The sequence below is a fragment of the Microbacterium sp. NPDC057741 genome, assembly GCF_042798735.1.
In the GTDB taxonomy this organism is placed as follows: domain Bacteria; phylum Actinomycetota; class Actinomycetes; order Actinomycetales; family Microbacteriaceae; genus Microbacterium.
Map to the genome: position 1 here is coordinate 957,228 of NZ_JBHVJW010000001.1, position 57,182 is coordinate 1,014,409.

Annotated in this window: 51 protein-coding genes and 1 tRNA gene (2 of these 52 cut by a window edge); 18 read left to right on the forward strand and 34 right to left on the reverse strand. The window is 69.2% G+C overall.

Annotated features, from left to right (window positions below; genetic code table 11):
- Window positions 1-860, forward strand: partial view of an anthranilate synthase family protein gene (locus tag ACFVDO_RS04640; RefSeq protein WP_378857925.1) — the final stretch only. 1,006 nt of this gene lie to the left of the window's left edge; only the last 860 of its 1,866 coding nucleotides appear in the window; its start codon lies beyond the left edge, outside the window; its stop codon occupies window positions 858-860.
- 120 nt (window positions 861-980) lie between these two features.
- On the opposite strand, the gene ACFVDO_RS04645 is transcribed toward ACFVDO_RS04640, so the two are convergent.
- Window positions 981-2,294, reverse strand: coding sequence for a M50 family metallopeptidase (locus tag ACFVDO_RS04645; protein ID WP_378857924.1), 1,314 nt, complete (start codon window positions 2,292-2,294; stop codon window positions 981-983).
- 82 nt (window positions 2,295-2,376) lie between these two features.
- Between ACFVDO_RS04645 and ACFVDO_RS04650 the strand changes: the two genes are divergently transcribed.
- Window positions 2,377-3,972 (forward strand): Mur ligase family protein, encoded by a 1,596-nt coding sequence (locus tag ACFVDO_RS04650; protein ID WP_378857923.1) that lies wholly within the window; start codon window positions 2,377-2,379, stop codon window positions 3,970-3,972.
- 173 nt (window positions 3,973-4,145) lie between these two features.
- Here the strand turns inward: ACFVDO_RS04650 and dxr are convergent, their stop codons facing one another.
- Together dxr and ACFVDO_RS04660 are read right to left on the reverse strand one after the other, a co-directional pair.
- Window positions 4,146-5,228, reverse strand: a complete 1,083-nt coding sequence (dxr, locus tag ACFVDO_RS04655) for a 1-deoxy-D-xylulose-5-phosphate reductoisomerase (protein WP_378857922.1) — start codon at window positions 5,226-5,228, stop codon at window positions 4,146-4,148.
- Window positions 5,229-5,257: 29 nt separating this feature from the next.
- Window positions 5,258-6,244, reverse strand: a complete 987-nt coding sequence (locus tag ACFVDO_RS04660) for an FKBP-type peptidyl-prolyl cis-trans isomerase (protein ID WP_378857921.1) — start codon at window positions 6,242-6,244, stop codon at window positions 5,258-5,260.
- 114 nt (window positions 6,245-6,358) lie between these two features.
- On the opposite strand from ACFVDO_RS04660, the gene ACFVDO_RS04665 reads away from it, so the two are divergent.
- Window positions 6,359-7,138, forward strand: a complete 780-nt coding sequence (locus tag ACFVDO_RS04665) for a lysophospholipid acyltransferase family protein (protein ID WP_378857920.1) — start codon at window positions 6,359-6,361, stop codon at window positions 7,136-7,138.
- A gap of 12 nt (window positions 7,139-7,150) precedes the next feature.
- Here the strand turns inward: ACFVDO_RS04665 and ACFVDO_RS04670 are convergent, their stop codons facing one another.
- Complete coding sequence (locus tag ACFVDO_RS04670; RefSeq protein WP_378857919.1) at window positions 7,151-7,627, reverse strand: OsmC family protein; 477 nt, start codon at window positions 7,625-7,627, stop codon at window positions 7,151-7,153.
- A 45-nt stretch (window positions 7,628-7,672) separates the two neighbouring features.
- Here ACFVDO_RS04670 and ACFVDO_RS04675 point away from each other — a divergent pair, with 45 nt between their 5' ends.
- A complete protein-coding gene (locus ACFVDO_RS04675; RefSeq protein WP_378857918.1) occupies window positions 7,673-8,668 on the forward strand; it encodes an asparaginase in 996 nt (331 codons plus the stop codon).
- Between the two features lie 4 nt (window positions 8,669-8,672).
- Here the strand turns inward: ACFVDO_RS04675 and ACFVDO_RS04680 are convergent, their stop codons facing one another.
- From ACFVDO_RS04680 to ACFVDO_RS04695, 4 genes are all read right to left on the reverse strand, one after another.
- Entirely contained in the window at window positions 8,673-11,411 is a 2,739-nt protein-coding gene (locus tag ACFVDO_RS04680; protein ID WP_378857917.1) for an FtsK/SpoIIIE domain-containing protein, read from the reverse strand.
- 57 nt (window positions 11,412-11,468) lie between these two features.
- Window positions 11,469-12,254, reverse strand: coding sequence for a PP2C family protein-serine/threonine phosphatase (locus tag ACFVDO_RS04685; RefSeq protein WP_378857916.1), 786 nt, complete (start codon window positions 12,252-12,254; stop codon window positions 11,469-11,471).
- Window positions 12,255-12,326: 72 nt separating this feature from the next.
- On the reverse strand, window positions 12,327-13,307 hold the full coding sequence (locus tag ACFVDO_RS04690; protein WP_378857915.1) for an aldo/keto reductase: 981 nt from the start codon (window positions 13,305-13,307) through the stop codon (window positions 12,327-12,329).
- 38 nt (window positions 13,308-13,345) lie between these two features.
- Complete coding sequence (locus ACFVDO_RS04695) at window positions 13,346-14,296, reverse strand: helix-turn-helix domain-containing protein (protein WP_378857914.1); 951 nt, start codon at window positions 14,294-14,296, stop codon at window positions 13,346-13,348.
- A 148-nt stretch (window positions 14,297-14,444) separates the two neighbouring features.
- Here ACFVDO_RS04695 and ACFVDO_RS04700 point away from each other — a divergent pair, with 148 nt between their 5' ends.
- Window positions 14,445-18,260, forward strand: a complete 3,816-nt coding sequence (locus ACFVDO_RS04700; protein ID WP_378857913.1) for a S8 family serine peptidase — start codon at window positions 14,445-14,447, stop codon at window positions 18,258-18,260.
- Between the two features lie 112 nt (window positions 18,261-18,372).
- On the opposite strand, the gene ACFVDO_RS04705 is transcribed toward ACFVDO_RS04700, so the two are convergent.
- The 14 genes from ACFVDO_RS04705 to prmC all read right to left on the reverse strand — a co-directional run bounded on the left by ACFVDO_RS04705 (window position 18,373) and on the right by prmC (window position 30,515).
- Complete coding sequence (locus ACFVDO_RS04705; RefSeq protein ID WP_378857912.1) at window positions 18,373-19,308, reverse strand: hypothetical protein; 936 nt, start codon at window positions 19,306-19,308, stop codon at window positions 18,373-18,375.
- A 131-nt stretch (window positions 19,309-19,439) separates the two neighbouring features.
- A complete protein-coding gene (locus ACFVDO_RS04710) occupies window positions 19,440-20,177 on the reverse strand; it encodes a YaaA family protein (RefSeq protein WP_378857911.1) in 738 nt (245 codons plus the stop codon).
- Window positions 20,178-20,262: 85 nt separating this feature from the next.
- Window positions 20,263-20,523, reverse strand: coding sequence for a F0F1 ATP synthase subunit epsilon (locus ACFVDO_RS04715; RefSeq protein WP_378857910.1), 261 nt, complete (start codon window positions 20,521-20,523; stop codon window positions 20,263-20,265).
- 2 nt (window positions 20,524-20,525) lie between these two features.
- Entirely contained in the window at window positions 20,526-21,977 is a 1,452-nt protein-coding gene (gene atpD / locus ACFVDO_RS04720; protein WP_378857909.1) for a F0F1 ATP synthase subunit beta, read from the reverse strand.
- 22 nt (window positions 21,978-21,999) lie between these two features.
- Entirely contained in the window at window positions 22,000-22,899 is a 900-nt protein-coding gene (locus tag ACFVDO_RS04725) for a F0F1 ATP synthase subunit gamma (RefSeq protein ID WP_378857908.1), read from the reverse strand.
- Between the two features lie 20 nt (window positions 22,900-22,919).
- Complete coding sequence (gene atpA, locus ACFVDO_RS04730; RefSeq protein ID WP_378857907.1) at window positions 22,920-24,560, reverse strand: F0F1 ATP synthase subunit alpha; 1,641 nt, start codon at window positions 24,558-24,560, stop codon at window positions 22,920-22,922.
- A gap of 50 nt (window positions 24,561-24,610) precedes the next feature.
- Window positions 24,611-25,399: a F0F1 ATP synthase subunit delta gene (locus tag ACFVDO_RS04735; protein WP_378857906.1), complete on the reverse strand. Its 789-nt coding sequence runs from the start codon at window positions 25,397-25,399 to the stop codon at window positions 24,611-24,613.
- Window positions 25,399-25,944, reverse strand: a complete 546-nt coding sequence (locus ACFVDO_RS04740; protein WP_378857905.1) for a F0F1 ATP synthase subunit B — start codon at window positions 25,942-25,944, stop codon at window positions 25,399-25,401. Before ACFVDO_RS04740 ends, ACFVDO_RS04735 begins: the two co-directional genes overlap by 1 nt.
- A gap of 28 nt (window positions 25,945-25,972) precedes the next feature.
- On the reverse strand, window positions 25,973-26,221 hold the full coding sequence (atpE, locus tag ACFVDO_RS04745) for an ATP synthase F0 subunit C (RefSeq protein WP_378857904.1): 249 nt from the start codon (window positions 26,219-26,221) through the stop codon (window positions 25,973-25,975).
- Window positions 26,222-26,266: 45 nt separating this feature from the next.
- The gene (gene atpB / locus ACFVDO_RS04750; protein WP_378857903.1) at window positions 26,267-27,109 is read right to left on the reverse strand and encodes a F0F1 ATP synthase subunit A; all 843 of its coding nucleotides are present in this window, start codon (window positions 27,107-27,109) and stop codon (window positions 26,267-26,269) included.
- Window positions 27,110-27,217: 108 nt separating this feature from the next.
- Window positions 27,218-27,688, reverse strand: a complete 471-nt coding sequence (locus tag ACFVDO_RS04755) for a hypothetical protein (protein WP_378857902.1) — start codon at window positions 27,686-27,688, stop codon at window positions 27,218-27,220.
- Window positions 27,685-28,830 carry an MraY family glycosyltransferase gene (locus tag ACFVDO_RS04760; protein ID WP_378857901.1) on the reverse strand — a complete coding sequence of 382 codons (1,146 nt, stop codon included), beginning with the start codon at window positions 28,828-28,830 and terminating at the stop codon, window positions 27,685-27,687. Before ACFVDO_RS04760 ends, ACFVDO_RS04755 begins: the two co-directional genes overlap by 4 nt.
- Window positions 28,827-29,600 carry an L-threonylcarbamoyladenylate synthase gene (locus tag ACFVDO_RS04765; protein WP_378857900.1) on the reverse strand — a complete coding sequence of 258 codons (774 nt, stop codon included), beginning with the start codon at window positions 29,598-29,600 and terminating at the stop codon, window positions 28,827-28,829. The genes ACFVDO_RS04760 and ACFVDO_RS04765 overlap by 4 nt, the downstream gene beginning before the upstream one ends.
- Window positions 29,601-29,657: 57 nt before the next feature.
- Window positions 29,658-30,515 carry a peptide chain release factor N(5)-glutamine methyltransferase gene (prmC, locus tag ACFVDO_RS04770; RefSeq protein ID WP_378857899.1) on the reverse strand — a complete coding sequence of 286 codons (858 nt, stop codon included), beginning with the start codon at window positions 30,513-30,515 and terminating at the stop codon, window positions 29,658-29,660.
- Between the two features lie 95 nt (window positions 30,516-30,610).
- Here prmC and cysK point away from each other — a divergent pair, with 95 nt between their 5' ends.
- From cysK to ACFVDO_RS04790, 4 genes are all read left to right on the forward strand, one after another.
- A complete protein-coding gene (gene cysK, locus ACFVDO_RS04775) occupies window positions 30,611-31,549 on the forward strand; it encodes a cysteine synthase A (protein WP_378857898.1) in 939 nt (312 codons plus the stop codon).
- Window positions 31,549-32,133 carry a serine O-acetyltransferase EpsC gene (gene epsC, locus ACFVDO_RS04780; RefSeq protein ID WP_378886832.1) on the forward strand — a complete coding sequence of 195 codons (585 nt, stop codon included), beginning with the start codon at window positions 31,549-31,551 and terminating at the stop codon, window positions 32,131-32,133. Before cysK ends, epsC begins: the two co-directional genes overlap by 1 nt.
- Before the next feature lie 67 nt (window positions 32,134-32,200).
- A complete protein-coding gene (locus ACFVDO_RS04785) occupies window positions 32,201-34,342 on the forward strand; it encodes a discoidin domain-containing protein (protein ID WP_378857896.1) in 2,142 nt (713 codons plus the stop codon).
- Window positions 34,343-34,393: 51 nt separating this feature from the next.
- Entirely contained in the window at window positions 34,394-35,458 is a 1,065-nt protein-coding gene (locus ACFVDO_RS04790; protein ID WP_378859913.1) for a DNA polymerase IV, read from the forward strand.
- A gap of 4 nt (window positions 35,459-35,462) precedes the next feature.
- Here the strand turns inward: ACFVDO_RS04790 and ACFVDO_RS04795 are convergent, their stop codons facing one another.
- The 6 genes from ACFVDO_RS04795 to lysA all read right to left on the reverse strand — a co-directional run bounded on the left by ACFVDO_RS04795 (window position 35,463) and on the right by lysA (window position 42,957).
- On the reverse strand, window positions 35,463-35,813 hold the full coding sequence (locus ACFVDO_RS04795) for a YciI family protein (protein WP_378859911.1): 351 nt from the start codon (window positions 35,811-35,813) through the stop codon (window positions 35,463-35,465).
- Window positions 35,814-35,883: 70 nt separating this feature from the next.
- Window positions 35,884-36,957: a peptide chain release factor 1 gene (gene prfA / locus ACFVDO_RS04800; protein ID WP_378859910.1), complete on the reverse strand. Its 1,074-nt coding sequence runs from the start codon at window positions 36,955-36,957 to the stop codon at window positions 35,884-35,886.
- 4 nt (window positions 36,958-36,961) lie between these two features.
- On the reverse strand, window positions 36,962-39,016 hold the full coding sequence (rho, locus tag ACFVDO_RS04805; RefSeq protein ID WP_378859909.1) for a transcription termination factor Rho: 2,055 nt from the start codon (window positions 39,014-39,016) through the stop codon (window positions 36,962-36,964).
- Between the two features lie 178 nt (window positions 39,017-39,194).
- On the reverse strand, window positions 39,195-40,115 hold the full coding sequence (thrB, locus tag ACFVDO_RS04810) for a homoserine kinase (RefSeq protein WP_378859912.1): 921 nt from the start codon (window positions 40,113-40,115) through the stop codon (window positions 39,195-39,197).
- A gap of 71 nt (window positions 40,116-40,186) precedes the next feature.
- The gene (locus tag ACFVDO_RS04815) at window positions 40,187-41,500 is read right to left on the reverse strand and encodes a homoserine dehydrogenase (protein ID WP_378859908.1); all 1,314 of its coding nucleotides are present in this window, start codon (window positions 41,498-41,500) and stop codon (window positions 40,187-40,189) included.
- Complete coding sequence (gene lysA, locus ACFVDO_RS04820) at window positions 41,497-42,957, reverse strand: diaminopimelate decarboxylase (protein ID WP_378859907.1); 1,461 nt, start codon at window positions 42,955-42,957, stop codon at window positions 41,497-41,499. The genes ACFVDO_RS04815 and lysA overlap by 4 nt, the downstream gene beginning before the upstream one ends.
- A 139-nt stretch (window positions 42,958-43,096) precedes the next feature.
- Between lysA and ACFVDO_RS04825 the strand changes: the two genes are divergently transcribed.
- A complete protein-coding gene (locus ACFVDO_RS04825; protein ID WP_378859906.1) occupies window positions 43,097-44,155 on the forward strand; it encodes a YhjD/YihY/BrkB family envelope integrity protein in 1,059 nt (352 codons plus the stop codon).
- A gap of 11 nt (window positions 44,156-44,166) precedes the next feature.
- Here ACFVDO_RS04825 and ACFVDO_RS04830 read toward each other — a convergent pair whose 3' ends face one another.
- From ACFVDO_RS04830 to ACFVDO_RS04840, 3 genes are read right to left on the reverse strand one after another with little or no spacing between them, the layout of a single operon-like run.
- Complete coding sequence (locus ACFVDO_RS04830; protein ID WP_378859905.1) at window positions 44,167-44,976, reverse strand: DUF2993 domain-containing protein; 810 nt, start codon at window positions 44,974-44,976, stop codon at window positions 44,167-44,169.
- Window positions 44,973-46,640 (reverse strand): arginine--tRNA ligase, encoded by a 1,668-nt coding sequence (argS, locus tag ACFVDO_RS04835; protein ID WP_378859904.1) that lies wholly within the window; start codon window positions 46,638-46,640, stop codon window positions 44,973-44,975. Before argS ends, ACFVDO_RS04830 begins: the two co-directional genes overlap by 4 nt.
- Before the next feature lie 32 nt (window positions 46,641-46,672).
- Entirely contained in the window at window positions 46,673-47,680 is a 1,008-nt protein-coding gene (locus ACFVDO_RS04840; RefSeq protein WP_378859903.1) for an N-acetylglucosamine kinase, read from the reverse strand.
- Window positions 47,681-47,761: 81 nt separating this feature from the next.
- Here ACFVDO_RS04840 and ACFVDO_RS04845 point away from each other — a divergent pair, with 81 nt between their 5' ends.
- The 8 genes from ACFVDO_RS04845 to ACFVDO_RS04880 all read left to right on the forward strand — a co-directional run bounded on the left by ACFVDO_RS04845 (window position 47,762) and on the right by ACFVDO_RS04880 (window position 54,596).
- Window positions 47,762-48,703 carry a MurR/RpiR family transcriptional regulator gene (locus ACFVDO_RS04845; RefSeq protein ID WP_378859902.1) on the forward strand — a complete coding sequence of 314 codons (942 nt, stop codon included), beginning with the start codon at window positions 47,762-47,764 and terminating at the stop codon, window positions 48,701-48,703.
- Entirely contained in the window at window positions 48,700-49,452 is a 753-nt protein-coding gene (locus ACFVDO_RS04850) for a sugar isomerase domain-containing protein (protein ID WP_378859901.1), read from the forward strand. The genes ACFVDO_RS04845 and ACFVDO_RS04850 overlap by 4 nt, the downstream gene beginning before the upstream one ends.
- A gap of 102 nt (window positions 49,453-49,554) precedes the next feature.
- Entirely contained in the window at window positions 49,555-50,973 is a 1,419-nt protein-coding gene (ngcE, locus tag ACFVDO_RS04855) for an N-acetylglucosamine/diacetylchitobiose ABC transporter substrate-binding protein (protein ID WP_378859900.1), read from the forward strand.
- Window positions 50,970-51,995, forward strand: coding sequence for a carbohydrate ABC transporter permease (locus ACFVDO_RS04860; RefSeq protein WP_378886833.1), 1,026 nt, complete (start codon window positions 50,970-50,972; stop codon window positions 51,993-51,995). The genes ngcE and ACFVDO_RS04860 overlap by 4 nt, the downstream gene beginning before the upstream one ends.
- Window positions 51,992-52,900, forward strand: a complete 909-nt coding sequence (locus ACFVDO_RS04865; RefSeq protein ID WP_378859979.1) for a carbohydrate ABC transporter permease — start codon at window positions 51,992-51,994, stop codon at window positions 52,898-52,900. Before ACFVDO_RS04860 ends, ACFVDO_RS04865 begins: the two co-directional genes overlap by 4 nt.
- Window positions 52,901-52,925: 25 nt before the next feature.
- Window positions 52,926-53,747: an SGNH/GDSL hydrolase family protein gene (locus ACFVDO_RS04870; protein WP_378859980.1), complete on the forward strand. Its 822-nt coding sequence runs from the start codon at window positions 52,926-52,928 to the stop codon at window positions 53,745-53,747.
- 51 nt (window positions 53,748-53,798) lie between these two features.
- Window positions 53,799-53,871 (forward strand) — tRNA-Arg (locus tag ACFVDO_RS04875).
- Window positions 53,872-53,927: 56 nt separating this feature from the next.
- Window positions 53,928-54,596 (forward strand): DUF2510 domain-containing protein, encoded by a 669-nt coding sequence (locus tag ACFVDO_RS04880; RefSeq protein WP_378859981.1) that lies wholly within the window; start codon window positions 53,928-53,930, stop codon window positions 54,594-54,596.
- A 14-nt stretch (window positions 54,597-54,610) separates the two neighbouring features.
- Here ACFVDO_RS04880 and sufU read toward each other — a convergent pair whose 3' ends face one another.
- The 3 genes in view from sufU to ACFVDO_RS04895 are tightly spaced (at most 38 nt apart) and all read right to left on the reverse strand, a layout consistent with a single transcriptional unit that may run on beyond the window.
- Window positions 54,611-55,054 (reverse strand): Fe-S cluster assembly sulfur transfer protein SufU, encoded by a 444-nt coding sequence (gene sufU, locus ACFVDO_RS04885; protein ID WP_378859982.1) that lies wholly within the window; start codon window positions 55,052-55,054, stop codon window positions 54,611-54,613.
- A complete protein-coding gene (locus tag ACFVDO_RS04890) occupies window positions 55,054-56,352 on the reverse strand; it encodes a cysteine desulfurase (protein ID WP_378859983.1) in 1,299 nt (432 codons plus the stop codon). The genes sufU and ACFVDO_RS04890 overlap by 1 nt, the downstream gene beginning before the upstream one ends.
- A 38-nt stretch (window positions 56,353-56,390) precedes the next feature.
- Window positions 56,391-57,182: the 3' portion of a CPBP family intramembrane glutamic endopeptidase gene (locus ACFVDO_RS04895; RefSeq protein WP_378859984.1), read on the reverse strand. The gene runs 27 nt beyond the window's last position; only the last 792 of its 819 coding nucleotides appear in the window; its start codon lies beyond the right edge, outside the window; the stop codon is at window positions 56,391-56,393.

A 57,182-nucleotide genomic window follows, 5' to 3' on the forward strand; every position in this document is an offset into this window, starting at 1 on the left:
CGGTGTACGTCGACGGCGGACGACTGTCGGTGCCGGTGGGCGCGACCCTGGTGCGCCACTCCGACCCGTACGGCGAGGTCGGCGAGACTCATGGCAAGGCTGCGGGTGTGCTGGGCGCGATCGGCGCGATCGAGCGCGACCTGGCGGCGGAGGCTCGCGACGACGACGCGCCTGGCGCAGGATCGCTCGCCGACGACGCCGAGGTCGCCGAGCTGCTCGCCTCACGAAACGCGCGCCTGGCAGAGTTCTGGCTGCAGCCCCAGGAAGCCGCAGCTGCCGGCCCGCTGGCGGGCCGCACCGCCCTCGTCGTGGACGCGGAGGACCGCTTCACCACGATGCTCGCCCATCAGCTGCGGCACCTCGGCCTCGACGCCCGCGTCGTGCCGTGGGAAGCCGTGACAGATGACGAGATCGACGCCGCCGACCTGCTGGTCGCTGGTCCCGGGCCCGGCGACCCGCGGGATGCCGAATCACCGCGCATCACACGGATGCGACAGGTCGTCGCCCGTCGTCGCGCAGCGGATGCTCCGCTGCTGGCCGTGTGCCTGAGCCACCAGATCCTCGCGGACTCGCTGGGGATCGACCTGGTGCCGCTGGACGCCCCGCATCAGGGCGTGCAGAAGACGGTGCCCGTGTTCGGTGAGGACGCCTCGGTCGGCTTCTACAACACGTTCACCGCGCGGGTCTCCCCCGGCACCGCGTCGGCGGCGGATGCCGAGGTGTCGGCGGATGCGGTCACCGGAGACGTCTACGCCCTTCGCGGTGAGGGCTTCGCGTCGATCCAGGGCCACCTGGAGTCGATCCTGTCGCGCGACGGCATCCGCACTCTGCAGAGACTGGCGGAGCACGCCCTGGCCTGAGGGGCCCTTCGTCACTTCGTCTCGCTGCGCTCGCTCAACACGGCGCTCGCTGCGCTCGCTCAGGAACCGGACGAACACCCCGGCCCCTGAGCGAGGAGCGCAGCGACGAGACGAAGGGCACTAGCCCAGCAGGTTCACGGGCTTGAGCAGGTCGGCGACGATCAGCAGCGCGCCCATGCCGATCATCACCACGGCGACGACGACGGTGAGCGGCACCAGCCGCGTGGCATCCACCGGCTTCGGTGCGCGCCGCCCGGTGAGCTTCGCCCAGGTGCGTTTGATGCCCTCCCACAACGCGACGGCGATGTGGCCGCCGTCCAGCGGCAGCAGCGGGATGAGGTTGAACACGAACAGCGCGATGTTCAGCGCACCGAGCAGGTAGAGCAGGGTGCTCAGCCGATTCAGGATCGGACTGTCGGTGACGGCGACATCACCGGCCAGACGCCCGACCCCGACGACGCTGAGCGGCCCGTTCGGATCCCGCGGCGCACCGGCGAAGACGGTCTCGCCGACGCTCCACATCTTCTGCGGAAGGGTGACGATCATCGAGGCGACGCCGCTGACCTGCTGCCAGGTCATCTCGGCGCCGGTGCCGATCGGCTGGCGGACGTACGCCTGCTGGGACGTGATGCCCGCGTAGCCGACCTCGTGCATCACCGGCTTGCCGTCCGCGTCGACGACGGGCTGCCCCTTTGCATCCACCTCCTGCCGCTGTGCGGGACCCGGCGTGAGGGTCGTGTCGACCTCCGCGCCGTCGCGCTCGACGACGACCGGCAGCGCGACTCCAGGCGAGGCCTGGATGATCGCGGATGCCTCGGCGAACGTGGACACGTCCTGGCCGTCGACGCTCACCAGCACGTCGCCGGGCTGAATGCCCGCCTCGGCGGCAGGTGCCGTCGGGTCGCCCGGCTTGCAGGTGGTCTGGCTGGAGCCGGCCGGCACCACGCACTCGCTCACGGATGCCACGGTCGTCGTGGCCTGCAGCAGGCCGATGCCCGAGGCGACGACCGTGAAGATCAGCACACCGAGGATGAGGTTCATCAGGGGACCGCCGAACATCACGATGACGCGCTTCCACACCGGCAGCCGGTAGAAGACGCGATCCTCCGCGCCCTCCGCGATCGTCTCGTCGTTGGCCGAGCGGGCGTCCTGCACCAGCTTCGAGAACAGCCCGCTCGCCTTGCCGGTCTCCTTCGACGGCGGGTACATGCCCGACATCGAGATGAAGCCGCCCAGCGGCAGCGCCTTCACCCCGTACTCGGTCTCGCCGATCTGCTTCGACCACAGTCGCGGGCCGAACCCGATCATGTACTGGCCGACGCGCACGCCGAAGAGCTTCGCGGGCACGAGATGCCCGATCTCGTGCAGTCCGATGGACAGCGCGAGACCGATCAGCATGAACAGGATGCCGCCCAGGTACAGCAGGATTTCCACCAGATCACCGTACTGGCCGTGGCGAGGAATCCGCTGTGACCGCGGCGGGGATCTGCCGACCGCGTGGGAGACTGGAGGCGTCATGGCCACTGCACCCGCCTCCGCTCCCCTGCCCCCCGTCCTGCGCCCTGAGCGCCCGTCGCACCGGTCGCTCGCCGATCTCGCCGAGCGCTTCGGCCTCGGCATCCGCGGGGACCTCTCGGGCCTGACGGCCGCGGGCATCACACTGGCCACCGCGGATCTGCGCGAGGGCGAGGTGTTCGTCGGCATCCACGGCGCGCGCCGGCACGGCGCGGAGTTCGCCGGGCAGGCGGCCGAGCAGGGAGCTGTAGCGATCCTCACCGACGCGGACGGTGCGGAGATCGCCGCACCGAGCGGGCTCCCGGTGCTCATCGCCGACGACCCGCGGGCTGCGCTCGGGGGGATCAGCGCCTGGCTGTACGGCACGGACCATGACATGCCGGAGCTGCTCGCAGTCACCGGCACCAACGGCAAGACCAGCACCGCGCACGTGCTCGAGGCGATCCTGAACCAGCTGGGCGTCGTTACCGGTCTGAGCTCCACCGCCGAGAGGCACATCGCCGGGCAGACCATCGTGTCACGGCTGACGACGCCGGAGTCCTCCGAGATGCACGCGCTGCTGGCACTCATGCGCGAGCGTGACGTAGAGGCGGTCGCCGTCGAGGTGAGCGCCCAGGCGCTGTCGCGGCACCGCGTCGACGGCATCCTGTTCGACGTCGCCGGGTTCACCAACCTCACGCACGACCACCTCGACGACTACGGCGACCTGGCGACATACCTCGCGGCGAAGCTCGCGCTGTTCCGCCCGGACCGCGCACGTCGCGGGGTTGTGTGCGTGGACACCGCCTCGGGGCTCGAGGTCGTCTCGCGCGCCGAGATCCCGGTGGTCACCGTGGGCGCACCGCAGCTCGCCCAGGACGCGGATGCCGCTGCCCGCGCCGATTGGACCGTTCGTATCGAGGAGGAGACGCAGCGCGCCACGACCTTCACCGTCCGTGCGCCGGGCGGCGCCGAGATCACCACGACCATCCCCGTGATCGGCGCGCACATGGCCGCCAACACCGGCCTCGCCATCGCGATGCTCGTCGAGGCCGGCTACGGCTTCGGCCGGATCGCGGAGGTTCTGCAGCGGGACGGAGAGGTCCGGGCCGTGCTGCCCGGTCGCACCGAGATCGTCTCCGGCGAGCGCGGCCCCGTGGTCTACGTCGATTTCTCTCACACCCCCGATTCCTTCGAGAAGACCCTGGCCGCTGTGCGCAAGGTCACCCCTGGCAAGGTGCTGATGATGTTCGGCGCTTCCGGCAACCGGGACACGCTGAAGCGGCCGATCATGGGGCGCGTCGCCGCCGAGGGCGCGGACATCGTGCTCGTCACCGACCACCACCCCCGTTACGAGGCGGCGGCGCCGATCCGCGCAGCGCTGCTTGAGGGCGCACGCTCCGCGGGGACCGACGCCGAGATCCTCGAGGTCGCGGCTCCTGAGGAGGCGATCCGCACCGCGGTCGCGATGACCGGCGAGGGCGACGCGATCCTGTGGGCCGGACCCGGACACCAGGACTACCGCGAGATCGACGGCGTCCGCACCCCGTTCTCTGCGCGAGCCCTGGCTCGCCAGGCCCTGCAGGATGCCGGCTGGCCGGTGCCGGAGGCCCGCTGACCCATTCCGGTCGTCGCGTCTCCCGGCCCCGTTTCCGGTCTCAACGGATGCGGGTCCCCCTGCCCGGACACCCGCAACGAGTGCGACCGGAGCACAATCAACCACAGCTCCGGTCCCAACGGATGCGGGTGCCGGGCATGCACACCCGCAGCGAGTGCGACCGGAGCGAGGGATCAGGCCGCGGCGATGAGGGCGTCGGCCTTCGCGCGAGCCCAGATCTCGGCAGCCGCCAGCGACTCGAGAGTGAGCTGCTCCGGCGGTTCGTGTGCGTCGACGACCGCGGCGATCGTGTCGACGATGCCGAGGAATGACAGTCGCCCCTCGTGGAACGCATCCACCGCCTGCTCGTTCGCGGCGTTGTAGACCGCGGGGAAGGTCGCGCCGGCGCGGCCGACCAGCTTGGCGAGTGCCACGGACGGGAACGCGATGTCGTCCAGGGGCTCGAAGGTCCAGCTCGTGGCCTGGCGCCAGTCCAACGGACGCCCGACGCCGCCGACCCGGTGCGGCCAGTCCAATCCGAGGGAGATCGGCAGCCGCATGTCCGGAGGCGACGCCTGAGCGATCGTAGAGCCGTCCACGAACTCCACCATGGAGTGCACGATCGACTGCGGGTGCACCACCACCTCGATGTCGTCGTAGGCGACGTCGAAGAGCAGATGCGCCTCGATCACCTCGAGGCCCTTGTTGACCAGCGTGGCCGAGTTGGTGGTCACCATCCGGCCCATGTTCCAGGTCGGGTGCGCGAGCGCCTCGGACGGGGCGACCGCGGCCATCTGCTCCCGCGAGCGCCCGCGGAACGGTCCGCCGGATGCGGTGACGACCAACCGCCGCACCTCGCCGTGCTCTCCGGAGCGCAGCGACTGCGCGATCGCGGAATGCTCGGAGTCGACCGGAACGATCTGTCCCTCAGCCGCAGCGGCGCGGACCAGCGCACCGCCGACGATCAGCGACTCCTTGTTCGCCAGTGCGAGGGTGCGGCCGGCCTTCAGTGCCGCCAGCGTGGAACCAAGGCCGATCGAACCGGTGATCGCGTTGAGCACCACATCGGCTTCCACGTCACGGACCAGCTGCTCAGCCTCTTCCGCGCCGAGCGCGGTGTGCTCGACGTGGAACTCGGACGCCTGCTCGGCCAGCATCTCCGCGTTCGATCCGGCGGCGACGCCGACCAGTTCGAATCTCCGCGGATTCGCGCGGATCACATCCAGTGTCTGAGTGCCGATGGAACCTGTGGACCCGAGGACGAGGATGCGACGCATGCCGCCAGCCTATTGCGCGGCCGGATTCCTCACTGCTTCTCGATGGGGGTGGTTCCGATGATGTCGACCACGAACACCAGGGTCTCCTTCTCGAGCTCGTGCCCCTTGGATGCTCCGTAGCCGTCCTTCGGCGGGATCTCGGCGAGCACCTGCGAGCCGACCTTCTGGCCGATCAGCGCCTGCTGGAAGCCCTTGACGACCCCGGTGGCCGGGAACTGGGAAGGATACGCGTCGCGGCTCCAGGTGGAGTCGAACTCCTTGCCGTCGCTCCACTTGACCCCGCGGTACTGCACGGTGACCAGATCGTTCGCGGTCACGGTCGCACCGTCGCCCTGCTTCAGCTGACCGATCTTCGTCTCGGTGGGCGGGTCGGTCTTGGGGATGGTGATCGTGGGCGCGCCGTCCTTGTCGAGTTTGACGGTCGCCATGCCGGCGGGCGGGTCGACCTTCTTGCCCGTGGCGACGGTCGGCAGCTTCTCGAGGGTCTGCACGTACAGCACGACGGAGGGCTGGTTCTCACCCAGCTTCTCGCCGGGGAGGGCGAGCACGGCCTCCGAGCCGATCGGCATGCACTCGGTCGCGATGAGGAAGATCGGCGACATGGTCATGTCGTACAGCTGCTGCGGTGCGTTCGGGTTGAGCAGCACCGGCAGCACGCCCTCCGGGCCGCGCTTCGAGGTGTCCAGGACTGCTCCGGTGTCGGCCTGGACGAGCTGGTAGCGCACCGAGATGAAGTCGGTGGGAGTGATGTCCTTGCCGTCGCCCTTCTTGACGACGGTGCGCTCGACGTCGGCGAACTTGGCGTCCTTCGGCACGGTGACCTTGGCGTCGAGACCCGAGCCGTCGATCTTGATCGAATCGGAGGTCGCGCCTGGCTGCGTGTCCAGCACGCACTTGGACGAGCTCTTGGTGGGCGTCGGCGTCGACGCGGCATCCGGCGAACCCGCGCAGCCGGCCAGGATCAGGGTCGCCACGGCGACGGTGGACAGCAGGGCAAGCGGACGACGCAGGCGCACGGTGAGACCTCGTGATCGGGGGCGGGAGACGTCTCATCATCCCCCATCCGGTTAGGCCGCGGCTGAGTGCCGACCATTCCCCCACCGGCATGAATGCTTCGATACTCTTTGCGGATGACCTCTGAGCAGTCGCCGGAGCCCGAATCGGCACCTGAGCAGACCAGCGCCCCGAAGCGCGCAGGCTTCGCGTACGCCTTCGGGCGCACGCTGATCACGCCGCTCGCGCGCCTGATCTACCGGCCGAGGATCGAGGGTCGCGAGAACGTGCCGATGGACGGTCCGCTGATCTTCGCCAGCAACCATCAGTCGTTCATCGACTCGATCGCGATCCCTGTTGCAGCGCCCCGTCCCGTGCACTTCCTCGCGAAGTCGAGCTACTTCGAGGGCACCGGCTTCAAGGGCGCGATGTCGCGCATGTTCTTCACCTCGATCGGTGCGATCCCGGTGCGCCGCGGCGCCGGCCAGGCCGCCCTCGACGCCCTCGACCAGCAGAAGCAGCTCCTCGACGACGGGCTGACCGTCGCGCTGTACCCGGAGGGCACCCGCTCCGACGACGGACGCCTGTACAAGGGACGCACGGGGGTGGCGTTCCTCGCGCTGGAGACCGGCGCGCCCGTCGTGCCTGTGGGCCTCATCGGCACAGACCGCGTGATGCCCCGCGGGGCGAAGATGCCCTCACTGCGCGAGCGCATCACGGTGAAGTTCGGCGAGCCGCTGGATCTCAGCACGCACGGCCCGGCCTCGAGCGGCAGGGCCCGACGTCAGGCGACCGACGAGATCATGGCGGCGATCCACGCGCTCTCCGGGCAGGAACTCGCCGGCGTGTACAACGAGCCGCCCGCGCAGAATCCGATCGACAAGATCAAGCAGGCGCTGCCGCACGAGCGACGCTGACCCCGCGCCCCGTCAGTCTGCGACAGTGACGACCGGCTCGACGCGCACCGGGAAGTTCACGGAGTTCGCGATGAAGCACCACTCATGCGCCTGATGGTGCGCCTCCTCGGCGACCGCGACCATCGACTCATCGGCGACCGTCACCCGCGGGCGCAGCACGACCTCGACGAACGCCCCGCCGCCACGGCCGTCCTCGCGCATGACACCGGTCGCCTCGTCCCGGTACGACGTGACGATCGCTCCGACGGTCACACAGGCGTGAAGGTAAGACAGCAGGTGGCATTCCGACAGGGATGCCACGAGCAGGTCCTCGGGGTTCCAGCGCGATGTGTCGCCGCGGAACGGCTTGTCGGAGGAAGCCAGCAGTTCGGGCTTACCCTCGACCTGCAGCGTCACGTCCCTGCGGTAGTCGCGGTACCCGCTGGTGCCGGTGCCCGCGTTGCCGGTCCAGGTGGTCGTGAGCGCGTAGCGGTGTTCTCCGAGGGGCATGCCGCCAGTCTGGCACGGCGCTCCGCAGGTCATAAGCTGGAGGACGTGCTCGAGACTCTCACCGTTGCGGATTCTGTGGAACTGGCCGTCGTCGAACGCAGCGGATTCGTCGAATCCCGTCATGCCGGCGCAGCGGTCGTGCTCTCGCCCGAGGGCGAGGTGGTCTCGCGTCACGGCAACGCCGACGCGCTGATCCTGCCGCGGTCGAGCATGAAGCCGATGCAGGCGGTCGCCTGTGTCACGGCAGGCGCCGCGCTGGAGGGCGAGCAGCTCGCGATGAGCACCGCTAGCCACACCGGCACCGACCGTCACGTCGCGCTCGTGCGGGAGATGCTCGTCGCGGGCGGCCTCACCGAGGACGACCTCGCGTGCCCGCCGTCCTGGCCGGGCGATACGGAGACCCGCAGCGAGATGACGCGCGACCACGCCGAGCCGAGCCGGATCCGGATGAACTGCTCCGGCAAGCACGCCGCGATGCTGCGTGCCTGCGTGGCGACGGGCTGGCCGACCGATGGCTATCTCGATCCGGCGCATCCGCTGCAGGTGCACATTCGCGAGACGGTGGAGCGGCTGATCGGCGCGAAGGTCGCGCACACCGCGATCGACGGATGCGGCGCCCCTGTGCACGCGATGACGCTGGAAGGGCTCGCCCGCAGCATCCACCGCATCGGCACCGCCTCGGATCGCTCACCGTTCGCCCTGCACCGCGTCGCCGGCCAACTGGTTCGCGCCGTGCGCGAGAACCCGTGGACGATCGCCGGCCCCGGCCACCAGGACACGATCGCGATCGAGCGCCTCGGCGTCTTCGCGAAGCACGGCGCCGAGGGCGTGATGGTCATGGTGGCTCCCGGCGGCACCACAGTCGCGCTGAAGATGCTCGACGGCAACGGCCGCGCAGCCACGATGGTCGCCGCGACCCTGCTCGCTCGCGCAGGCGCCGTGGCCGAGGCGGATGTCGCGGCGCTGGCTGCCGACCTGCCGCTGGTCGTGAACGGCGGCGGAGCGCCGGTCGGCACCATCCGCCCTGGCGCCGGCATCTGACAGGTCAGTCCGGGGCACCGGGAAGCAGCACGCGCCGGGGAGCGCTGCCCTGTGCCGTCGCCCAGGCCCGTCCCGAATGCGAGCGGGCGTACGGCGGCAGACTGCGTACCGCCGCGAGCTGACGCAGTTCGCTCCCGCATTCCGCGGCGATCAGCATCTCGCCCTCTGCCCGCACCCGCTGTGCGAGCGACCAGTTCATCCGCCAGTCCTCGGGGTCGGCGACGACGATCACGGGCTCAGGGCCTGCCGCGCCGCGGGAGGTCGCTTCCGGCACCCCGATCACGCGGTGCGCCGGATGCTCCCGGCGGAGCAGCTCGGTGGTGCGCTGCACCGCCGGCGTGACGACGCCGCTGACGTCGTGCTCGGGCCGCCATCGAGGCGACCCGCCGGTGAGCCTCGGCTGTGCATGCTCCGTCTCGACCCAGCACAGCTGCACCTCTCGCCCGTCGATGCGTGCCCGCCCGGCCGAGCGATCCCGGCGGAAGGCGTCGGGCTCTCCCCCTGCCGAGATGTGCTCGATCCTGCCGGGCATCCGCAGCACCGCGCGCCGTGGCAGCGCGTCGATGACACGACCGAGCACTCCGGACACGCGGGAGACGGTCACCACCGTCGGAAGCGCGCGCACGATCTGCTCCCACGCAGACACGAACTCCTGCGCGTACTCCGGCGGGTAGGCGGCGACGAGTGCGTCGAGATCGTCGCAGAGCACCAGGGGCGGGCGGGCAGCCTCTGCGAGCAGCTCCTGCACCATGTCCCAGGCTCCCTCGGCATCGACCGGGATCATCCGCGCGTCGGGCTGCTGCACGCAGAGCAGCCGCAGCGCTGCGGTCTTCCCGGAGCCCGGCCCGCCGATCACCGCCAGGCCCGACCCCGACTCGAGGGTCTCCGCTGGCTGACGCTGACGATCGGGTTCGTCCGCTCTGCCCAGCACGAGTCCCGTGCCGCGCCGCCGCAGGCCGCCATCGACATCCGGCCGCATCTCGTCCAGAGTCAGCCGCTCCGGGAGTGCCGGCAGCCAAGGACTGCGCGGTCGCGCAGCGTCGGCCCAGCGCAGCGACGTGGCCCGCACCTCCGCCGCGCCGGTGAGCGCGATGCGGACGCAGACGGCCTCCGCGTCCTGCGGCCTGCGCACGAACGCGAGCCCGCGCGCCTCCGGCCCGCCCGGCACCGCGGCAGCGGCGTCCGAGCCGATCACGAGCCTGCTGTCTGCCGCATCCGCCACTCGCAGGCTGACGCGCAGCGGGCAGTTCGCGGCGAGCGCGTCGCGGATCACACCGGCCGCGCGCTGTGTGCCGAGCACGAGGTGCATGCCGAGCGCGCGTCCGCGCGCGGCGACATCGGTGAACACCGCGCCGAGGTCGGCGTGCTCCTGCAGCAGCGCGGCGAACTCGTCGACGACGATCACCAGCCGAGGCAGCGAGGGATGCTGGCGGATGTCGCGCGCGCCGGCCTCGGCGAGCGCCCGCTCCCGGCGACGCAGTTCGGCCGTCAGGCTCTCCACGCCGCGACGCGCGCCGTCATCGTCGAGGTCGGTGATCACCGCAGCCACCTGGGGCAGCTCACGGAGCGGATCGAAGGCTGTGCCGCCCTTGAAGTCGGCGAGCACGAAGTTCACCCGCTCGGGACCGTGCACGGCGGCCATCGACGTCACCCAGGACACCAGGAGCTCGCTCTTGCCGGTGCCTGTCATGCCGGTGACGATCGCATGCGGCCCGTCCTCGACCAGATCGACGACGAGGTCGCCGCGTTCGCCGCGTCCGATCGCCGCTGCGAGGCCCGCTCCGCCGCTCGGCACCATGTCGAGCTCATGCAGCGCGATCGTCGCCGGCACCTCGGAGACATCTTCCGCAGCGGCGGCGCTCTCCGCAGCGATCCGCCTGGCCTGCGCGAGCGACACTCCTTCGACGATGACCTCCTTGACGCCGTCCGGGGTGCGCAGTCGCGCACGCGCAGGGTCGGTGCAGTCCAGCACCGCTGTCACCCCGTCAGGCGGCTGCTCGTCGGGCGCGCACAGCGAGAGCCGTGCGTCGCCGCCATGGTCGCCCCCGGCGCCGACCACCAGGCGGAACGCGGCGCGTCGAGTTGTGCTCGCATGCGGCAGCTCGGCCACGCCGAGGTCTTCGAGACCGTCCCCGAGCAGCATGAGCTGCGACGCGGTGAACCGCTGGCAGAGCTGCACGATCAGCGCCCGCAGCACCGCCGCCCCGACCGGTTCGGGTGCGCGCACGCAGACGCCCCGTCCGATCGGCACGGTCATCGGTGCGTCGCCCAGCACCGCGGCCCGTTCCCGAAAAGCACGGGAACGATCGTCCTCTCCCCCGCTGGCGCGCACCCCGCTCGCCCGTGTGCCACGACCGAGGACCAGGGCTGTGTCCGCCGTCGGCGGCTCTGGCCCGCGGAGCGGCTGCTCGATCAGACATCCGGCGGCATCGGGATACCGACGCCACAGGTCGGCGCGCTCACGGGCGTGCACCTGGACCAGTTCGGCCTCCGCGCGCTCCCACGCCGCGTCCGCCTCGACCTCGCCGCGCCTGCGGTCGCGGCGCCGGGTGCGAAGGCCGTCGAGGAACGACGCGAGGAGCATGAGTGGCCCGAGCGCGGCGAAGCAGAGCGCGAACAGCGAGCCGGTGACCGCCCACAGCGCCACCCCCGCGATCACGGGCACGATCGCCGCGAGCAACGGCAGGGACGGACGGCTGGGCGGTGCCGGTGACGGCGGCAGCACGATCGTGGTGGCTTCCATGCCCCCATCAGAGCGCACGGAACGGCGCGAGTGCGGGCTGTCCACAGCCCTATGCGGTCAGTCCGCGGAATCGTCCGCTGTGGAGGACGAGTCGTCGACCTGCAGCACGATCACCGTGACGTTGTCACGGCCGCCGTTCTCCAGCGCAGCCTCGAGCATCGCCTCGACCGCGGCGGCCGGGTCGGCGTGCTCGCGCAGGAAGTGCAGGATGCCGTAGTCGGTGAGCTCCTTGGTGAGACCGTCGGAGCAGACCACGAAACGGTCCCCGGCCTGCACCTCGACGGAGATGTAGTCCGGCGGGAGCAGCTCGCTGGCTCCGACGGCGCGCGTGATGACGTTGCTGTACGGGTGTCCCTCGGCCTCTTCCGGACTGAGTTTGCCCGACGAGATGAGCTCCTGCACGACCGAGTGATCGGTGGTGACCTGTGCGAGCTTGCCCTCGCGCGCCAGGTAGACACGGGAGTCGCCGATGTTGAGCACGACCCAGCGCGGCTCATCGTTGCTCAGATCGAGGAAGAGCCCGGTCAGCGTGGTGCCGGTGCCCTCATCCGTGGTGTCGGGATGGGCCGCGATGTCGGCCACGGCCAGGCCGAGCGCCTTCTCGATCGCCTCGGTGCCGACCTGACCGCTGTCGACCACGGCGTCCAGACGGGCGATCGTCCGACCGCTCGCGATCTCGCCTCCGGCATGCCCGCCCATGCCGTCGGCGACGACGAAGAGCGGATAGCGGGCCAGGAAGGCGTCCTGGTTGGTGTCGCGGCGGTGACCCTGATCGGTCGCACCCGCCCACGACAGCTGCACGGCGTCATCGACGCGGTACGTCTGCGTTGTCGTCTCAGGCACGAGGACTCTCCGGTGTGCGGGCGGTGCTCCGGATATCGCCGGAATCTGTTGCCATCGTAGTGGAACCAGGGTTCACAGACCGACTGCCGGATCCTCGGGAAGCGGGAAGAGAGCGTCGATGGCGGCCAGATCCGCTGCATCCGGCTCCCAGGCGACGGCCGCACGCACGTTGGATTCGACCTGCGCAGGCGTCGTGGCACCTGCGATCACGCTAGAGACCCCCGGCTGCGCCGGCAGCCAGCCGTAGGTCGCCTCGAGCATGGTGATGCCGCGATCCGCACAGAACGCGGCATAGCCCTCGAGCGCGTCCCAGGGCGCGTTCTCCCAGATGAAGCGACGCTCGTTCATGATGCGGCTGCCGGTGGGCCCGCCGTCACGGGTGAACTTGCCGGTCAGCAGGCCGTTGTGCAGCGGGAAGAACGGGAAGAAGCCCAGTCCGTACCTGTTCACGGCGGGCAGCACCTCGCGCTCGGCGCCGCGTGCGAGCAGCGAGTACTGGTTCTGCGATGAGACGAAGCGGCCCGTCGAGCGCGCCCGTGCGGTGAACTCGGCCTCTGCGATCTGCCAGCCGGTGAAGTTCGAGTGCCCGTAGTAACGGATCCTGCCCTCGTCGACCAGTTCGTCCAGCGCGTCGATCGTCTCGGCGATCGGCGTCTGCGCGTCGGGCAGGTGCAGCTGGTAGAGATCGATCCAGTCCGTGCGCAGCCGGCGCAGCGACTGCTCGACGGCGAACCTGACGTAGCGACGCGAACCGCGCCCGGCCGGGAAGTCGTAGCCCATGTCGTACTCGTGCCCGAACTTCGTCGCCAGCACGACGCGATCGCGGCGTCCTTCGAGCGCTTCGCCGATGAAGCTCTCGCTCGTGCCGCCGTTGCCGTACATGTCGGCCGTGTCGAAGAAGAACATGCCCTGGTCGATCGCCGCGTCGATCACGTCGCGGCTGCCCTTGATGCTCTCGGTCACCGTGCCCGTGCGTCCGAAGTTGTTGCATCCGAGACCTGCGGCGGAGACGACGAGTCCTGAGGCCCCCACGCGACGCTGAGCGTTCACCATGCCTTCCACACTATCGGTGCCGTGCGGGTCGGGATTCGTCACACCCACCCGCGCCGGACGGCCTCGGCGCCGAGCTGGAACCGGGAGGTCACCCCGGCTCGCTCTGACAGCTCCGAGATGCGGCGCTGCACGGTGCGCAGCGAGACGCCCAGCTGCGCCGCCGCGGCGGTGTCCGTCAGGCCCAGGATCAGCAGCGAGAGCAGCTCCCGATCGGCGGCCGATTCCTCATCCTGCCCGAACAGCGGACGTGCCGATCGCCAGAACGACTCGAACACGGCGATCACCAGGTCGAGCAGCCCACTGGGGTGCACGAGCAGCGCCCCGCCGACCTGATCTGTGCCCTCAGGGTGCATCGGCAGCAGCGCCAGCCGGTCATCTGCGAGGAACAGCCGGGTCGGCACGTCGGGGAGTGCGCGGATCTCCTCGCCGCCCGCGATGGCGAGGCGCGCCGCATCGAGGAAGCCTGGCCGTTCGGCGACACCCGACTCGACGATCGTCCGGTACCGGACGCCGCGTTCCAGCGCCCGTTCCTCCTCGACGTTGTCGGAGGGTTCGAGCAGCGCGACCTGGCTCTTGACGAACACGTCGACGCGGTCGACAGCGGATGCCTGGAGCTGGGCGATGCGCTGCCGCACGGCATCCGGTCCCAGCACGACGTCGACGACGTCGGGAGCCGCCCGCAGCGCGGCGCCCTGCCGGTAGATCTCGCTGAGCTGCACGAAGGCGGCGTGCGCGGCGGCGAGCCGTCGCTCGCTCTCCACGAGCATCGGCCGCAGCGCAAGCGACGGCGGGGATGCCACGACCCGGTCCGGTGCGGAGCCCTGGCGCGCCACCAGCCCGACGCTCTCCAGCCCGGCGAGCAGCCGCCGCACCTCTTCGGGCGAGCGGCGGATCCGGGCGGCGATCTCGTCGACGTCCGCCGAGGGCTGCTCCAGAAGCATCCGGTAGATCTCCGCGTGCTCGTCGTCGAGCCCGATCTCGTCAAGCATCCGTTCTCCCGCTCTTCCTGCGCCCCGGTGGACTCGCACGGGCGGGCGATCGGTGGCGGATGACGGACATGGCACGTCCCCGCCACCACGTTAGTCCGCCTCTCGTGCGAACGTTGGCGCACACCCCAACACACGGAAGGACTCCCCCATGGATCCCCGAAAAGAACGCCACGCACGACGACGTGCGCGGGCGGTGGTCGCCACGGTCGGCGGCATCGCCCTCGGCATCAGCGGCATCGGCGTGGCCGTCCCCACGATCGCGACGGCCGCGACCAGCACGACCTCCTCATCGACCGCGAAGCCGCTGGCCGGCGCGACCGGGCAGAGCTCGGCGGCGACGGTGACCCTCATCTCGGGCGACCGCGTGCGCGTCACCCGCACCGCTGACGGGCAACCCACTGCGCAGCTGCTTCCCCGCGAGGACGGCAGTGTGCCGCTGTACGAGACGCACCGTGACGGCGACAGCCTCTACGTGTTCCCCGCGGGGGCGAGTGCGGCGCTCGCATCCGGTCGTGTCGACAGGGAGCTGTTCGATGTCGCCGCGCTCGTGAAGGCGGGCCTCGACGACGCGCACGCGAAGTCGGTCCGGCTGATCGCCCAGTACGACGCCGACGCCAGGAGGGTCACGGATGCCGCCCCCGCGCCGACGCCGACCGGGGCGAGCGAGGTCACTCCGCTCGCGTCGGTGAACGCGGTCGCGTACGTGGTCGCCAAGGACAAGGTCCAGGCCACCTGGGATCAGCTCACCGATCCTGCTTCGGCCGCCGGCAAGGGGCTGACGAAGGTCTGGCTGGACCGTCCCGTCGTCCCGACGATGGCGGATTCGAACGCACAGATCGGCGCTCCTGCGGCCTGGGACGCCGGCCTGGACGGCACCGGGAGCAAGGTCGCCGTGCTCGACACCGGCATCGACGCCGAGCACCCCGACTTCGCGGGACGGATCGCGTCTTCCAAGGACTTCACGAACTCGAGGTACGGCACGGATGACCTGATCGGTCATGGCACCCACGTCGCATCCACGGTCGCCGGCACAGGCGCCGCCAGCGACGGCAAGGAGCGCGGCGTCGCGCCCGGGGCATCGCTGCTCATCGGCAAGGTTCTCGGCGACGACGGCTTCGGCTACGACTCCGACATCATCGCCGGCATGCAGTGGGCCGTCGACAGCGACGCCGACGTGATCTCGATGAGCCTCGGCAGCCAGCTTCCCGCGACCACCTGCGACGATCCGATCGCTCAGGCTCTCGACCGGCTCTCCGCCTCCAGCGACAGCCTGTTCGTCGTCGCGGCCGGCAACATCGGTCCGCGCCAGAACACCGTCTCCAGCCCCGGATGCGCCGCCTCGGCGCTCACGGTGGGCGCTGTGGACTCCAAGAACGCCACGGCGCAGTTCTCCAGCCGTGGCGCCGTCGGCGGCACGCACGCCGTCAAGCCGGAGATCGCCGCACCCGGCGTCGGCATCCTCGCCGCCGCCGCAGGAGGTCGCGGTCTCGCCGCCTACCAGACGATGTCCGGCACATCGATGGCGACCCCGCACGTCTCCGGCGCGGCGGCGATCGCCAAGCAGAAGAACCCGAAGCTCACCGGTGAGGAGCTCAAGCAGCTGCTGACCTCGTCGGCGAACTCCGAGATCGCCGGCAGCGCCCAGGAGGTCGGCGCCGGAAGTCTCGACGTGGCCCGCATGCTGACTCAGACCGTCACCGCGCAGTCCTCGGTGTTCGGCGGCTCGTTCGACTTCCCGCAGACGAAGGAGTACCAGTCGAAGAGCCTGACGTACACCAACGCGAGCGCGAAGTCGGTCGACCTGCGACTGAGCGTCGAGAAGGTGACCGGCAACGACGGCAAACCGGTGAACACGCCGCTGCTCAAGCTGCCGCAGCGCGTGACCGTGCCTGCGAACGGCTCGGTCGAGGTTCCCGTGACCGTGCAGCTCGGGGCGAGGATCCCGGACAGCGCCCTCGGTGACATCACCGCGCGCATCATCGCCACCGCGGGCGCGCAGCGGGTCTCCACGGCGTTCGGCCTCTACGCCGAGGCGCCCGAGGTCTCGGTCAAGGTGAAGGTGATCGACCGCAACGGCGACATCGCCTCCGGCGCGTCATCGGTCGATCTCGTCAGCACCGACACATCCATCGGGGAGCGCCGGTACGTCGGCGGCCAGGAGCAGACCTACAAGGTCCGCCCCGGCAAGTACTTCCTCACCTCGTTCGGCGTGACCCCCACCGCCGGAACCGCAGCGAACAGCAGGGCCGTGCCGCAGTCGCTCGCCTATCTGGCACAGCCGGAGGTCGTGATCGACAAGGACACCACGATCGTCCTGGACGCAAGGCGGGCGAACCCGCTCACCACGACCACCGAGAAGCCGTCCGAGCTTCGCTCCACGACGCTCACCTTCGAGCGCATCTGGCAGGACGCATTCGTGCACGCCGGATCGATGTCGGGCTCCGCCGGCACCAAGGAGTACTACGCGCAGATCGACGGCAAGGTCGCAAAGGGCGACGGCACGTTCGAGTTCGGCAACTGGGAGAGCCGGATCGCCCCGCTGGTGTCGTCCATGACGACCTCGACGGGTATGTCCCTGCACCCGCTCTCGCCGCGATCCGGAATCGGCAACCTGGACGGCGACGGATCCGCCGACATCGTGAACGTCGGCGACGGATCAGCGGCTGAGTTCCAGGCCGCCGCAGTGTCCGGGAAGCTCGTGCTGGCACGCATCCCGGTCGGCACCAGCGACTACAGTGTGCAGACCCGGGCAGCGGCCGCCGGTGCGAAGGCGCTGCTGCTGTGGCGCGAGGACCCCGGTGCCTGGATGGCCACGAACGGCTTCAATGCTCTGCCGCTTCCGACCTACACCCTGCCTGCCTCGGAGGGCACCGTGCTCTCCGCCGCGACGGCCGCTGGTCCGGTCGCGGCCGCCTGGTCCGCCGAAGCTCAGACGCCGTACTCCTACACGCTCGGCTTCTTCTCCGACGGGCAGCTGGTCACCGCGCAGAAGCACCGGGTGTCGGATGCCTCGCTCGGCCGCATCGACGACCGCTATACGAGCATGGACGGAGCAGCGTCCGACTTCGTGCTGTCGACCTCGGTGCAGCGTCCGAGTTCCATGGCGTTCGCCATCGGAGGCTTCGAGCCGGTCGCCGCACCTTCGGAGCGGACGAACTACTTCAGCGCAGATACGACGAAGTGGTACCGCTCGATGTACTCGAGCCTGCCCTTCGGCGAAGCGATGAACGACCAGTGGCGCACCTTCTCGGCAGGCGACCACCTGACGGACTCCTGGTACGGCGGCACGGTCGCTCCCGGCATCCGCGAGGACGGCAACGGGAAGCAGCAGCTGATCGCGGAGCGCCAGGGCAACCTCATCGGCCTTGCGCCCACGGTGTGGGCCGACAGCGCCGGCCATTGGGCCGACCAGGGCGGCTTCGGCGACCTCGGCAAGATGTCGCTGAAGCGCAACGGCGAGGCGATCGGCACCAGGGCGGACCCGTTCGGCGTCTTCGAGGTCCCGTCCGAGAAGGGTACCTACGAGCTCACGCTCACCACTGAGAAGATCGGTGCTCCGGCGAAGGTCTGGAAGCGGTCGACGCTGATCGACACCACCTGGACCTTCAGCTCCGAGGAGAAGCCGGACGTGTTCAGCCAGCCGCTGGCGCTGCTGTTCCCCCGCCTCGATCTGCCCGAGGACGGCGTGAAGACCGTCGCCGCGGGCTCGGTCACCGTTCCGGCCCGGCTGCAGGCCAACCCCGGCTACGACGCCGGCGCCGTGACGGCGGCGAAGGTGTGGACGTCGGTGGACGGCGGCACCACCTGGGCCCCGGGCACGACGAAGCTCACCTCGAACGGCGCCGACCTCGTGGTGGACCACACCGGTGACGCCGGCAAGCAGGTGTCGCTGCGCGTGGAGCTCACCGACTCCCACGGCGCGAAGGTGCTGCAGACGATCACCCGCGCGTACGACGTGCGCTGATCTGTTCACGACGAAGAGGTCCGGACCGCTGACGCGGCTCGGACCTCTTCTCCCTCCCGGGCAAGGAGAAGGGCTCCCGATCATCAGATCGGGAGCCCTTCGAGTTCCGGACTCAGGCCGGAGGCTGGTTCTCGTCGCCCTCGGCCGCGGGAGGCGCAGCCGGAGCATCCGTCTGCGGCTCGGCTGCGGGAGTGCCGAAGTCGATCGCCGGAGCGTCGGCCTGCGGCGCAGCCTCAGGTGCGGCGTCCGTTGCGGGAGCGGCATCCGTCGGCGGGACCGGCGGGACCGGCGGAACCGGAGGTGCCGGGGGCGCGGGCGGAGCGGGCGGGGTCTGCGGGGCAGCCGGCGTGTCGGGCGTGCTGAAGACCGGCGGAACCGGAACGCCCGGAGCCGGTGCCGCCGGCGGAGCGAAACCCTGAGGCGGTACCGGAGCACCAGGAGCCGGAGCACCCGGGGCCGGCGGAGCGTAGCCCTGCGGTGCCGGCGGTGCGTAGCCCTGGGGAGTCGGGAAGCCCTGCGGAGCGCCGTACGCGGGAGCGGCGTTCACCGGCTGCACGGGAACACCCTGCCACACGGTGCGGTCGCCGAAGAACGCGTTCCCTGCCCACGGAGCCGGTGCGATCGCGACGTTCCAACGAGACTTGTCGAAGGCGTTGATGCCGAGCCACACGATCGAGAGGAAGATGTACAGGATCACCCAGACGCCCTCCTTCTGCAGCTTCAGGCCGACACGCCACGACGCGATGACCATCAGTGCCGCGACCGCCAGCAGCACGATCTGCCCGATGACCGGGATCCATCCCAGCAGGATGGACGCGCCGATGCCGTAGAGGACGAGCCACGGGCTCATGTCGCCGAGCTTCAGGAAGATCATTGCGTTGTAGACCGGGATCCACGCGCGCCACTTGCCCTCGACACCGGCCTTCTCGAAGATCTTCATGAGGAAGAGCGACGTGAGGATGTACCCGGCGATGGAGATGAGGAAGATGACGAAGAAGTACACAGCCAGAATGGCTGCGTAGCCTGCTCCGTAGTCGGAGTAACCCATGAGACTCACATTTCTCTGGTCTCGGGAGGCGGATCTCGCCCCCCACGGCGAAACCTGGGCTTCGCACAGGTCATGCTATCGGCGTGACTCCGGCCACGGCAACGACCGTCGCGGCGGGTTACCGCTGCGGGTCACTCGTCGACGACGAGCTCCAGCACACTGGGATCGGTGCGCCGGAGCACCACACCCTTCTCTTCGGCCCAGCGCAGCAGTGCTCCCACGCTGCCCACGCGCGGACGCGACAGCGCGAGCAGGCGCACCAGCTCCCCCTTGGACTTCTTGTTGAAGTGGTTCAGCGCACGTCCGGTCGGAGTCACCACCCGCACGTACGCCGAACTCACGGATGCGGGCACCGGGCCGAGTGCGACATAGGCCTCGCTTCGCAGGTCGAGCACGAACCGCTCCTCCGAGAGGGCCGCGCTCGTCGCGTCGGCCCAGTGCCGACGCATCGGGGGGATGCCGGGGAGCGCAGTTCCTGCAGCAAGACGGTAGGACGGGATGGGGTCGAGAGCGCCCACCGGACCGAACGGCGCCGAATGCACGAGCACGTGCGCTCCGAGCCAGCGCCGCCCGTACCCGTCCAGCGAACCGGCATCGAGTGCGTCGTAGAGCACACCCGTGTACCGGTCGATCGCCGGCATGGTCGCGGCCGTGCGCAGGACGCGGTTGTGCTCGACGTCACCGGCCTGGCGATCGCTCAGCTTGAGCACGCGCTGCGAATGCGCGGCATCCGCTGACAGCGCGATCAGCGCATCGACGGTCTGGTGACGTGTCGGGGCGAGCGAGGGCAGCGCGAGGGCGTCGAGATCGAGCGGCGCCCCCGTTCCGCCCGATCGCTTCGTCTCGGACGGCGGCAGCAGGATCCGCATGGACGGCCCCTTCCCGGAATGGTCTGCAGACGACTCCGCCCCGGGACCCTGAGCGGGAACCGGGGCGGAGACGTGAATACGGATGTCAGGCGATCAGCGCGGCGTTTCCGGCCACGATGGTGAGCTCATCGCCCTCCATCGACAGGAATCCGTCCTGCGCGTTGGCCAGCACCTTGGTGCCGTCGAGCTCGGTGATGCGGACCTCGCCCTTGGCGAGGATCGCGAGCACCGGCTCGTGACCGCTCATGATGCCCATCTCGCCCTCGACGGTCTTGGCGACGACGAGGCTGGCCTCGCCCGACCAGATCTCCGCCTCGGCGGAGACGAGATTGACCTTCAGAGCCATGATCAGGCGTTCTCCTTCTGGATCTTCGCCCACTGCTCTTCGACGTCGGAGATTCCACCGACGTTGAAGAAGGCCTGCTCGGCGACGTGGTCGAAGTCACCGCGGGCGATCGCGTCGAACGACTCGATGGTCTCCTTCAGCGGCACCGTCGAACCCTCGACACCGGTGAACTTCTTCGCCATGTAGGTGTTCTGCGAGAGGAACTGCTGGATCCGGCGCGCGCGGGCGACGATGATCTTGTCCTCTTCGGAGAGCTCGTCGACACCGAGGATCGCGATGATCTCCTGCAGCTCCTTGTTCTTCTGCAGGATCTGCTTGACCGTGGTGGCCACGCGGTAGTGGTCCTCGCCCAGGTAGCGGGGGTCCATGATGCGCGAGGTCGAGGTCAGCGGGTCGATCGCCGGGTACAGACCCTTCGAGGCGATCTCGCGGGAGAGCTCGGTGGTGGCGTCGAGGTGCGCGAACGTGGTCGCCGGAGCCGGGTCGGTGTAGTCGTCGGCCGGCACGTAGATCGCCTGCAGCGAGGTGATCGAGTGACCACGGGTCGAGGTGATGCGCTCCTGGAGCACACCCATCTCGTCGGCGAGGTTCGGCTGGTAGCCCACGGCGGAGGGCATGCGGCCGAGCAGCGTCGACACCTCGGAGCCCGCCTGCGTGAAGCGGAAGATGTTGTCGATGAAGAGCAGCACGTCCTGCTTCTGCACGTCGCGGAAGTACTCCGCCATCGTCAGCGCCGAGAGGGCGACGCGCAGGCGCGTCCCCGGCGGCTCGTCCATCTGGCCGAACACGAGGGCGGTCTTGTCGAAGACACCCGCCTCTTCCATCTCGGCGATGAGGTCGTTGCCCTCACGCGTGCGCTCGCCGACACCGGCGAACACGGACACACCACCGTGATCCTGCGCGACACGCTGGATCATCTCCTGGATGAGGACGGTCTTGCCGACGCCCGCACCGCCGAACAGGCCGATCTTTCCACCCTGCACGTACGGGGTGAGGAGGTCGATCGACTTGATGCCGGTCTCGAACATGGTGGTCTTCGACTCGAGCTGGTCGAAGTTCGGCGCCTTGCGGTGGATCGGCCAGCGCTCGGTGATCTCCACCTGCTCGCCCGGCTCCGCGTTCAGGACCTCGCCGATGACGTTGAAAACCTTGCCCTTGGTGACGTCGCCGACCGGGACCGAGATGGCCTCGCCGGTGTCGCGCACCTCCTGGCCGCGGATCATGCCGTCGGTGGGCTTCAGCGAGATGGCGCGCACGAGGTCGTCGCCGAGGTGCTGAGCGACCTCGAGCGTGATCTCGGTGGACTCGTCGCCGATCGTGATCGTGGTCTTGAGGGCGTTGTAGATGTCGGGGATCGAGTCGTGCGGGAACTCGATGTCGACGACCGGGCCCGTGACGCGTGCGACGCGCCCGACGACCGCGGTCGCGGCTTCAGCCGTTGCGGTGGGGGTCATATCTTCGTCTCTCTCTTGAGGCTTACTTGCTCGACGCCAGGGCGTCGGCGCCGCCGACGATCTCGGCGATCTGCTGCGTGATCTCCGCCTGACGCGCGTTGTTGCGCAGGCGGGTGTAGTCGGTGATGAGCTTGTCGGCGTTGTCGCTGGCCGACTTCATCGCCTTCTGCGTCGCGGCCTGCTTGGCGGCCGAGGACTGCAGAAGCGCGTTGAAGACACGGCTCTGGATGTACACCGGCAGGATCGCGTCCAGCACGGTCGCGGCATCCGGCTCGAACTCGTACAGCGGGTAGACGGTGCTGCCCGCCTCCGAGGCGTCGGCCTCGGAGATCTCGAGCGGAAGCAGGCGGCGCGCCGTCGGCTCCTGCGTCATCATGCTGACGAAGCGGTTGAACACCAGGACGATCTCGTCAACGCCGTTGTCGGCACCGCCGCGCAGGAACGCCTCCTGCAGGACGTGCGCGATCTCCTCGGCGGTCTTGAACGAGGGCGTGTCGGTGTCACCCGTCCACTCCGCGGCCGCGGTGATGCCGCGGAACTGGAAGTAGCCGACGGCCTTGCGGCCGACCAGGTAGTAGACCGGCTCGCTGCCCTTGGACCGGATCTGCTCGCCCTGCTCGAGGGCTTCGCGGATCACCTGCGAGTTGAACGCACCCGCAAGCCCGCGGTCGCTCGAGAAGATCACGACCGCGGAGCGGCGGATCGTCTCGGACTCACGGGTGAGCGGGTGGTCGACGCTGGAGTGCGTCGCGACGGCGGACACGGCCCTCGTCACGGCCTGCGCGAAGGGAGAGGACGCCTTGACGCGTGCCATCGCCTTCTGGATGCGCGAAGCCGCGATGAGTTCCATCGCCTTCGTGATCTTCTTGGTCGTCTGAGCAGAAGAGATCTTCTGCTTGTAGACCCGGAGTTGAGCGCCCATGAATGCGTATCCCCCGCGCGTTACGCGCGGCGACCCTTGACGATCTTCTCCTGGTCGACCTCAGCGGCGTCCTCGGCCGAGACCTGCTCGTTGCCGGGTGTGCCCAGGGCCTGGCCCTTGCCGCCGGCGAACTCCAGGATGAAGGCGTCAGTCTGCTTCTCGAGCTCGGCGACGGTGGCGTCGTCGAGGACGTTGGTCTCACGCAGCGTGTCGAGAACCTTCGTGTTGCGACGCAGGTAGTCGAGCAGCTCGCGCTCGAAGCGCAGCACGTCGGGCACGTCGATGGTGTCGAGCTTGCCGTTGGTGCCGGCCCAGATCGAGACGACCTGCTCCTCCACCGGGTACGGCGAGTACTGCGGCTGCTTGAGCAGCTCGGTCAGGCGCGCGCCGCGGGCCAGCTGACGACGCGAGGCCGCGTCGAGGTCGGAGGCGAACATCGCGAAGGCCTCGAGCGAGCGGTACTGCGCGAGCTCGAGCTTCAGCGTTCCGGAGACCTTCTTGATCGACTTGACCTGAGCGTCACCGCCGACTCGCGAGACCGAGATACCCACGTCGACAGCGGGGCGCTGGTTGGCGTTGAACAGGTCGGACTGAAGGAAGATCTGGCCGTCGGTGATCGAGATCACGTTGGTCGGGATGTACGCCGAGACGTCGTTCGCCTTGGTCTCGATGATCGGCAGACCCGTCATCGAACCGGCGCCGAGCTCGTCGGACAGCTTCGCGCAGCGCTCGAGCAGACGCGAGTGCAGGTAGAAGACGTCGCCGGGGTATGCCTCGCGGCCCGGCGGGCGGCGGAGCAGCAGCGACACGGCGCGGTAGGCCTCGGCCTGCTTCGACAGGTCGTCGAAGATGATCAGGACGTGCTTGCCGCCGTACATCCAGTGCTGGCCGATGGCCGAGCCGGTGTAAGGGGCCAGGTACTTGAAGCCGGCCGGGTCGGATGCCGGGGCGGCGACGATCGTCGTGTACTCCAGGGCGCCGGCCTCTTCCAGCGCGCCCTTGACGGAGGCGATGGTCGAGCCCTTCTGGCCGATCGCGACGTAGATGCAGCGGACCTGCTTGTTCGTGTCGCCGGACTCCCAGTTGGCCTTCTGGTTGATGATCGTGTCGATCGCGAGAGCGGTCTTGCCGGTCTGGCGGTCGCCGATGATCAGCTGGCGCTGACCGCGGCCGACGGGGATCATGGCGTCGATGGCCTTGACACCGGTCTGCAGGGGCTCATGCACGCTCTTGCGCTGCATGACGCCGGGCGCCTGCAGCTCGAGCGCGCGGACGCCCTCGGTGGCGATCTCGCCGAGTCCGTCGATCGGGTTGCCGAGCGGGTCGACCACGCGGCCGAGGTAGCCGTCGCCGACCGGGACCGAGAGGACCTCGCCGGTGCGGGTGACCTCCTGGCCGGCCTCGATGCCGGTGAAGTCGCCGAGGACGACCACACCGATCTCGTGCTCGTCCAGGTTCAGTGCGAGGCCCTTGGTGCCGTCCGCGAAGGTCACGAGCTCGTTCGCCATCACACCGGGCAGTCCCTCGACGTGCGCGATGCCGTCGGCGGCGTCGATGACCGTGCCGACCTCGGTCGCAGCGGCCGAAGTGGGCTCGTATGCGGCGGCGAAGTCCTTCAGCGCGTCACGGATGACGTCGGGGCTGATCGATAGTTCTGCCATTGTCTTCCCTTTGTATCTGGTGGCGCGGTCAGCCCGCGCAAAGTCTTGAGTCAGCCCGCGAGCTTCTGTCGGAGGTCGGCGAGCCGCGCGGAGATGCTGCCGTCGATCACGTCGTCGGCGACCTGCACGCGCAGGCCTCCCACCACGGTGGGGTCGACGACCACGTTCAGCGACACGTTCGAGCCGTACCGCCGGGTCAGCGCCTGGCTGAGGCGCGTGTGCTGATCCGCCGAGAGCGGCGAAGCCGTCTGGACCGTGGCAACCACCGCGCCGCGCTGGGCGGCGACGATGCTCATGGCACGACTCAGCAGCTGGCGCACGCGACGCTCCCGAGGCTGACGCACCAGCGACGAGACGATCAGCTCGGTCGCCGCACTGGTGCCGCCGCCGAGCACCCGCTTGACCAGACCGGCCTTCGCCGTGCTGTCACCCAGGCGACTGCCCAGGGCCAGCTCGAGCTCGGGGTTGTCGGCGATGACTCGCGTCACCGCGAACAGCTCTCCGGAGAGGTCTGCGTTCGGCTCACCGATAGCCGCGGCGCGAACCGCGAGCTCCTCGATGCCGTCCACCAGGTCGGCGGCCGAGGACCAGCGCTGCGACACGGCGACACGGAGCACTTCACGCGTCGGCTCAGAAGCCTGCGCGAAGACGTCCGTTGCCACCTTCGCGCGGGCCTCTGCGGGCACCGACGGGTCGGCGAGCGCGCCGCTCAGCTGAACGGACTCATCGATCAGGCGCGCGACGGCGAACAGTTCGCCGGCGACGTCTACCGTGATCCCCTTCATCGAGGCCAGAGCGTTGGCGGTGGTCTCGAGCGCCTGAGTGGTCGCGCTGCCCATTACTTGGCCGCCGTCTCAGAGGCCTCGAGGTCGGCCAGGAAGCGGTCGACCACCGCGGCTGCTCGCTTGTCGTCGGACAGCGACTCGCCGACCACGCCACCGGCGAGATCGATCGCGAGAGTGCCGACCTCGCTGCGCAGCGAGACGAACGCCGACTGGCGCTCGGCCTCGATCTGCGAGTGCGCGGCAGCGGTGATGCGCGCAGCCTCCGCAGTCGCGGAGTCCTTGGCCTCGGCGACGATCTTCTTGCCGTCCTCGCGGGCGGCGTCGCGGATCGTGCCGGCCTCGGCGCGAGCCTCGGCGAGCTGGCGGGTGTACTCCTCCAGCGCGGCCTCTGCCTGCTTCTGCGCCTCGTCGGCCTTGGCGATGTTGCCCTCGATCGCTTCGGAGCGCTCGTCGAGCATCTTCGTCAGCTTCGGGATGGCGACCTTCCAGAACACCACCAGGATGATGACGAAGCAGACCGCGGACCAGAAGAGGTCATAGGGCGCCGGCAGCAGCGGGCTCGGAGCCTCCTCCGCGGCAGTGACAAGAGTGCTCAGCATCCTGTCTCCTTACGTGTGAGGTGGCGGATCAGAAGCCGAAGATGAAGCCGGCGGCGATACCGACGAAGGCGAGCGCCTCGGTGAAGGCGATACCGATCCACATCAGGACCTGCAGGCGACCGGCCAGCTCGGGCTGACGGGCGACGCCCTCGATCGTCTTGCCGACGACGATGCCGACGCCGATGGCCGGGCCGATGGCGGCGAGGCCGTAACCGACTGCGGCGAGCGAGCCGCTCACATCGACGGTGACAGCAGCGAGAACCGTAGTTGCGTCCACGGGGGTTTTCCTTTCGGTTGGTGGGCAGGCGGAAGCCTGTCCCCTTTAGTGCTCTTCAGCGACCGCGAGCTGGATGTAGACCGCGGTCAGGACGGCGAAGATGTAGGCCTGGAGGACAGCCACCAGGATCTCGAACAGAGTGAAGGCGAGGCCGAACGCGCCGGTGGCGACGCCGAGCGCCGACCAGAGGCCGCCCATGCCGAACATGAAGAACGACGTGGCGGAGAACAGCAGCACCAGCATGAGATGCCCGACGATCATGTTCATCAGCAGTCGCAGCGTCAGCGTCACGGGACGGATGATGAACGTCGACAGGAACTCGAGGATGGCGACGAACCACTGCAGCGCGACCGGGATGCCCGACGGGAACAGCGAGGCCTTGACGAACCCCTTGGGGCTCTTCTTCACACCCGCGTAGATGAACGTCACGTAGGAGACGATCGCCAGCAGCAGCGGCACCGCGATGACGCTCGTGCCGGCGATATTGATGCCGGGGATGATGCCCGTGATGTTCATGAACAGGATCATGAAGAACATCGTCATCAGGATCGGGAGGAAACGGTCCCCGTCCTTGCGGCCGAGCAGGTCGTGCGCGATGTTGTTCCGCACGAACCCGAAACCCATCTCGATGATGCTCTGGAAGCGACCGGGGATCATCTTCAGACGACGCGTTCCGATGAGGAACAGCACCACGAGGACGACCGTGGCGAGGATCTGCGCGAGGTTGATCCGCGTGATCGCGAACGGCGTGCCTTCGAACAGCAGAACCGGGGGGAAGAACTCCCAGATCGACGGAGGATGGAACGTCGGATCCTCAGCGGCTGCTGCGATCAGAGTCACGGCTTGAGTCAACGTTGCGGCTCCAGCTTCGTCTGCACCAATGGGCATCGGCGCGAAGGGGACGGATGGTCGTCACCCGCGATCTCACCGGGGCACAAGGCTACTCAGCGATCTCTCAGCGGGGACTTCTACAGCCTAGCAAACTTGTGCGCCAGCTCACGAATCCGATTGATCTTCAGTTGATTCCGGCAGTGTGACGTCGCTGACGTTCGGCATCCTGGAGCGGCTCATCACGATGACATCGATGATGAGCGTGACGACGATGCCCGCGACGATCGCGAAGAAGAGCACCTGCGGCTGGATCCACGGCTGGCCGCGCAGCAGGGCGAGCACCACCAGGAAGATCACGAACTTGAGCAGCCAGCCGCCGAGCACCGCACCGAAGAAGATCGGCACGTAGAGATCGTCGCCGTACCAGCGGTTCGCGATCAGGATGCTGATCGCTGTGATGGCGAGGAACACCGCGGACAGCAGCACGCCCACGAGCGCGCTGATCAGCCCCTCCTGCCCTGCGACGGCCCATCCGATCAGGGCGCCGAGAACGGCGAGGACTCCGGTGGCGATGGCGCTGAGGATCAGGGTGCGGCGCAGCAGCGGCGTGCTGGTCGGCCTGGCGGGGGTGTTCATGACTTCTCCGGTGTGGGGTGCTTCGGATGGGACGGGTAGAAGGTGACCACCAGGCAGGCGATGACGCCGACGGCACCGAAGACGACGCCGACGAGATAGCCGCCCGGCCAGTCCTCACGGGTGGCGATGTACATCAGAAGCACCGCGATCGAGATCACGGCGGTCCAGGCGTAGAAGATCAGCACGGCGTCGCGGTCGCGATGACCGAGATCGAGCATCCGGTGGTGCAGGTGCAGGCGATCGGGCGAGAACGGCGACTTCCCCGCGCGCATGCGCCGGAAGACGGCGAGACCGAAGTCCAGCAGCGGCAGGATGACGATCACGAGCGGCAGCAGGATCGGGATGAACGCACCGAGCAGCTGCGAGCGGCCGAACTGCTCCGGGTCGAAGGCTGTGGGGGGCATCTGCCCGGTGAGCGCAACCGCCGAGGTGGCCATCAGCAGCCCGATCACCAGCGCGCCGGAGTCTCCCATGAACAGCTTCGCCGGACTCCAGTTCAGCGGCAGGAATCCGAGACAGGCGCCGATGAGCACGGCGGCCAGGAACGTCGCGAGGTTGAAGTAGCTCGACGCGCCGGAATCACGGGTGAGGGTGTACGCGTAGATGAAGAACACACCGTTGGCGATCAGGCAGACGCCTGCCACGAGACCGTCGAGGCCGTCGATGAAGTTCACCGCGTTCATCACCACGACCAGCGCGAGCATCGTCACCCCGATGCTGACCCAGCTGGAGACGAGGATCATCTCGTCGAAGGGGAGCGAGAGGATCTGCAGTCCCCCGCCCACGGTGATGATGCCGGCGGCGAGGAACTGCACGCCCAGCTTGATGAACCAGTCCAGGTCCCACAGGTCGTCGAGCACGCCCACGACCGCGATCAGCGCGGTGGCGCCCAACACGGACCACATCGTGCTCGGAGGCACCCACATGATGTCGAAGAACGGGTTCGCCGCCGAGGCGGCGATGGCCGCCACGATGCCGAAGAAGATGGCCACGCCGCCCAGTCGCGGCGTGGGTGTGGTGTGCACGTCCCGTTCACGGATGCCGGGATAGAGCTTGTACTTCAGGCTCAGCTTCCAGACGGCCCAGGACAGCGCGAACGTGATCGCCGCCGTCAGGATGACCGTGAACAGGTACTGCTTCACGCGGCGCCGTCCGGAGCGGTCGTTCCGTCGTCGACGCCCTCCTCCGGCGCTCCTCCGTCCTTCACGGGCTCCTGTTCCGCAACGGTGTCGGCCGGCGACATCTCGGGCTCGAGCAGGTCGCCGAGCACGGCGGCCAGCCGCTCCCTGCTGATCGCGCCGTCGCGCAGGACCCGAACACGCGGGTTCTCGGCGGACGGATCGGCCAACGACGTGCAGTCGATGATCGTGGAAGCGATGCCGTCCGCACTGAGCCCGCCGTCGAGATAGACCGACACGCTGTCGCCGAGCATCTCCTCGGCGTCGGCCGCCGAGATCGCCACGTCCTTGCCGGTGAGGTTCGCGCTCGAGACGGCGAGCGGTCCGGTCTCCTCGAGCAGTTCCAGGGCGATCCGGCGATCCGGCATCCGCACCGCGACGGTGCCGAGCGTGTCGCCGAGATCCCACGCCAGCGACGGCTGCGACGGCAGGATGATCGTCAGGCCGCCTGGCCAGAACTCGTCGACCAGCTGCTGCACCGGTCCGGGGATGCTCTCGACCAGCGCCGCGAGAGCGGCCTGCCCGGAGACGAGCACGGGCGGCGGCATGTCGCGGCCTCGCCCCTTGGCCTCGAGGAGGCGGCGCACGGCCGCCGGCGAGAACGCATCGGCGGCGACGCCGTAGACGGTGTCGGTGGGGAGGACGACGAGCTCGCCCCTGGCGATGGCCTGACGGGCATGGCGCATACCGGCGAGGAGCTCGGCCTCATCGCTGCAATCGAAGACGGTAGACATGGCGGCCTCAGTCTACGCGGGCGGTGACGCGCCGCTTATCCCTCGGATGTGAGCCGGTCACGGCTTCAGCGCCGTGGTCGCACGGTCGCGTCGGGTGAGATCCGGATGCGTCGCCGCCGCACGCCATCCGTCGGCGGTCAGGATGCCGCGGATGGCATCGCCCTGCAACTCGCCGTGCTCGAGCACCAGGAGCCCGCCCGGGTGGAGCAGTTCGAGCGCGCGGCGGCTGATCACCCGCACCACGTCGAGACCGTCCGGTCCGCCGTAGAGCGCCTTCGCCGGATCGAACAGGCGCACCTCCGGGTCGCGCGGGATCGCGTCGTCCGGCACGTACGGCGGATTGGAGATCACGACGGAGACGGCGCCGCGCAGCTCGTCGAAGGCCGTGGCGAGATCGCCCTGCACGAGAGTCAGATTCTCGGCATCCGCGGTGTTCCGCGCCGCCCACCCGAACGCGGCGTCCGAGAGCTCGACCGCGAAGATCCTGGCCTGCGGAACCTCTGTGGCCATAGCCATCGCGATGGCGCCGCTGCCGGTGCCGAGATCGATGCCGATCGGCTCCGGATCCGGCACGCTGACGAGCGCGTCGATCGCGAACTGCACGACGAGTTCCGTCTCGGGGCGGGGCACGAACACCCCGGGCCCGACGGCGAGTTCGAGTTGACGGAAGGGGGCTGTGCCGGTGAGATGCTGCAGCGGCTCTCTCGCGGCACGGCGCTCGGTGAGCGCCTCCAGCTCCACGGCATCCTGCTCGGAGATCGAGTCGCCACGCAGCGCGGCGGCCTGCACTCCCCCGCGCGACAGCCCGAGCACATGCCCCACCAGCAGCTCGGCGTCGACCTGAGGGTCGGGGACACCGGCCTCCGCGAGCTGCTGGGCGACGGCGCGCAGCAGCGCGGAGAGGGTGTCTGGCATGCGTCCAATTCTAGGAGGAGACACATTCCGTCATCGTTCGGAGGCCGAGAAGTAGGCTGGTGCCGCTCTCGCTCCTTGCATCGAAAGGTCGACCCATGTCCGGTATCCATTCCGAGATCACCTCCACGTTCGGCAACACTCCGCTCGTGCGCCTGAACCGGCTCACCGAGGGCCTGGGCGCGACCGTCCTGGTCAAGCTGGAGTCGTTCAACCCGGGATCCAGCGTGAAGGACCGCATCGGCATCGCGATCATCGACGCAGCGGAGGCATCCGGTGAGCTGAAGCCCGGCGGCACGATCGTCGAGGCCACCAGCGGCAACACCGGCATCGCCCTCGCCATGGTCGGCGCTGCGCGCGGCTACCGCGTGATCCTCACCATGCCGGCGTCGATGTCGAAGGAGCGCCGCGTTCTGCTGAAGGCCTACGGCGCCGAGCTCGTGCTGAGCGACCCGACCAAGGGCATGAGCGGCGCGATCGAGGCCCTCCAGGAGATCATCGAGAAGACGCCGGGCGCCGTCTGGGCCCGCCAGTTCGAGAACGCCGCGAACCCGAAGATCCACTTCGACACCACCGCTCAGGAGATCCTGCGCGACACCGACGGGTCCGTCGACATCTTCATCGCGGGCGTCGGCACCGGCGGCACCGTCACCGGTGCGGGCAAGGGCCTGAAGGCTGCGAAGCCCGACGTGCAGGTCATCGCCGTCGAGCCGAAGGACTCCCCGCTGCTCTCCGAGGGTCGTGTCGGTCCCGCCAAGATCCAGGGCATCGGCCCGAACTTCGTGCCGGCTGTGCTGGACCGCGACGTCATCGACGAGATCATCACCGCAGACTTCGACGAGTCGCTGGCCACCGCACGCGCCCTCGCCGCCAAGGAGGGGCTGCTGGTCGGCATCTCCAGCGGCGCCGCGGTCGCACAGGCGCTGAAGGTCGCCGCCCGTCCCGAGAACGCGGGCAAGACCATCGTCGTGATCGCACCCGACACCGGCGAGCGCTACATCTCCACCGCGCTGTTCGAGGACCTGCGCGAGGACTGATGCCGGTCCCTGGCATGACATGGGCCGGGCGGATGCGCGAGGACATCGCCGCCGCCCGGCTTCGTGATCCCGCCGCGCGCAGCGCGGTGGAGATCGCGGTGCTCTACCCCGGCCTGCATGCGATCTGGGCGCATCGGGTGAACCACGCGCTGTGGAAGCGCGGTCTGCGCTTCCCAGCACGACTCGGCTCCCAGCTCACCCGCTGGCTCACGGGGATCGAGATCCATCCCGCAGCGGTCATCGGTCGACGCTTCTTCATCGATCACGGCATGGGGGTCGTGATCGGCGAGACCGCCGAGATCGGCGACGACGTCATGCTCTACCACGGAGTGACGCTCGGCGGCCGCACCAGGGACGCCGGCAAGCGGCATCCCACCCTCGAGGACGGTGTGCTCGTCGGTGCCGGCGCGAAGATCCTCGGCCCGATCGTGATCGGCGCGGGCACGGCGATCGGCGCCAACGCGGTGGTCACGAAGGATGCCCCGGCCGACTCGGTGCTCACCGGAGTGCCCGCCAAGGTGCGTTCCCGCGTGCCCGGCGAGAACCTCGCGCACCTGCTCTCCGCTCCCGAGTACCTGATCTGAGCCCCGCCTCTGGACGATATTGACTCCTAGACAATAGGATGCGTCGCAATCGAGCAAGGAGGCTCAGATGGCGACTCCCCAGCCGCGCGCCGCGCGGGATCACCGCTTTTCCCCGTCCAGATTCAACGCCCGACCGCTCCGCCGACGATGGCTCGCCGCCCTCGCCGCGGCATCCGTCCTCGTCACCGGAGCGGTCGCCGCACCGGCGGCGGCCCCACCGGCATCCGCCGCGCCGGCATCGGTCCCGCAGGCTGCGGCAGAGGGCGCGTGGTGGGACGCACCCGACCGCCCCTCCCCCGACGCCGAGCTGAACGTCACCGGTGCGCCGTTCACGGGCACCGTGAAGGGCGAGGTGCGCGGGCTGGTCGACGCGCACACGCATCTCAACTCGAACGAGGGCTTCGGCGGCCGGATGATCTGCGGCGCGCCGTTCTCACCGGATGGCATCGCCGCCGCGCTCAAGGACTGCCCTGAGCATTACCCCGACGGACGCCTCGCGATCTTCGAGAGCCTCGTCAGCGGGATCGACCACCACGACCCCGTCGGCTGGCCCACGTTCAAGGACTGGCCGCAGACCGCCTCGATGAGCCACCAGCAGTCCTACTACGCGTGGATCGAGCGCGCCTGGCGGGGTGGTCAGCGCGTGCTGGTGAACGATCTGGTCACCAACGGCGTCATCTGCTCGCTGCCGATCATGCCGAAGGACCGCTCCTGCGACGAGATGACGGCGATCCGGCTCGAGGCGAAGAAGGTGCGTGAGATGGAGTCCTACATCGACACCATCTACGGCGGCCCCGGCAAGGGCTTCTTCCGCATCGTCACCTCACCCGAGCAGGCCCGACAGGTCATCGAGTCCGGGCGTCTCGCCGTGGTGCTCGGCGTGGAGACGTCCGAGCCGTTCGGCTGCAAGATGATCCTCGACGTCGCCCAGTGCAGCAGGTCCGACATCGACAAAGGGCTCGCCGAGCTGCAGTCGCTCGGTGTGAGCAGCATGTTCCTGTGCCACAAGTTCGACAACGCCCTGTGCGGCGTGCGCTTCGACGAGGGCACTCAGGGCACCGTCATCAACATCGGGCAGTTCTACTCGACCGGCACGTTCTGGCAGACCGAGCAGTGCACCGGCGCCATGCACGACAATCCGATCGGCGGCGCCAGCGTCCCCGAACTCGAGGACGATCTTCCGCCAGGTGTGGAGGTTCCCACATACACGGCCGGAAAGAACTGCAACACGAGGGGCCTCACGTCGCTGGGTGAGTACGCGCTGAAGGCGATGATGGCGCGGAACATGATGATCGAACTGGATCACATGAGCGTCAAGGCCGCGTCGCGCAGCCTCGACATCGTGGAGGCCGCAGGGTACCCGGGTGTCCTCTCCAGCCACAGCTGGATGGACGAACGGATGGTCTCGCGCCTGTACGCGCTCGGCGGCTTCAAGACCGGCTACCCGGGCGGTGCCGAGGGCTTCGTCTCGGAGTGGAAGCGGGATGCCCCAGCCCGAAGCGCCGCCGGCGGAGGCTACGGCTTCGGTCTCGACTTCAACGGCGTGGGCAGCCATCCCGGACCGGACGCCTCCCCCACCAAGATCGCCTATCCCTTCTCCGCCGCGGGCGGCGTGAAGCTCGACCGCCAGGTGACCGGCGAGCGCACGTTCGACCTCAACACCGACGGATTCGCGCACTACGGCCTCCTGCCGGACTATGTCGAGCAGATCCGGCTGGCCGGCGGCAAGGCGGTCGTCGACGACCTCATGCGCGGTGCCGAGGGCTATCTGCGCACCTGGGAGAGGACGAAGGGCTACAGATCGGGGCAGAACCTCGCCACAGGGAAGTCGGCGATGGCGAGCACCTCGGAGTGGAACCCGATCTACAGCTACCAGGCGGGCCAGGCTGTCGACGGCTCGACGTCCACCCGCTGGGCCAGCAAGGACTGGGACGGCAACCCGCAGTGGCTCGGCGTCGACCTGGGAGCCAGCGTGCCCGTGGGTCGCGTCACCATCAACTGGGAGAAGGCGGCCGCGAAGGCCTACGAGGTGCTGGTCTCCGATGACGCGAAGAACTGGCGGCCCGTGTGGTCCACGACCACGGGCGACGGGGGCCTGGACACCGCGTCCTTCGAGCCGACCGCGGCCAGGTACGTCCGCGTGAGCATGACCCAGCGCACGACGAACTACGGCTACTCGATCTGGGAGCTCGGCGTCTACGGCGGCTGAACCCCGCGGGGCGGGTGCCGGCCGGCACCCGCCCCGCGTACTCTCGGGAACATGCACTGGGTGCTGCACGTCGACCTCGACCAGTTCATCGCGGCGGTCGAGGTGCTGCGGCGCCCCGAGCTCGCGGGTCTGCCGGTGATCGTCGGCGGCCGCGGCGATCCGACCGAGCGCGCGGTGGTGTCCACCGCGTCGTACGAGGCGCGCGCGTTCGGCGTCGGATCGGGGATGCCGCTGCGCATCGCGGCCCGCAAGGTTCCGGACGCCGTGATCCTCCCTGTCGACGCTCCGGCGTACCTCGCCGCGTCCGAAGAGGTGATGGCCGAGCTGCGCGCGCAGCCGGGCGCCGTCGTGCAGGTGCTCGGCTGGGACGAGGCGTTCGTGGGAGTCGACACGGATGACCCCGAGGCCTTCGCGCGCGGCATCCAGCAGGCCGTGCTCGCGAGGACCTCGCTGCACTGCAGCGTCGGCATCGGGGACACGCTCGTGCGCGCCAAGATCGCGACGGGATTCGGCAAGCCGCGCGGGGTGTTCCGGCTCACGACGGAGAACTGGGACGAGGTGATGGGCGACCGCCCGGTCATCGAGCTGTGGGGCGTCGGCTCGAAGGTGTCGAAGCGCCTGCTGTCCCTCGGCATCCGCACCGTCACCGAACTCGCCGACGCGCCGGAAGACGCCCTCACGGCGGAATTCGGCCCGCGGATGGGGCTGTGGTATCGGGAGCTCGGCCGTGGCGGCGCCTCGGCCGTGGTCGACGACACGCCCTGGGTGCCCCGCGGGCACAGCAGGGAGACGACCTATCAGACCGATCTCGTTGACCGCACCGAGATCGAGCTCGCGGCGCTCGCCCTGCTCGACCAGGTGCTCTCGGATGTCCGTGAGGACGGACGCGCCGTCGTGGGCCTCGGACTGAAGGTGCGCTACGCGCCGTTCACGACGAAGACGTTCACCAGGCGCGTGCCCATGACCACCGATCGCGAGGCCGTGGTGGCGAAGGCGCGCGAGATGATCGAGCGGATCGACCCCGAGCGGCCGGTGCGGCTGCTCGGCATGCGTGCCGAGATGGCCATGCCCGAGGATGCGAGGGACGGGCACACGCCGACGCGCGGCGGATGGTGAGCGCTCAGGAGACCTCGACCAGGCCGCCGCTGTGCACCGGACGGATCTCGACCGCGCCCCCGGCGAGCACGGCGGGGTTGTGCCGTGCCAGGCGCGCCGCCTCGTCGATGTCGGCGGCCTCGATCACGTAGAAGCCCGCGACGATGTCACCGTCAGGCCGATGCACGCCCTCGACGTCGCCCGTCCGCCTGACCGTCTTCGCGAACTCCTTGGGTGTGAGGGCGTAGGCGAGGCTCATCCTGCCGCTGGCGACGAGCGCCTCGTAGTCGTCATCGCACTCCTTCAGCTCCTCCGGCGTCGCATCGGGAGCGTGGGCGGAGTCGGAGACATGGATGAGGACGGCGAACTGCGGCATGGCATCTCCTGAAGTCGAGGAACAGGCAGAGCCTAGCCCCTGACTCCGACGAAGGAGACGACCTCCGTCGTCAGGAGCCGACGGCGCCGAGGCGCTCGGCCTCGTCCGCCTCGATGCAGGAGGCGATCACCGGGGCGAGCGCGCCGTCCATCACCTGGTCGAGGTTGTACGCCTTGTACCCGGTGCGGTGGTCGGCGATCCGGTTCTCGGGGAAGTTGTACGTGCGGATGCGCTCGGATCGGTCCATGCCGCGGATCTGGCTCTTCCGCGCATCGGATGCCGCCGCGGCGAGCTCCTCCTGCTGCTTGGCCAGCAGACGGGCGCGCAGCACTCGCATGCCGGCCTCGCGGTTCTGCAGCTGCGACTTCTCGTTCTGCATCGACACCACGATGCCGGTGGGCACGTGGGTGATGCGAACGGCGGAGTCGGTGGTGTTCACGGACTGGCCGCCGGGGCCGGACGAGCGGAACACGTCGATCTTCAGATCGTTCTGATCGATCTGGATCTCCTCGGGCTCGTCGACCTCGGGGAACACCAGCACGCCGGTGGTGGAGGTGTGGATGCGCCCCTGCGACTCGGTGGCGGGCACGCGCTGCACCCGGTGCACGCCGCCCTCGTATTTCAGGTGCGCCCAGACGCCCTGAGCAGGATCGGTCGAGGATCCCTTGATCGCGACCTGCACGTCCTTGTAGCCGCCGAGGTCGGACTCGTTGCGCTCCAGCAGCTCGGTCTTCCACCCCATGGATGCCGCGTACTGGATGTACATCCGCAGCAGGTCGGCGGCGAACAGCGCCGACTCGGCCCCGCCCTCCCCCGCCTTGATCTCCATGATGACATCGCGGGCGTCGTCCGGATCGCGTGGGATCAGCAGCCGGCGCAGCTTCTCCTGCGCGGCCGACAGCCCCTCCTCGAGCGCGGGCACCTCGTCGGCGAACGCGCTGTCCTCGCGTGCCAGCTCGCGTGCGGCATCCAGATCATCGGATGCCGCCGACCAGGCGTCGTACGCCGTGACGATGCGCGAGAGCTCGGCGTAGCGCCGGTTCACACGCTTGGCACGCGCGGCGTCGGCGTGCACCGCCGGGTCGGAGAGCTCCTCCTGCACCCGGCGATGCTCGTCGATGAGGCCTTGGACGGACTCGAACACGATCTCAGCGGATGCTGTTCTCGTGCCCGTGGCTGTGGCCGGTCGCCGGCGGGGCCGGGATCGACTTCTGCATCTGGATGAGGAACTCCACGTTCGAGCTGGTCTCCTTGAGCTTGCCCAGCACGACCTCGAGGGCCTGCTGCGGGTCGAGGCCCGCGAGGGCGCGACGCAGCTTCCAGGTGATCTTCACCTCGTCGGAGGACAGCAGCATCTCCTCACGGCGGGTGCTCGACGCGTTGACGTCGACCGCCGGGAAGATTCGCTTGTCGGCCAGCGCGCGCGACAGGCGCAGCTCGCTGTTGCCGGTGCCCTTGAACTCCTCGAAGATGACCTCGTCCATCTTGGAGCCGGTCTCGACCAGCGCGGTCGCGAGGATGGTCAGCGAGCCGCCGTTCTCGATGTTGCGCGCGGCGCCGAAGAAGCGCTTCGGCGGGTACAGCGCCGATGCGTCGACGCCACCGGTGAGCACACGGCCCGAGGTCGGGGTCGACACGTTGTAGGCGCGACCGAGGCGGGTGATCGAGTCGAGCAGCACGACCACGTCGCGACCCAGCTCGACCAGGCGCTTGGCGCGCTCGATCGCCAGCTCGGCCACCGTGGTGTGATCCTCGGCAGGACGGTCGAAGGTCGAGGCGATGACCTCGCCCTTCACCGAGCGCTGCATGTCGGTGACCTCTTCGGGGCGCTCGTCCACCAGGACGACCATGAGGTGCACCTCGGGGTTGTTGTGCGCGATCGCGTTCGCGATCTGCTGCAGAACGATCGTCTTGCCGGCCTTCGGGGGCGCGACGATCAGGCCGCGCTGGCCCTTGCCGATCGGGGCGACGAGGTCGATGATCCGCTGGGTCAGCTTCTCGGGCGCGGTCTCCAGGCGCAGGCGCTCCTGCGGGTACAGCGGGGTGAGCTTGCCGAACTCCACGCGAGTGCCCGCGTCGTCGGTGGACAGACCGTTGATCGAGTCGACCTTCACCAGGGCGTTGTACTTCTGGCGGCCCTGCTGCTCGCCCTCGCGGGGCTGCTTGATGGCGCCGACCACGGCGTCGCCCTTGCGCAGGTTGTACTTCTTGACCTGGCCGAGCGAGACGTACACGTCCGTGGGGCCGGGCAGGTAGCCACTGGTGCGCACGAAGGCGTAGTTGTCGAGCACGTCGAGGATGCCGGCGACCGGGATGAGGACGTCGTCCTCGCCGATCTCGGTCTCGAACTCGTCGGTGGTCTGGTTGGTGCCGCCGCGACGCTTGTTGCGCTGGCGCGAGCGGCCGCCCTGCTCGTCATCGGACGAGGACGAAGCGGACTGCTGCTGCTCCTGCTGGCCGCCCTGTCCGTTCTGACCGCCCTGGCCACGGCCGCGGTTGCGGCTGCGACTGCGGGTCCGGCCGCGGCCGGAGCCCTCTTCGCCGTCGCCGGAGTCCTTGCTCTCGCCGCCCTGGTCGGCGGACTTCTCGGCCTGACCGGAGCCGGAGTCGGATGCCTCGGACGCTGCGGACTCGCCCTCGGACTGCGCGGGCTGCTCGCTCTTCTTGCCGCGGCGGCGGGCCGGCTTGGCGGGCTGCTCGCCCTCGGCGCCGTCGTTCTCGGCAGGCTTCTCGGCGGCGGGCTTCTCGGCGGCCTGCTCGGCCTGCTCGCCGGCTTCGGCCGCCGGAGCGGCCTTCGACGACGCACGCCGCGACGACGCACGCTTGGCAGGTGCCTCGGCGGGTTCGGCGGCGGCAGCGGACTCACCGGCGGGCGTCTCGGCAGCGGGGGCTTCGCCCTCGGGCGCGGCATCCGCCTTCTTCGCGCGACTGCGCGTCGGGCGCTTCGCCTTCGGCGCCTCGGCCGGAGCCTCGGCGGCGGGGGCAGCAGTCTCGGCAGCCGGTGCGGCAGCCTCGGCCTGAGCCTTCTCGGCGGCCTTCGCCGCGGCCGTCGCCGTGGTGGCGCGACGCGGTGCGCGCTTGCGCGGCGCCTCGGCGGCCGGGGCGTCAACCGCGGCTGCGGGGGCCTCGGTGGCCGGAGTGGATGCGGGGGCGTCGTTCACCGGCGCCGCCTGGTCGTTCTGGGTCTCGGAGAAGTTCTCCACGAGTACTCCCTCATATGTCGTGGGGTATGAGCAATCCTGAGCACACAGCAGTGCTGGGTGCGTTGCACGCACAGGCGACGAGCGCCAGCCAGCCGGAACCGCGAAGGAACGGATTCCTTCTCAGACCGGGGAACACGTGCGGATCTCGCAGAAGTGCGATGGGGCCAGATTCACGAAGTTACGTGGAGCCCTCCGCTCGGTTCCTTACTGTACCACCCCGCACGTCGACTGCGAGCATGTGTGCGGCCCACGGGGTGTCCGTGACGGAATCCGCGAGTTCGACGGCGTCCTGGCGGTGGCCGGGGCCGTCGGCGAGCACCAGCACGCTGGGACCCGCCCCCGATACGACGGCGGCGAAGCCGGCCTGTCGGAGCGACTGCACCAGCCGCAGCGTCTCCGGCATCGCCGGACCCCGGTAGTCCTGATGCAGGCGGTCGGCGGTCGCGTCCAGCAGCAGCTCGGGGCTCTGCGTGAGAGCGGCGACCAGCAGGGCCGAGCGGGACACGTTGAACACGGCGTCCTCGCGCGGAACCTGGTGCGGCTGCAGTGACCGCGCCAGCGAGGTCGACATCGTGAACCCGGGCACGAACACCAGCGGCGCGACGCCGCGGTGCACGAGCAGCTTCTTGTGCGCGGGGCCGTGATCGCCGATCCACGCGATCGTCAGTCCGCCGAACAGCGCGGGGGCCACGTTGTCCGGATGCCCCTCGATCTCGGTCGCGAGCCGCAGCAGCGCCTGATCGTCGAGTTCGACGTCACCGGCGAGGAGGCCCTTCGCCGCCAGGATGCCGGCGGTCACGGCGGCTCCGGAGGACCCGAGTCCGCGGCCGTGCGGCACACCGTTGTCGGCGACGATCCGAAGCCCCGGCATCGGGCGGCCGGAATCCGCGTAGACGTGCGCGATCGTGCGCACGACCAGGTTCGTGGCGTCGGTCGGGATCTCGTCAGCTCCGGAGCCGGACACTTCGATCTCGAGACGGTCGTCGGCGAAGGACGACACCACGAGGTGGTCGTAGACGCTCAGCGCGAGCCCCAGCGTGTCGAAGCCCGGACCGAGATTCGCGCTGGTCGCGGGGACGGTGACGTCCACGGTGCGCAGCGCGCCCGCAACGGGCTCGCCGCCGGCGGGATCGACCGGTTCGGATGCGGGGACGACGGCGACGACCACGGTCACTCGCCCTCGACGCGCAGCACCGACACCACGCGCTCGACGACATCGCTGGCGGCCAGGCTGTCCACTGTGGTGCTGAGGGACTGGTCCGCTGCGCGGTGCGTGCCGATGATGAGGCGCGCGGTGCCGCCCTCCGCTGCGTTCGGCTCGGCCACCGTCTGCAGCACCGTGGCGACCGAGACACCGCCCTCGCTGAGCAGGCTCGCCACCGTGGCGAGCACGCCGGGGGCATCCGAGACCTCGAGGGTGATCTGGTAGCGCGTGGTGACGTGACCGATCGGGACGATCGGCAGATTGGCCCTGGTGGACTCCCCCACGCCCGTCCCGCCGGCGATGTGCCTGCGTGCCGCGGAGACGATGTCGCCGAGTACCGCCGACGCGGTCTGCACGCCGCCGGCACCGGCGCCGTAGAACATCAGGGGGCCGGCGGCCTCGGCCTCGACGAAGACCGCGTTGTTCGCACCGTGCACTGACGCGAGCGGGTGCGAGCGCGGCACCAGGGCCGGATAGACGCGCACCGAGATCGACTCGGCGCCCTCGTCGCCCAGGCGCTCGCAGACGGCGAGCAGCTTGATGACGAAGCCCGCATCGCGGGCCTCCTCGATCATGTCCGCCGTGACCCCGCTGATGCCCTCTCGGTGCACCGCTTCGAGCGGCACGGCCGTGTGGAAGGCCAGTGATGCCAGGATCGCCGCCTTCTGCGCGGCGTCGTAGCCCTCGACGTCGGCCGTCGGGTCCACCTCGGCGTAGCCCAGGCGCTGTGCGTCGGCGAGCACATCCGCGAAATCGGCGCCTTCGGAGTCCATCCGGTCGAGGATGTAGTTCGTCGTGCCGTTCACGATGCCCATGATCCGCACCACCCGGTCACCGGCGAGCGAGTCGCGCAGCGGGCGGATGATCGGAATGGCGCCGGCTGCGGCCGCCTCGTAGTAGACCGACGCGCCGACGCGGTCGGCGGCCTCGAAGATCTCGGGGCCGTGCGTGGCGAGCAGTGCCTTGTTGGCCGTCACGACGTCGGCACCGGAGCCGAGCGCGAGAAGGGTGTGCGCCCGAGCCGGGTCGATGCCGCCTATCAGCTCGACCACGATGTCGGCGCCGGTGATGAGGCTCTCGGCGTCAGTGGTGAACAGCTCGCGCGGCAGGTCGATGTCACGGGGCGCATCGAGGTTGCGCACCGCGATGCCCGCCAGTTCGAGCTCTGCGCCCGCGCGATCGGCGAGTTCGTCGCCGTGGCGCAGCAGCAGACCGGCCACCTGGGATCCCACGGCTCCGGCACCCAGCAGCGCCACTCGAAGTCGTCGGTACTCGCTCATCTCTCTCCTTCGGAACTGTGCAGCTGCTCTCCCGCGGAGGCGGGCGGTTGCGAGGCATCGGAATCGGGCTCCGTGATGCCGACATCGCGGGACAGCAGATCGGCCACGGTCTCGCCGCGCACGATCACCCGGGCCGCGCCGTCGCGCACGGCGACGATCGGCGGACGCGGGACATGGTTGTAGTTGCTCGACAGCGGAGCGCAGTAGGCGCCGGTCGCCGGCACCGCCAGCAGGTCGCCCGGTGCGGCGTCCACAGGCAGGTACTCGTGATCCACGACGATGTCGCCGGACTCGCAGTGCTTGCCGACCACACGCGACAGCACGGGCTCGCCGCCGCTCTCGCGGGAGGCGAGTCGCGCAGAGAACTGGGCGCCGTACAGCGCGGGACGCGCGTTGTCGCTCATGCCTCCGTCAACGCTGAGGTAGCGGCGGCTGCCGCTATCGAGGACGACGTCCTTGACCGTGCCGATCTCGTAGAGCGTGACCCCGGCGTTGCCGATGATCGCGCGACCGGGCTCGAACGAAAGCACCGGCGTGTCGATGCCGCGCGCCGCGCAGCCTTCGGCGACTGCGGCGACGATTCCCTCGGCGAGCTCCGCGACGGGTGCGGGGTCGTCGACGCGGGTGTAGGCGATCCCGAAACCGCCGCCCAGGTTCAGCTGCGGGACGGGACCGCCCTCGAGCAGTTCGGCGTGCAGGTCCAGCACGCGGGAGGCGGACTCGCGGAACCCGGCGACGCCGAAGATCTGCGACCCGATGTGGCAGTGCAGTCCGATGAATTCCAGCCCGGGCAGCTCGCGGATGCGGGCGACCATCGCCGCGGCATCCGCCAGCGGAGTGCCGAACTTCTGGTCCTCGTGAGCGGTCGCGAGGAAATCGTGCGTCTCGGCGTGCACGCCGCTGTTCACCCGCAGCATCACGCGCTGCACGGAGCCGGTGCGTGCGGTGATCGCCGCGAGACGCTCGATCTCGATCGCACTGTCGATGATGACGGTGCCGACGCCGACCTCCACCGCGCGCTCGAGCTCCGCGACCGACTTGTTGTTGCCATGGAAGCCGATCTGCGCCGGGTCGACGGACGCCGCCAGAGCGACCTGCAGCTCGCCACCGGTGCACACGTCGACGTTCAGCCCCTCCTCGACCATCCATCGTGCGACGGCCGTCGAGAGGAAGGCCTTGCCCGCGTAGTAGATGCGCGCGCTCGTGCCGTGCGCCGAAGCGGCCGCTTCGAAGGCATCACGCAGTGCCGCCGCGCGACGACGCACCTCGCCCTCATCGAGGACGAGCAAGGGAGTGCGGTAGGAGCGCACCAGGTCGCCGACGGGCACACCACCGATGACGAGCGCTCCGTCCGCGTCGCGGTGCGCGGATGCCGGCCACACCCCCGCCGCGAGATCGTCGGGATCATCGGGCACGGCCAGCCAGTCGGGGGCGAGCGCAGTGGGGGCGGAATGCACGGAGCAGGACACCAATCGTGGGAGGGATCCTCGGGCGGAACGGTGCACGCCGCGAGGTTCCCCCGATTCTAGGGCACCGTCGCAGGACCTCCCGTCAAGGCCTGTGCCTCATTACGAGCCCTTCGGTAGGGTGGCGCCGATGGAAGACGAATCGCCCTCGAACCGTCCGGCGCCCGTCTCCGCCGCGCCGGTCCGGTGGCGGGACGCGCTGATCCGCGCCGCGCTGCGCCTGCGCCCTGTGAGGGCCGTGCTGCTGCACCTTGCGCGGCGCGGACCGATGCTCGCCGATGCGGTGACCTACCGTGCTCTGTTCAGCGTGTTCGCCGCCGTGCTGCTGGGCTTCTCGGTCGCGGCGCTCTGGCTCGCCGGCAACGACGCCGCGTGGAACGCCGTCATCTCCGCAGTGGACGTCGCCCTGCCCGGCCTGATCGCGAAGGACGGCGAGGGCGGGATAGTCGACCCGTCGAGCATCCGGGCGCCCGCCGGCCTCACGATCGCGGGAGCGCTGTCCGCGATCGGGCTGATCGGGTCTGCACTGGGCGGCATCGGCTCGCTGCGCGCAGCGATGCGCACGATGTGCGGCACCGCCGCCGAGGACGTTCCCTGGCTGCGCGCGACCGCACGCAACCTGCTGCTCGCCGTCGTGATCGGTGCGACCTTCCTCGCTGCAGCGTTCCTCACGTTCGCCAGTGGCGTCGCCGTGCGCTGGTCCGCCGGCGCGGTGGGTATGCCGGCCGATTCCGGGGCCGTGTTCTGGTCGGTGCGCGTGCTGTCGCTGTGCATCGTGCTCGCGCTGAACATGGTGCTCATCGTCGCCGCGTTCCGCGCTCTCTCGGGTGTGCGCGCCCCGCGGCGCGCGCTCTGGGGCGGAGCGCTCGGCGGAGCCGTCGGTCTGCTCGTGCTGCAGGAGCTGTCCGGCCTGTTCGTCAGCGGGGCGAAGGCGAATCCCCTGCTTGCCTCGTTCGCGTCACTGCTGGCGCTGCTGATCTGGCTCAACCTCTCGACGCAGGTGATCCTGCTCACGACGGCGTACATCGCCATCGCCGCAGAGGAGAGCAGCGATCGTGTGCTCAGCAGGCACGGTGCCCAGACCCTGGCGCAGTACCGGCTGCGTCGCGCGGAGCAGGACGTCGCCGTCGCCACCTCGGCACTGCGACAGGCACAGCGCGCGGCGTCCGACGAGCGCGACCGGTCCTGACCCGATGCGGCTCAGGGGCAGGTGCCGTTCTCCTGCAGCGACTGGTCGGTGCCGATCCTGCCGTCGACGGCCACATCGGCCGCTGCCGTGTCACCGACGATCTTCAGACCGGTGAGGGTGATGCCCGCCGGCAGCTGGTCGGCGATGCAGATCCGGTGCGTCTCCGCGAGTCCCGAGCCGATCCCGCCGAGCCGATCGGCGAGTTGCGCGAGGTCGAGATCGATCCCGCCGAGCTTCGCTGATACCGGGGTGAGCAGCAGCTCACCGGCATCCGCTCCAGGTGTGACCGTCAGGGACACCGGGATCGACATCCCCAGCACGGGCACGCTGCCGCTCGCCGTGACATCCGGCGCGTCGAACGCGATCTTCTCGATCGGCAGATCGGCCTTCTTCACCAGTGCGGCGAACTGGTCCTCGGGGATGGTGACCGTTCCGGATGCGTGGCCGATCTCCCCGCCGCTGAGCGACACGCCCTTCGCGACCACATCGACGGCACCGGTGATGCCGCCCAGTTCGACGCTGTCGCTGGCGAGCTCGAGCGTGGCGAGCCGGCCGGAGATCAGCTGCGGCACCAGCAGACCGGACGTCTGCACGTCGAGCTGCTGGTCGGCGGGAAGCTCCATGCTGTCGATGACCACGCTGCGCACGATGCTCGGCACCACGGCGCGCGCGACCAGTTCGGCGGCCACGGCGAGCGCGGCGATCACCACCACGACGATCAGCAGCACCCACGGCCAGCGCGCGCGGCGCTTCGGCTGCGGCGCGGCCGGCATGAGGTCGTCCGGCAGCGGCAGCGTGTGGTACGCGGATGTGTCGCTCACATGCGCTCCGGGGCGCTGACGCCGAGCAGTCCGAGACCGTTGCGCAGCACGATGCCGGTGGCGTCGTTCAGCCACAGCCGGGTGCGGTGCACGGTCTCGATCGGGTCGTCGCCCTGCGGGATAACGCGGCAGTTGTCGTACCAGCGGTGGTACAGACCGGCGAGCTCCTCGAGGTAGCGCGCGATGCGGTGCGGCTCGCGCACCTCGGCGGCGAACGCGACCAGACGCGGGAACTCCTGCAGCGCGCCGAGCAGCGCCGACTCGGTCTCGTGGGTCAGCGTCTCGGGGGCGAACTCCGAGTGGTCCACACCGGAGTCCCCCGCGTTCCGGGCGACGTTGTGTGTGCGGGCGTGCGCGTACTGCACGTAGAACACCGGGTTGTCGTTGGTGCGCTTCTGCAGCTGCTCGGGATCGAGGTCGAGCGGCGAGTCGGCCGGCGAGCGCTCCAGCGAGTAGCGCAGCGCGTCGGCGCCGAGCCAGTTCAGCAGGTCGTCCATCTCGATGATGTTGCCTGCGCGCTTGCTCAGCCGTGCGCCGTTGATCGACACCATCTGGCCGATCAGCACCTGGATGTTCTTCTCCGGGTCCTCGCCCGCGGCACCGGCGACGGCCTTGAGCCTGTTCACGTAGCCGTGGTGGTCGGCGCCGAGCAGGTAGATCTTGTTCTCGAAGCCGCGGTCGCCCTTGTTCAGGTAGTACGCGGCATCCGCGGCGAAATACGTGTACTCGCCGTTCGAACGGCGGATGACGCGGTCCTTGTCATCCGTGAAGTCGGTGGTGCGCACCCAGACGGCGCCCTCGTCATCGAACACGTGGCCCTGTTCGCGCAGTCGGTCGACGGCCTGGTCGATCAGGCTCGGGCCGCCGTCGACGGACGCCGCGTGCAGCGTGCGCTCCGAGAACCAGACGTCGAAGGGCACGTTGAACCGCTCCAGCGAGTTCTTGATCTCGGCGAGCTGGTACTCATAGGCGAGGTCGCGCGCGACGACCAGCTGCTCATCCTCGGGAAGCTCGAGAAGGTCGGGGCGCGCCGCGAGCACACGACCGGCGAGCGTCGCGATGTACTCACCCGGGTAACCGCCCTCGGGTGTCGGCTCGCCCTTGGCGGCAGCGACGATGGAGTCGCCGAAGCGCTGCATCTGCACGCCTGCGTCGTTGATGTAATACTCGCGCACGGCATTCGCCCCGCTCGCCAGCAGCAGGCGCACGATCGAGTCGCCGAGCGCAGCCCAACGGGTGTGCGCGATGTGCAGCGGGCCGGTCGGGTTCGCGGAGACGAACTCGACGTTCACCGAGACCCCCGCCTGCGAGTCGTTGGTGCCGTACGTCTCGCCGGCGTCCACGATCGTCTTCGCGAGGGCACCCGCGGCTGCGGCGTCCAGTCGGATGTTCAGGAACCCGGGGCCTGCGACGTCCGCCGCGGCGATGCCGTCCGACTGCACGAGCCCGTCGGCGACGCGCTGCGCGAGCTCGCGCGGGTTGGTGCCCAGCCGCTTGGCCAGACGCATCGCGATGTTCGAGGACCAGTCGCCGTGGTCACGGTTGCGCGGGCGCTCCAGCACGATGTCTGATGCCGAGAGAGCCGGCTCTTCCCCGGGTCGCAGCGACGCCGCGATCGGGGTGATGACGGCGAGGATTTCCTGGGCGAGCGTTTCCGGGTTCATAGACCTTCTAGTCTACGTGGTGCTCCTGTGCGTCAGCGGGCGCGGGCGGCCGCGACGGATGCCGTCAGCCTCGCGTGCCCCTCCCCGTCGACGACGACTCCCGCATGCCGGAGGGCGAGCGCCGCCGCGCCGACAACTCCGTCGGCCACCGGGATGAACCTCACCTCCGGGTCGCGCTCCCGGACCAGGTGCCGGAACGTCTCGGACAGCAGCCCCTCCTGCGAGAGCACGCTCCCACCCACCACCACGGGCCCGGAGCCCCTGTGCACGGCGGTGAACGACTGCGCGAGCAGTTCGCCTGCGCGCAACAGGATGCCGCGCGCGATCTCGTCCTCACCGGCGGCGGCAAACACCAGCGGAGCCAGGCGTGCCAGCTCGACCGGGCGACCGCGGTAGATCGCGCGGATCAGCCCCTCGAGCTTCGCGGGGCGACCGTAGCCGAGCGAGAAGTCGGCGGGCACGACCTGGAGCGCATCGAGCACTGCTTCGGTCAGTGCCGTCGCCGGCCCTCGATCGTCGAGGTCCTCGACCGCCGCGAGCGCGGCATGATGGCCGATCCAGAAGCCGCTCCCCCGGTCTCCGAGCAGCCAGCCGACGCCGTCGGTCGTCGCCTCCAGCGTGCCGCCCGAGACTCGGATGACGGCGGCGCCGGTGCCGGACACGATCGCATATCCGTCCTGCTCCGCGGTGCCGGAGAAGTACAGGGCCAGCAGGTCGGACTCGAAGCCCAGCTCCCCGCCGTAGCCGGCGGTGGCGAGCGCATCGACCAACCAGCCCACCTCACCGCCGGCGCCGTGACCGGCCATCGCCGCGATCACATGATCGATCTCGCCGATCCCGCGGTCGGCGGCCCGGAGCGCCTGCGACACCGCGTCGACGATGCTCTCGCCTGCGAGCAGCACCCCCGCCGACGTCGGGTTCCCGCTGCCCGACTTCCCGTAGCCGAGGCACTCGCCGTCCCGGGTGAGCAGCGTCGCCCTGGTGGAGGTTCCACCCGCGTCGATGCCCACGATCAGGCGATCGCGATCGAAATCTCTCATGTTCATCGTTGACCTCGGAGCAGAATGAGAATAGGTTTCAGAAAGACGCTTACCAAACGTATGCGATTTTCACTGGAGGCAATGGTGCCACGGACCGAGACGACCGGCAACGATGTCAGCATCGCACGCCGGATCGACGCCGGGCGCTGGCGGATGCCGGCCGCCATGGCCAGGGTCGCAGACGTCGTGGAGCAGCATCCTTCTGCGCCGCTCGAGTGGACGATCAGCGAACTCGCGACGCGCGCGCAGACGTCCGCGGCGACGGTCACCCGGTTCTGCCGCCTCATCGGCTTCGACGGCTACACGGAGCTCCGGGTCCGCGTCGCCTCCGAGATCGGCCGCGCGAGCGCGACCGACGAGGCTCCGCGTCGCGCACGCCGAGTCCTGGGGGAAGACGATCCGCCCGAGGTCCTCATGCAGACCCTCGTCGAGACGCACGGCCGTGCGATCCAGGCGACGGTCGATCGACTGGATCTGGGCGCCGTGGAGCGCGCGGCGAAGGCGATCGCGCACTGCGATCATCTGGACATCTACGCGGTGGGCTCCAGCGGGACGATCGCCGCCTTCCTCCGAGATCGCCTGTACCGGATCGGAGTGAACGCGCATCTGTGGACCTCTGCTCATGACGGCCTCACCTCGGCCGCGCTGCAGGGCAGCAGCAGCGCCGCCATCGGCATGTCCACCACGGGCAGCACGATCGACACGGTTCAGATGCTGTCCCGAGCCGCCGCCTCCGGCGCCTTCACCCTGGCGATCACCCAGGACGCTCATTCTGCGCTCGCCGATGCTGCGGACGAGGTCGTCACCACGGCCGCGCAGTCGCCCACGATCCGGCCCGATGATCTGTCCGCGCCGCACGCGCAGCTCTTCATCATCGACCTGCTCTACTACCTGGTCGCACAGCAGGACTTCCCCGCATCACGGGCCCGACTCGAAGACACCGCTCGCGCGGTCGCCGGTCTGCGGCGTCCACGATGGCGCTCCACCGCACACCTGCCCCGAGGCATCCAGGAGATCCGATGACCGCCACCCCCACTGACCTGCTGCGCGAGGCCACCACCCGACTCGAGCGCATCGCCGCGCTCGCCGAGGACGGCGGCCTGGACGGCGCGATCTCGCTGCTCACCCGCGCCCTCGAGGACGGCGGCGTCATCCACGCGTTCGGCACCGGACACTCGGAGGCGTTCGCGATGGAGATCGCCGGCCGCGCCGGCGGGCTCATCCCGACGAACAAGATCGCGCTGCGCGACCTCGTGCTGCACGGCGATCGGGATGCCGACATCCTGAACGCGTCTCTGGAGCGCGAGCCCTGGGTGGTGGACGAGCTCATGGCGCTCACCCCCGTCGGTGAGCACGACGTGTTCGTGATCGCCTCGAACTCCGGCGTCAACGGCTCGATCGTCGGCGTCGCCGTCTGGGCGAAGGAGCACGGTCATCCGGTCATCGCCGTGACCAGCCTGGATCACACCTCGAGGGTCGAGTCCAAGCATCCGAGCGGGAAGCGGCTCAGCGAGGTCGCCGACGTCGTCATCGACAACCTCGCGCCCTACGGGGACGCCACTCTCGAGGTGACCGACGGCGTCGCTGCAGGTGCGATCTCGTCGATCACCGCCGCCTTCATCGCGCAGCTGCTGACGCTCGGCGTCGCCCGCGCGATCGCCGAGACCGGTGAGAAGCCGCCCATGTACATCTCTGCCAACATCCCGGGAGGAGACGAACACAACCACGCACTGGAAGAGCTCTACGCGGACCGCATCCGTCGCGGCGACTGACGCCGCCGGATCGTTATCCACGCAGAGCACCGTTACGAATACCCTGGGCCGCAAGGCCACCACAAACCACACATCCCCAACACCAGGGAAGGTAGTCACAAGATGGAACTCGAGAACACCTCCATCAGCCGCCGCAACCTGCTGCGCGGAGCCATCGCCACGGCGGCGCTGGTCCCGTTCGGCATGACGCTCGCCTCGTGCGCAGCGCCCGGCGGCGGCAGCAGCGGCGGCGGCTCGACGGGCAAGGTCACCGCTGACAACCCGTTCGGAGTCGCGGCGAACTCGAAGGTCGACGCGGTCATCTTCAACGGCGGCTACGGCATCGACTATGTCGAGAACTCCGCGAAGATCATGGCGGCGAACAAGAAGCTCGACGGTGTGACCGTCAAGGTCTCGTCGTCCACCAAGATCGCGCAGGAGCTGCAGCCCCGCTTCGTGGGCGGCAACCCGCCGGACCTGATCGACAACTCGGGTGCGAACTCGATCGGCTGGAACACGATCCTCGACCAGCTCGAGGAGCTGGACGATGTGTTCGAGGCCAACAACCTCGAGGGCACCAAGATCGCGGACACCGTGTACGGCGGCGTCAAGGACCCCGGCACCTTCGACGGCAAGTTCAAGGCGCTGAACTACGTCATGACGATCTACGGCATCTGGTACTCCGGATCGCTGTTCGAGAAGGAGGGCTTCCAGGTCCCGAAGACCTGGCAGGACCTTCCCGCGCTCGGCGCCGCGGCCAAGGCCAAGGGCAAGTACCTGTTCCTCTGGGGCAAGGAGGCGGCGACGTACTACCAGACGCTCGTCATCGACTCGGCGGTCATCCAGGGCGGCGACGATGTGCGCCTGCCGCTGGAGAACCTCGACCCGAAGGCCTGGTCGAACCCGATCATCCAGGAGATCCTGACGATCCTGTACGACCTGATCAAGGCCGGCTACATGAAGCCGGGCGGCGGCGGAACGCAGTTCACGCAGGCGCAGTCGCAGTGGAGCCTGGACCAGGCTGCTCTGCTCTACCCCTCGGGCTCGTGGATCGAAAACGAGATGAAGAAGCAGACCGCGCCCGACTTCAAGATGATGGGCATGACCGAGCTGCCGCTGGACGACAAGCAGACCACCCCGGCGGGCTTCGCGCGCGCCGAGGCGGGCGAGCCGTTCATCGTCCCGACCAAGGCGAAGAACCCGGCCGGCGGCAAGGAGCTGCTGCGCACCATGCTGTCGAAGGAGTCCGCCACCGCGTTCGCGAAGAGCAAGTTCGCTCCCACGATCGTGAAGGGCACCGTCCCCGAGGACGGCTTCGGCTCGACCGCCCTGCAGTCGCAGGGCAAGATGCTGGAAGCTGCGGGCGACAACGTGTTCACGATCAAGTCGACCAACCTGTACGGCATGAACTCCGACCAGCTGCCGATCTGGAACTCGTTCCTGGCCGGTGGCATGACGGTCGCCGAGATCACGAAGCAGCTGCAGGCACTGGTGGACAAGGTCGCGAACGACAGCTCCATCACGAAGATCGAGATCAAGTGAGCAATTCCACTCCTAGCGGAGGGCCGGGCTTTCAGACAGCCGCGGTCACCGCGGCACGCACGGGGCGCCGCAAGGCGCCCCGTGCGGGGCTTCCGCGCAAGCTGAACTGGGACTACGGATCTTTCCTGCTGGTCTTCCTGCTCCTGCCCCTGGCTATCTTCCTGGTCTTCGTGATCTCCCCGTTCGTCCAGGCGCTGTACTACTCGATGACGAACTGGACCGGGTTCTCACCGAACATGCAGTTCGTCGGTCTGCAGAACTTCGTCAAGCTGTTCCAGGACCAGACGTTCCTGAAGGCGATGGGGAACAACATCCTGCTCGCCGTGGTCGTCCCGCTGATCACCATCGTGATCGCACTGATCTTCGCGAGCATGATCACCGTCGGCGGCCCGAGCCACGGCAACGTCCGGGGTCTGAAGGGCTCGAGCTTCTACCGCGTGGTGTCGTTCTTCCCGTACGTCATCCCCGCGATCGTCATCGCGATCCTGTGGAGCATGATCTACGCTCCGACAGGTCTGCTCAATGGCGTCCTGGGTATCTTCGGCATCGACAACAACCAGTTCGCCTGGCTGGGCGAGGAGAGCACCGCCATGGGTGCGACGATCTTCGTGATCGTCTGGAGCATGGTCGGCTTCTACATGATCCTGTTCATCGCCGCGATCAAGGGTCTGCCCGGCGAGACGCTCGAGGCGGCACGCATCGACGGCGCCGGACGTTTCCGCACGGTCACCTCGATCCTGCTGCCGCAGATGCGAGACAACGTGCAGACCGCGTACATCTACCTGGGGATCATGGCCCTGGACGCCTTCGTCTACATGGCCGGTCTGAACTCGACCGGTGGGCCCTCGAACACCACGCTGGTGATGAGCCAGTACCTGTTCCGCACCGCCTTCGAGAAGGGCCAGTTCGGCCTCGCCACCGCCATGGGCGTGGTGCTCGCGGCGATCACCCTGCTGTTCGCCGCCGTCGTGATCGGCGTGTTCCGCCTGGTCGGCGGCAAGGATGAAGGAGGACGCGCATGAGCACCGACACGCGCGCCGCGGTCACGATCGACAAGGGCAAGCACTCCGCTCCCAAGATCCGCACGACGAAGTCGACCACCGGAGACAAGGTCGTCGGGGGCATCTCGCACGGCGTCCTCGTGATCTGGTCGATCATCGTCATCCTGCCGATGGTCTGGACCCTGATCGGATCGTTCAAGACCACGAAGGAGATCTTCGCCAGCCCGTTCGGGCTGCCCGCGAACTGGAACTTCAACAACTACATCAGCGCCTGGGTCGACAACAACTTCGGCGGGATGTTCGTGAACACCGTCATCGTCGTGGGCGTCTCGCTGGTCCTGGTGATGGTGCTCGGCGCCATGTGCGCCTACGTGCTTGCCAGGTTCGAGATCCCGGGCAGCCGGATCATCTACTACCTGATGCTGGCGGGGCTCACCTTCCCGGTGTTCCTCGCGATCGTGCCCCTGTTCTTCATCCTGCAGGGCATGGGACTGCTGAACACGCTGCCTGGCCTGATCCTCACCTACGTGGCGTTCGCGCTGCCGTTCACCGTGTTCTTCCTGTTCTCGTTCTTCAAGTCGCTGCCCTACGAGATCCAGGAGGCCGCATACGTGGACGGCGCCAGTGAATGGCGCACGTTCTTCCAGGTGATGCTGCCGATGGCCAAGCCCGGCATGGCGGCGATCGCGATCATGAACTTCCTCGGCCTGTGGAACCAGTTCCTGCTCCCGATCTCACTGAACACGAACCAGGACAACTACGTGCTGTCCCAGGGCATGGCGTCGTACGCGTCGTCGGCAGGCTATGCGCTGGACTTCGGGCAGATGTTCGCCGCCGTGATGATCACGATCATCCCGGTGCTGATCGTCTACATCCTGTTCCAGCGCCAGCTGCAGGGCTCGGTGTCGCAGGGCACGTCCAAGTAGTCGGCGGAGCGCTTATCCTCGGATCATGACTCCGCCATCCCATCGTCCACGCATGTCATTGCGTGGCGCGATCCTCATCGGCGCCGCCGTCCTCGTGACGGTGGCGTCGATCGGGTTCGGGATGCTTCGCACGCACGCTCCGGACCCGGTGGCACTGGGCGCCTCTTCCGGTGCGACGAATGCCGAGGCGCCCGCTCCCCTCGTGCTGCCCGAGCACCCCCGCATCCTCGTCTTCGGCGACTCGTGGACGTACGGGTCCGCTGCGACACCGCCCACCGACGGCTACGCCTACCGGCTCGCCGACCTCATGCACGGCACGACGATCGTCGACGGCGTGCGCGGCAGCGGCTACCTCAAGCCCGGCCTCGACGGGCCGGCCTACGGTCCGCGGATCGACCGGCTCGATCCGGCGCTGCGTCCCGACCTCGTCGTCATCGAGGGGTCGATCAACGACCGGCGACTGCCGGCCACCGACTACCGCGCCGCGGTGGACGCCGCGTGGAACCGGCTCGCGGACATCTATCCGGATGCGGGGATCGTGGTGCTCGGTCCCGCGCCGCAGGTGCTCCCCGTGGAGCAGGCCACCGCCCGCATCGATCACGACCTGCAGCAGCTCGCCGCGCAGCGCGGCTGGTGGTACATCTCCCCCGTGCAGCAGAAGTGGATCACCCCGCAGAACTACACCGGCCTCATCGACACCGGCCCCGGGCGGGATCACCCGTCGAACGCCGGACACCGGTACCTCGCCGAGAAGGTGGCGGCGGCTCTGAAGGAGATGGCGGGTGCGCCGGTCACGGTCGCCGTGGAGCCTGCCGAGACCGTGCAGCCCGTCGCCCCGGGCAAGTAGGCCGGGCGCTGACGGGAGAGACCTCCGGTAGCTGATAGGCTCGTCAGGTTCGCCTCCGTAGCTCAGCGGATAGAGCGCCGGTTTCCGGTACCGTAGGTCGCAGGTTCGATTCCTGTCGGGGGCACAGAACAAGAGATGGCCGTCCTCAGGGCGGCCATTTCTCGTACCGAGAGGATCCCGATGTCGTACGCCCCGCCCACCCCTCCCGGCTGGTACCCGGACGGCGCGCCCGGCGTGCTGCGCTGGTGGGACGGAACGGCCTGGACGGCGACCACGACGCCGATGTCCGCACCGGCACCCGTTGCGACTCAGCCCTACCCGCAGGTGCCGCCGGGGACTCCGACGAACACTCCGTGGATCTGGGCCGTCGTGGCCGTTCCCCTCGTCGGCCTGGTGCTCTCGATCGCGCAGCTGGTGCTCATGCAGCAGATGATGCAGCGCATGCTCGCGACGTTCAGCACGATGATGTACGACCCTTACGCGTCCGATCCGACGAACGTGAACGGGATGTTCGTGTGGACGAACGGCCTGATGTCGATCACGATGCTGCTCTCGTTCGGCAGCCTGCTGCTCTACGGCGCAGGCGTCCTGTTCGCCTATCTCGACCACCGCGACCTCGGCCGGCTGGGGTACCAGCGCCGGTTCCACTGGGCCTGGAGCTTCCTCAACCCGGTGTACCCGATCGGCCGCTCGGTCGTCGTGCGCCGTCAGTCGGGCACCGGTCAGTGGCCGATGTGGGCCGCGATCGCAATCGCCGTCACGTCGTTGCTCACAACGATCATCTGGACGTCAGCGGTGTTCTCGTCGTTCTACGCGCAGTTCTTCTCGACGGTCTCGCAGTTCTCCTGAGCCCAGTTCGGGGCTCAGCCGAGCTTGTGCAGGGCGTCCTCCGCGGCGACCCAGGCGAGCATCGCGCACTTCACCCTGGCCACGTACTTCGACACCCCGCCGAGCGCAGCGGCGTCACCGAGCAGTTCAGGGTCGGGCTCGATCTTCCCGCGCGACCGCATCGCCTCGCGGAACACCTCGATCCGACGCTCGGCCTCGGCCACAGGCATCCCCTCGACGAGCTCGGCGAACAGCGAGGCGGACGCCTGCGAGATCGCGCATCCGTGCCCCTCCCAGGCTATTGCCTCGATCGTGCCGTCCGGGGCGGCGTGCACCTGCAGGGTGATCTCGTCTCCGCAGGTGGGGTTCAGCTGGTGCGACTGCGCCGCCACGGCCGGGCGCAGCCCGAAGCCGTACGGTGCGCGGGAGTGGTCCATGATGAGCTCCTGATAGAGCCCCTGCAGGTCGGACGAGGCCATCATGCCCTCCGGAAGAAGTCGATGGTGCGAGCGACGGCGTCGATCACCTGATCGACCTCGTCCCGCGTCGTGTACAGATACGTGCTGGCGCGGGTCGACGACGTCACGCCGAGGCGACGGTGCAGCGGCTGCGCGCAGTGGTGGCCCACGCGCACGGCGATGCCGGCATCGTCGAGGAACTGGCCGACGTCATGAGAGTGGATGCCCGGGATGTCGAAGCTCGCGAGTCCCACCCGCGGCAGGTCGATGCCGGCACCGAGCACGCGGACACCGTCGATCGAGGACAGGCCTTCGACGAGGCGGGCACCGAGCTCGGCCTCGTGCGCCGCGATCCGCGGCATCCCGACGTCCTGCAGGTACCGCACAGCTGCGGCGAGCGCGACGGCCTGCGAGACCCGCTGGGTGCCGGCCTCGAAGCGCTGCGGCGGCGGCAGGTACTCCGCCGCGGTGGTGGTCACGGTGGTGATCATCGAGCCGCCGGTGAGGAAGGGCGGCATGATCTCGAGCAGCTCCCGCCGACCGTACAGCGCGCCGATCCCGGTCGGTCCGAGCATCTTGTGCCCGGAGAGCACGGCGAAGTCGACGTCGAGCGCGTGCACGTCCAGCGGCAGGTGCGGCGCGGACTGGCAGGCGTCCAGCAGCACGAGGGCGCCGACGGCGTGCGCCGCCGCGATCAGCTGCTCGACCGGGTTGATCACGCCGAGCACGTTCGAGACGTGCGTGACGGCGACCAGGCGGGTCCGCTCGCCGATCAGCTCGGCAGCGACGTCGAGGCGCAGCGCGCCATCGTCATCGAGAGGCACCACTCGGAGGGTCGCGCCCGTGCGCGCGGCGAGCTCCTGCCAGGGGATGAGATTGGCGTGGTGCTCCATCTCGGTGGTGACGATCTCGTCACCGGGTCCCAGTCGCAGGCGGTCGGCCTCAGAGCCGCCCCGGCCGGCGGAGGCGTTCGAGAGCGAATACGCGACGAGGTTCACGGCCTCGGTGGCATTCGAGGTCCAGACCACCTCGTCCTCGTCCGCGCCGATGAACTCTGCGAGCGCGGCGCGGGCGTCTTCGAAGGCCACGGTCGCCTCGGCGGCGAGCGTGTGCGCGCCACGGTGCACGGCCGCGTTCAGCGTCGACGAGAACTCGCGTTCCGCGTCGAGCACAGCGAAGGGCCGTTGCGAGGTCGCCCCCGAGTCGAGGTAGACGAGCGGATGCCCGTTCACCTCGCTCTGCAGGATCGGGAAGTCCTCACGCAGTCGGAGGACCTCCTGATCGGTCAGCGCGGCAGCGGTCGCGGTACGGATGTCCATGCATCAATCCTCTCAGCCGCCGGAGGTCTGTGGCTCCGTCAGAGCAGGAAGATCGGCAGCATCCCCGGGTTGTGCGCATGCACGAGCACCGCGAACACGACCGCGTCGAAGAGCAGGTGCACCGTCACCACGTAGGCGAGAGAGTGCGTGCGGAGGAAGATCCAGCCCTGCAGCAGCGCGAACGGGATCGTCAGCACCGGGCCCCACGCGCGGTAGCCCAGTTCCCAGAGGAACGAGACGAACACCACCGCCTGGAGCACGTTCGCCGCCGCATCCGGCAGGTGCCGTCGCAGGAGCGCGAAGACCGTGCAGATGAAGAACAGCTCGTCCCAGATGCCGACGGCACCCACGCCGAGGAACAACCGTCCGATGAGCTCGGGGCTGTCCACGACCGGCCAGTTCAGGTAGACCCCGCTTGTGATGAAGTAGAACGGCAGGATCAGCCAGCCCAGCACGAGCACCGCGATCAACCAGATCCACTGCCACGGCGCCCAGCGCCGCCCGGTGCGCCAGGGGAACGAGATCGCCCTGTCGCGGAACACGAAGCGCGAGACCAGATAGGGCACCAGGACCGCGCCACCGAGCGCCAGTGTGAAGCGCAGCATCGCACCGTCGTCGAGCTCCGCCGCCAGCGGGATCGAGTGCACGATCAGCATGCCGACGCCGATCAGCGTGAGATCACGGGTCAGCGACGGCTCGGCGGCTGCGATGCGCCCACGCTCTATGAGCGCCGCGGTGCCGACGCCTGCCACGAGGAGCGCCCAGCCGACGACGGTCCAGCCCAGCACGAAGAACGCCGGCGCCGCCGCACACACCAGCGCGGCCGGTCC

Coding starts and splice junctions, on each gene's coding strand:
- dxr (WP_378857922.1), bottom strand. CDS start 5,228: ATGCGTCGCATCCTCGTCCTCGGGTCCACAGGTTCCATCGGCACTCAG.
- ACFVDO_RS04665 (WP_378857920.1), top strand. CDS start 6,359: ATGACCTCTGAGCAGTCGCCGGAGCCCGAATCGGCACCTGAGCAGACC.
- ACFVDO_RS04815 (WP_378859908.1), bottom strand. CDS start 41,500: ATGAGCGAGTACCGACGACTTCGAGTGGCGCTGCTGGGTGCCGGAGCC.
- prmC (WP_378857899.1), bottom strand. CDS start 30,515: ATGCCAGACACCCTCTCCGCGCTGCTGCGCGCCGTCGCCCAGCAGCTC.
- ACFVDO_RS04695 (WP_378857914.1), bottom strand. CDS start 14,296: ATGCTTGACGAGATCGGGCTCGACGACGAGCACGCGGAGATCTACCGG.
- ACFVDO_RS04670 (WP_378857919.1), bottom strand. CDS start 7,627: ATGCCCCTCGGAGAACACCGCTACGCGCTCACGACCACCTGGACCGGC.
- cysK (WP_378857898.1), top strand. CDS start 30,611: ATGTCCGGTATCCATTCCGAGATCACCTCCACGTTCGGCAACACTCCG.
- ACFVDO_RS04725 (WP_378857908.1), bottom strand. CDS start 22,899: ATGGGCGCTCAACTCCGGGTCTACAAGCAGAAGATCTCTTCTGCTCAG.
- ACFVDO_RS04700 (WP_378857913.1), top strand. CDS start 14,445: ATGGATCCCCGAAAAGAACGCCACGCACGACGACGTGCGCGGGCGGTG.
- ACFVDO_RS04785 (WP_378857896.1), top strand. CDS start 32,201: ATGGCGACTCCCCAGCCGCGCGCCGCGCGGGATCACCGCTTTTCCCCG.
- ACFVDO_RS04705 (WP_378857912.1), bottom strand. CDS start 19,308: ATGGGTTACTCCGACTACGGAGCAGGCTACGCAGCCATTCTGGCTGTG.
- ACFVDO_RS04755 (WP_378857902.1), bottom strand. CDS start 27,688: ATGAACACCCCCGCCAGGCCGACCAGCACGCCGCTGCTGCGCCGCACC.
- ACFVDO_RS04870 (WP_378859980.1), top strand. CDS start 52,926: ATGACTCCGCCATCCCATCGTCCACGCATGTCATTGCGTGGCGCGATC.
- ACFVDO_RS04880 (WP_378859981.1), top strand. CDS start 53,928: ATGTCGTACGCCCCGCCCACCCCTCCCGGCTGGTACCCGGACGGCGCG.
- ACFVDO_RS04840 (WP_378859903.1), bottom strand. CDS start 47,680: ATGAGAGATTTCGATCGCGATCGCCTGATCGTGGGCATCGACGCGGGT.
- ACFVDO_RS04710 (WP_378857911.1), bottom strand. CDS start 20,177: ATGCGGATCCTGCTGCCGCCGTCCGAGACGAAGCGATCGGGCGGAACG.
- ACFVDO_RS04740 (WP_378857905.1), bottom strand. CDS start 25,944: ATGCTGAGCACTCTTGTCACTGCCGCGGAGGAGGCTCCGAGCCCGCTG.
- atpB (WP_378857903.1), bottom strand. CDS start 27,109: ATGCCCATTGGTGCAGACGAAGCTGGAGCCGCAACGTTGACTCAAGCC.
- argS (WP_378859904.1), bottom strand. CDS start 46,640: ATGAACCCGGAAACGCTCGCCCAGGAAATCCTCGCCGTCATCACCCCG.
- epsC (WP_378886832.1), top strand. CDS start 31,549: ATGCCGGTCCCTGGCATGACATGGGCCGGGCGGATGCGCGAGGACATC.
- ACFVDO_RS04790 (WP_378859913.1), top strand. CDS start 34,394: ATGCACTGGGTGCTGCACGTCGACCTCGACCAGTTCATCGCGGCGGTC.
- ACFVDO_RS04715 (WP_378857910.1), bottom strand. CDS start 20,523: ATGGCTCTGAAGGTCAATCTCGTCTCCGCCGAGGCGGAGATCTGGTCG.
- ngcE (WP_378859900.1), top strand. CDS start 49,555: ATGGAACTCGAGAACACCTCCATCAGCCGCCGCAACCTGCTGCGCGGA.
- ACFVDO_RS04795 (WP_378859911.1), bottom strand. CDS start 35,813: ATGCCGCAGTTCGCCGTCCTCATCCATGTCTCCGACTCCGCCCACGCT.
- atpA (WP_378857907.1), bottom strand. CDS start 24,560: ATGGCAGAACTATCGATCAGCCCCGACGTCATCCGTGACGCGCTGAAG.
- ACFVDO_RS04845 (WP_378859902.1), top strand. CDS start 47,762: ATGGTGCCACGGACCGAGACGACCGGCAACGATGTCAGCATCGCACGC.
- ACFVDO_RS04850 (WP_378859901.1), top strand. CDS start 48,700: ATGACCGCCACCCCCACTGACCTGCTGCGCGAGGCCACCACCCGACTC.
- ACFVDO_RS04650 (WP_378857923.1), top strand. CDS start 2,377: ATGGCCACTGCACCCGCCTCCGCTCCCCTGCCCCCCGTCCTGCGCCCT.
- ACFVDO_RS04680 (WP_378857917.1), bottom strand. CDS start 11,411: ATGGAAGCCACCACGATCGTGCTGCCGCCGTCACCGGCACCGCCCAGC.
- atpD (WP_378857909.1), bottom strand. CDS start 21,977: ATGACCCCCACCGCAACGGCTGAAGCCGCGACCGCGGTCGTCGGGCGC.
- ACFVDO_RS04735 (WP_378857906.1), bottom strand. CDS start 25,399: ATGGGCAGCGCGACCACTCAGGCGCTCGAGACCACCGCCAACGCTCTG.
- ACFVDO_RS04765 (WP_378857900.1), bottom strand. CDS start 29,600: ATGTCTACCGTCTTCGATTGCAGCGATGAGGCCGAGCTCCTCGCCGGT.
- ACFVDO_RS04825 (WP_378859906.1), top strand. CDS start 43,097: ATGGAAGACGAATCGCCCTCGAACCGTCCGGCGCCCGTCTCCGCCGCG.
- ACFVDO_RS04890 (WP_378859983.1), bottom strand. CDS start 56,352: ATGGACATCCGTACCGCGACCGCTGCCGCGCTGACCGATCAGGAGGTC.
- ACFVDO_RS04690 (WP_378857915.1), bottom strand. CDS start 13,307: ATGGTGAACGCTCAGCGTCGCGTGGGGGCCTCAGGACTCGTCGTCTCC.
- sufU (WP_378859982.1), bottom strand. CDS start 55,054: ATGGCCTCGTCCGACCTGCAGGGGCTCTATCAGGAGCTCATCATGGAC.
- ACFVDO_RS04865 (WP_378859979.1), top strand. CDS start 51,992: ATGAGCACCGACACGCGCGCCGCGGTCACGATCGACAAGGGCAAGCAC.